This window comes from Bradyrhizobium sp. USDA 4538, from assembly GCF_024171045.1.
Taxonomy (GTDB): domain Bacteria; phylum Pseudomonadota; class Alphaproteobacteria; order Rhizobiales; family Xanthobacteraceae; genus Bradyrhizobium; species Bradyrhizobium australafricanum.
The window spans coordinates 8743536-8798935 of record NZ_JALJZE010000001.1 but is presented as its reverse complement, the minus strand read 5'-3'; the positions used below and the strand labels follow the sequence as shown (position 1 = coordinate 8798935).

Sequence of the window (55400 nt, the reverse complement as noted above, 5' to 3'; positions counted from 1 at the left end):
CAGCTCTGGCCGGCCGGCTTGCAGGAGCAGGACGGATTGAACTCGGTGCGGTACTTGAAGGCGTTCGGCAGCGACGAGTAGGACACGCCGCTGATCGAGACCGCCTGGTTGATGTCCTCGCCGGGATTTCGGTAGGTGAACAGGCTGGCATCCGCGGCAGGGCACTGCGCCTTGCAGATCTGCTCGTCGGCGGCGAAGCGCGCCTGCACGGTCGCGAACGAGATCGGGAAATAGGCGCCGTCGCAGGTGCGGACGCAGACGGTGCGGAAGGTGCCGGACTGGGCGCCATACTGCGCATCGGGCGGGGGCAGCGGATTGTTGGGATTGCCGCCGCCACCGCCGCCGAACAGGTTCTCGAGGAAGTTGCCGGGGCCACGCGCGGCCGCGGCATATTGCGGGCCGCAATTATTCTGCGCCAGAGCGGTCAGGACCGAACGGCGCTGGTTCTCGCGGTCGGCGCCGCCGAGCCCGCCCGAGCGCAGCCGCTCGAGATTGGCGGTGATCTGGTCGAGATTGGCGCGCATCTGCTGGATCTGGGTGTTGACCGGACCGCACTGCGCCGAATTGTTGTTGAAGAGCGAGAAGAATCCGGAGCTGTCGCAGCCCATGCGCCGGGCCTGCGCCGTCACGCGATCGAGCTCGCCCTGCTGGCGGGTTGCCGCGTCCTGATAGCGGCGGATCTGCTCGTCCTTGGCCGGGTCGCCGGAGCCGCCGCCGCGGTCGATCGCCGCCAGCTGGCCTTCGAGCCGGCCGCACATCGGATTGGCCTGCGGATTGGGCTGTGGCGCGCCTTGCGGAGCCGGACCGGGCGGGCCGGGCGGCACTTGCGCCAGGGCATGCATGGCGGGCAGGGACATGCCGGCCAGCACGGCGCAACTCAGAAACCAGCGGGAGAAGCGAGAACGGGAGCTATTGGGCATATCCGGCCATTAAAACGACGCCGCGCGGCGATCAACGCCAAAGCGCGCGGGCAAGGCCGCTGCAATAGCCGTTTCTCGGGGCAGCGTCACGTCGTTTCCGGGGCGCCGGTGTGGCAATAACCCCGTCTGGCCAGCGGCTTGGCTCAGCGCTGGCAGGTGATGGCGACGAATTCACCACAGCTGTTGCCGTTGCATTTTTCATTCGCGGCGTGCGGAACCGCACCGGTGATCTCGTCGGGATCGACGCGGCGGTAATTGGTGGCCTGCGCAAAATCGCGTGACCGGCAATAGGCGCGGGCGGCGGAGGCACCGCAGCGATCGCCGCGGGCGAGGCACTGGTCGATGCCGTAGCCGTCGGCCTGGTTGGCGACGATGAAGACGCGGCTGTCGGCCAGCGCGGCCGAGGAAACAAGGAAGGACGGAGCAATAAAGAGCGTGCAGGCAATCAATGCTGAAACAGGCCGCATGGTGCACCAGTGAAAATGGCGGGGAATCCGCAAGCGACCGGATACGCCCAAATCCTTAATAATGATTAACCATGAGGGCGTTGACGTGATTTCGGTGCGGAGCGGGTGGCTAACCGCCCGAAAACAGCCCCTTGACGCAATAATGGGGCCGTGAGACATGGTGGAACCATGAACGGCCACCTCGCCATCTGCAGCATTTGCCGCGAGATTATGAGCTAGCGATTCGCTGGCTGAGGCCGTCTTTTCTCAACACATGAGAGCATTGGACCGCCCGGCCGCAAGGGAACGGTTTCCATGGATTTGCGCCTCTACGATACGCTGACCCGGGAGAAGCGGCCGTTTGTGCCGCTCGATGCCGACAACGTCCGCATGTATGCCTGCGGACCGACGGTGTACGACTTCGCCCATATCGGCAACGGCCGCGCCGCCATCGTTTTCGACGTGCTGTTTCGCGTGCTGCGCCATCGCTATGGCGCCGATCACGTGACCTATGTCCGCAACGTCACCGACGTCGACGACAAGATCAACGTCCGCGCCGCGCGGGATTATCCCGGCGTGCCGCTGAACGAGGCGATCCGCAAGGTCACCGAGCAGACCTATCAGCAATATCAGGACGACGTCACGGCGCTCGGCTGCTTGCCGCCGACCGTGCAGCCGCGCGCGACCGAGCACATCCCGGAGATGCGCGCGATCATCGAGAAGCTGGTTGCCGGCGGCTTTGCCTATGTCGCCGAGGATCACGTGCTGTTCTCGCCGCAGGCGATGAACGCGGCCAACTCGATGTTGCCGCGTTACGGCGCGCTGTCGAAGCGTTCGCTCGACGAGATGATCGCCGGCGCCCGGGTCGATGTCGCGCCCTACAAGCGCGACAACACCGATTTCGTGCTGTGGAAGCCGTCGAAGCCGGGCGAGCCGTCATGGCCGTCGCCGGCAGGCATCAAGGTCGAGGGCCGGCCCGGCTGGCACATCGAGTGCTCGGCAATGGCCTGGAAGCATCTCGGCGAGAAGTTCGACATCCATGGCGGCGGCATCGACCTGGTGTTCCCGCATCATGAGAACGAGCTCGCCCAGACCTGCTGCGCGTTCCACTCCGACCGCATGGCCAATGTCTGGATGCACAACGGCTTCCTGCAGATCGAAAGCGAGAAGATGTCGAAGTCGCTCGGCAACTTCTTCACGATCCGCGATCTGTTGGCCGATCGGCCGGGCGAGGTGCTGCGGCTTGCCATGCTGAAGACGCATTATCGCTCGCCGCTCGACTGGACCGCCAAGGCCACCGAGGAGGCCGCGAAGACACTCGACGACTGGTACGCGGTCGCGGCCGACGCCGATCCCGGCGCGCCGTCGCCGGCGATGGTCGAGGCGCTCTACGACGACCTCAATACGGCGCAGGCGATGGCCGTGCTGCACGGCCTGCGCGGTGCTGCGTCGAGCAGCGAACAGAGCCGCAGGGAGTTTGCCGGCTCGCTCCGGCTGCTCGGCTTCCTGTCGGAGAGCGCGGCCGCGTGGGAGGCCCGCAAGCAGCAGGCGAGCGGTGTCGATGCCGCCGCGGTGGAAGCACTGATCACCGAGCGCACCGCGGCGCGGGCCCGCAAGGACTTCAAGGAGTCGGATCGGATCCGCGATCAGCTCGCCGCGATGGGCGTGGCGATCAAGGACGGAAAGGATGCCGAAGGAAAGCCGATCACCACCTGGGAGGTCGCGCGATGAGCCGCTCCGCGCCCGCCTTGCGCCCGTATCTGCCCGACGACGCGCCGCTGCTGGCGGCGATCTTCGCGGCCTCGATCATGGACCTGACCGGCGACGACTACAGCGAGGCGCAGCAGGAAGCCTGGGCGATGGCCGCCGACGACGAGGCGGCCTTCGGCAAGAAGCTCGCCGGCCAGCTCACGCTGATCGCGACCTTGCAGGGCGCCCCGGTCGGTTTCGCCTCGCTGAAGGGCGCCGATCTCATCGACATGCTCTATGTGCATCCGAGCGCGGTCGGGCAGGGTGTCGGCAGCGCGCTGTGCGATGCGCTGGAGAAGATCGCGAGCGCCCGCGGCACCAAGACCCTGAAGGTCGATGCCAGCGACACCGCGCTGGAATTCTTCCGCAAGCGCGGCTACGTCGCCCAGCAGCGCAACTCGGTCACTATCAACGACGAGTGGCTCGCCAACACCACGATGCAGAAGCAGCTCGATGGTGTCGCGACCCCGGGAGGCCACGCGTGAGCCGCGAGCGCCTCTATCTGTTCGACACCACGCTGCGCGACGGCGCGCAGACCAATGGCGTCGACTTCACCCTGCAGGACAAGCAGGTGATATCAGGCATGCTCGACGCGCTCGGCATCGACTATGTCGAGGGCGGCTATCCCGGCGCCAATCCGACCGACACCGAGTTCTTCAGCAAGAAGCCTGCGTTCGACCACGCACGCTTCACCGCCTTCGGCATGACGCGGCGGCCGGGCCGCTCGGCGTCGAACGATCCCGGGCTTGCCGGCATCCTCGAGGCCAAGGCGGACGCGATCTGCTTCGTCGCGAAATCCTCCGCCTACCAGGTCCGCGTCGCGCTCGAGACCACGAATGAGGAGAACCTCGCCTCGATCCGCGATAGCGTCGCGGCCGCGAAGGCGCTCGGCCGCGAGGTGATGGTCGACTGCGAGCATTTCTTCGACGGCTACAAGGAGAACCGCGACTACGCGCTCGCCTGCGCCAAGGCGGCCTATCAGGCCGGCGCCCGCTGGGTGGTGCTGTGCGACACCAATGGCGGCACCATGCCGCATGAGATCGAGACCATCGTCGGCGAAGTCATCAAGCAGGTGCCCGGCGCCCATCTCGGCATCCACGCCCATAACGACACCGAGCAGGCGGTGGCGAATTCGCTCGCCGCGGTGCGGGCCGGCGCGCGGCAGATCCAGGGCACGCTCAACGGCCTCGGCGAGCGCTGCGGCAACGCCAACCTCTGCTCACTGATCCCGACCTTGAAGCTGAAGCAGGAGTTTGCCGACAAGTTCGAGATCGGCGTCACCACGGAGAAGCTGGCGACGCTGATGAAGGTGTCGCGCACGCTCGACGACATGCTGAACCGCGCGCCCAACCGCCATGCGGCCTATGTCGGCGAAAGCGCATTCGTCACCAAGACCGGCATCCATGCCTCGGCTGTCATGAAGGATCCGCAGACCTATGAGCACGTGCTGCCGGATTCCGTCGGCAACCACCGCAAGGTGCTGGTGTCCGATCAGGCCGGCCGCTCCAACGTGATGGCCGAGCTCGACCGTGCCGGCATCGCCTATGACAAGAGCGATCCGCGGCTGACGCGGCTGGTCGAGGAATTGAAGGAGCGCGAGGCCGCGGGCTTCGCCTATGAATCAGCCAACGCGTCGTTCGATCTCTTGGCGCGCCGCACGCTCGGCAAGGTGCCGGAATATTTCAAGGTCGAGCAGTTCGACGTTAATGTCGAGCAGCGCTACAACGCTAACGGCCAGCGCGTCACCGTGGCGCTCGCGGTGGTGAAGGTCGATGTCGACGGCGAGCGGCTGATCTCGGCCGCCGAAGGCAACGGCCCGGTCAACGCGCTCGACGTCGCGCTGCGCAAGGACCTCGGCAAGTACCAGAAATATATTGATGGCCTGAAGCTGATCGACTACCGCGTGCGTATCCTCAATGGCGGCACCGAGGCGGTCACGCGCGTCTTGATCGAAAGCGAGGACGAGACCGGCGAGAGCTGGACCACGGTCGGCGTCTCGCCCAACATCATCGACGCCTCGTTCCAGGCGCTGATGGATTCGGTATTCTACAAGCTGGTGAGGTCAGGCGTGCAGGCGTGAGTGATTGAGCCGTCATTCCGGGGCGATGCGAAGCAGCGAACCCGGAATCCCGATATTCCGGGTCTGGTCCTTCGGACCATCCCGGAATGACAACGGGGAGGGAGTATCCATGATCGACCACGTCTCCGTCGGTGTCCGCGATCTGGAACGGGCCGCACGGTTTTATGAGCCGACGCTGGCCGCGCTTGGCCTGAGCCGCCTCGTCACGCGGCCGGCGACGATCGGCTTCGGCAAGGCCTATCCCGAATTCTGGATCAATCTGCGCGCCATGATGGCGCAGGTGCCGCATGCGAGCGGCACCCATATCTGCCTGCGCGCGAAGACCACCGCGGAGGTCGATGCCTTCCACGTCGCCGCGCTGGCGTCCGGCGGCCTCTCCGATGGCCCTCCGGGCCTGCGCCCGCACGACCGCGTGCGCTACTATGCGGCCTTCGTCCTCGATCCCGACGGCAACCGCATCGAGGCCGTGACGTTTCCGAGCGAGTAGGGTGACTTCAAACGGACGCTTGGTTAGACCCGTCATCCTGAGGCGCTCGCGAAGCGAGCCTCGAAGGATCGACGGCCACCAGCGGGGCCGTCGTGCTTCGAGACGGCCGCTCTGCGGCCTCCTCAGCATGACGGTCATGGAGCCGAAAGTGCGGCGAACAGTTACAGCCGCCGCGCCACTTCGGGCGCGAGTTCCTTCGCGGCCTCGGGCATGCGTGCCACCGCCGAACGCAGCCGTGGCAGGATCTCATCGACGCGATCGGCCATCAGGACGTTGATCGGCAGCGTCGGGCGGATGAACTCGGTCATGCGCATGTGGTTGAGCAGCGAGAGCAGGGGCTCCCAGAAATTGTCGATGTTGGCGAGCAGGATCGGCTTGTGGTGACGGCCGAGCTGCTGCCAGGTCAATTGCTCGACCAGCTCCTCCAGCGTGCCGATGCCGCCGGGCAGCGCGACGAACGCATCCGAGCGCTCGAACATCAGGCGCTTGCGCTCATGCATGTCGGGCGTGACGATCATCTCCTGAACCGAAGTCAACGCGTTCTCGCGCGCGCGCAGGAATTCGGGAATGATGCCGGTGACGGAGCCGCCGTGATCGAGCGTCGATCTCGCGACCGCGCCCATCAAGCCGATCGAGCCGCCGCCATAGACCAGGCGCACGTTGTTTTCGGCAAAGCTCTTGCCGAGTGCGACGGCAGCTTCAACGAAACGGGGATTGTTACCGGGGCCGGAGCCGCAATAAACACAGACAGTCTTGATTTGGTTCATACGTTCCTTGTGGCACTGCAGCGTAAACAGGGTCAAGACTCCCATATGGGGATGGAGAGCCAAAAAATCCCGTAAATTCCCGCGAATCGCGAACAATTTTCGTCATAAGCCTGTACGCCGCGTTCAAACGATCTATATGACGGGCACAATGGCAAACCGTGGAAAAGATGTGGCAGCGGACCGCCGCGCCGTGACCGCGCGGGCGGGCGCCTGATGGTGCCGCCGCAACAGAGTGTGACCGGCGCCGCACAGCCCACGGCCACGTCGCCGGCCGCCGAGAAGGGGACGCTGCTCGGCACCCTCGTTCATCTCTGGCCCTATATCTGGCCCGGCGATCGCGCCGATTTGAAGACGCGCGTGATCTGGTCGGTGGTGCTGCTGCTGTTCGCCAAGCTTGCCACGCTGTCGGTGCCGTTCACCTTCAAATGGGCGATCGATGCGCTGAACGGCACCGGCTCTGCGCCGGTTGCGGCCTCGAACTGGGTGGTCTGGCTGATCGCCTCGCCGGTGCTGATGACGATCAGCTACGGCGCGGTGCGCATCATCATGGCGGTGCTGACGCAGTGGCGCGACGGCATCTTCGCCCGCGTCGCCATGCATGCGGTGCGGCGGCTCGCCTACATCACTTTCGTGCACATGCACGAGCTGTCGCTGCGCTTCCATCTCGAGCGCAAGACCGGCGGCCTGACCCGCGTGCTGGAGCGCGGCCGCTCCGGCATCGAGACCATCGTGCGGATGGTGATCCTGCAGCTGATCCCGACCATCGTCGAGGTCGCGCTGCTGGCGGCGGTGCTGCTCTGGCAGTTCGACTGGCGCTACGTGCTCGCGGTGCTGCTCACGGTCGTCGTGTTCATGTACTTCACCTATATCGCGACCGAGTGGCGGATTGAGATCCGCCGCAGGATGAACGATTCCGACACCGAGGCGAACACCAAGGCGATCGACTCGCTGCTCAACTACGAGACAGTGAAATATTTCGGCGCCGAGGAGCGCGAGGCGCGGCGCTACGACCGTTCGATGGAGCGCTACGAGCAGGCCAGCGTGAAGACCTACACCTCGCTTGCGGTGCTCAACACCGGGCAGGCGATCATCTTCACCGCGGGCCTGACCGCGACCATGCTGATGTGCGCGTTCGGCATCCGCAACGGCACCCACACCGTCGGCGATTTCGTGCTGATCAATTCGATGATGATCCAGCTCTACCAGCCGCTGAATTTCATGGGCATGGTCTATCGCGAGATCAAGCAGGCGATCATCGACATCGAGAAGATGTTCGACGTGCTGGCGCGCGATCCCGAGGTGAAGGACATTCCGGGTGCCAAGCCGCTTGCGGTGTCGTCCGGCAGCGTGCGGTTCGAGGATGTCCGCTTCTCCTACGAGGCGGACCGGCCGATCCTCAAGGGCCTGAGCTTCGAGGTGCCGGCCGGCAAGACGGTTGCGATCGTCGGCCCCTCCGGCGCCGGCAAGTCGACGATCTCGCGGCTGCTGTTCCGTCTCTACGACGTCTCGAGCGGCCGCATCCTGATCGACGGCCAGGACATCAAGACCGTGACGCAAGCCTCGCTGCGCTCGGCGATCGGCATGGTGCCGCAGGACACCGTGCTGTTCAACGACACCATCCGCTACAACATCCGCTACGGCCGCTGGGACGCCGGCGACGACGAGGTGGAGGAGGCGGCGCGCCTTGCGCAGATCGACGGCTTCATCCGGATGTCGCCGCAGGGCTATGAGACGCAGGTCGGCGAGCGCGGCCTGAAACTCTCCGGCGGCGAGAAGCAGCGCGTCGCGATCGCGCGCACGGTGCTGAAGGCGCCGCCGATCCTGGTGCTGGACGAGGCGACCTCCGCGCTCGACAGCCACACCGAGCATGAGATCCAGGGCGCGCTGGAGCGGGTCTCGCGCAATCGCACCTCGCTGGTGATCGCGCACCGGCTGTCGACCATCGTCGGCGCCGACGAGATCATCGTGCTGGACCAGGGCCGGATCGCCGAGCGCGGCACCCACGCGCGGCTTTTGGCCGCCGACGGCCTCTATGCCAGCATGTGGAACCGGCAACGCGAGGCCGAGGAGGCCCGCGAACGGCTCGCCCAGGTCGATGACGACGGCACCGCGCCGAATCGGCTGCCGCCGGCGGTCACCGAAACGTCGGAGGATTCCAGCCCTGATGCGGGTGAGAAACCCTTGCCGACCGCCGCGGAATAGTCGATTTAGGGCCTCTCCCGCCAAATGGGGCGGGGAAACGCAAGCGAGCTCTGATGTCGATCGCCAACTCCATCCGCGCGCAGATCCCGCCGATCCACCCCGAGGGCTATCCCTTTATCGGCGGCTTCGCTCTGGCGAGCCTGATCCTGTTCTGGATCTGGACCCCGCTGGGTTGGATCGGGACGCTGCTGACCGTCTGGTGCGCGCTGTTCTTCCGCGATCCGGTTCGCGTGACGCCGCTGCGCGACGGCATCGTGGTATCGCCGGCCGACGGCCGCGTCTCGATGGTGGTGCAGGCGCTGCCGCCGGCCGAGCTCGGGCTCGGCGACAAGCCGCTGCCGCGGGTCTCGGTGTTCATGAGCGTGTTCAACTGCCATGTGAACCGCAGCCCGGTGGTCGGCCGCATCGACCGCATCGCCTACCGGCCCGGCGCCTTCATCAATGCCGAGCTCGATAAGGCGAGCGAGGACAATGAGCGCAATTCGCTCGTCATCTCGACCTCCAACGGGCGCATCGGCGTGGTCCAGATCGCGGGCCTCGTGGCGCGGCGCATCGTCTGCTTCGTCAAGGAAGGCCAGTCGATCGGCGCCGGCGAGCGCTTCGGCCTGATCCGCTTCGGCTCGCGGCTCGACGTCTATCTGCCCGAGGGCACCAAGGCGCTGGTCTCGGAGGGGCAGACCGCGGTTGCCGGCGAGACGATTCTGGCGGATTTCCGCAACGCCGATCCGGGCCGGACCTACCGCGCCGATTAACTCTGTTTCGCCAGCCCCATCAGCCGGTTCCCGCCGCAATGGCGGAGCCGGGCGGCGCTTGCTATATTCATCAGGCCATGACGCCATTCGATCCGAATTCCACCGAGTATCGCCGCCGCCGGTTCCGCCCGATCCCAGTGCGGATGCTGGTGCCGAACATGATCACGCTGCTGGCGATCTGCGCCGGCCTCACCGCGATCCGGCTGTCGACGGAAGGGCGGATGGAGCTGGCGGTCGCCGCCATCGTGTTCGCCGCGATCCTCGACGGCATCGACGGCCGCGTCGCGCGCATGATCAAGGGCCAGTCGAAATTCGGCGCCGAACTCGACAGCCTCGCCGACTTCGTCAATTTCGGCGTCGCGCCGGGCCTGATCCTGTATTTCTGGCAGCTGCATGAATTGAACAATGGCGGCTGGATCGCCGCGATGGTGTTCGCGATCTCCGGCGGCCTGCGGCTTGCGCGCTTCAATGCCTCGATCGACGATCCGAACAAGCCGGCGTTTGCCGCCAACTATTTCACTGGCGTGCCGGCGCCGGCCGGTGCGATCACCGTGCTGCTGCCGATCTATCTCGCCTTCCTCGGCGTGCCGATGCCGCCGGCGACGCTGACGGCGTTCTACACGCTGTTGATCGCCTTCCTGATGGTGTCGCGGCTGCCGGTGTTCTCCGGCAAGACCGTGAAGATGCGCGTGCCGCCGGAAATGGTGCTGCCGGTGTTCGTGTCGGTGGTGTTCATCGTCGCGCTGCTGATCGGCTATCCCTGGCACATCCTGTCGGCGGGCTCGGTGCTCTATCTGATCAGCCTGCCCTGGGGCTGGAAGTCCTACCGCCACCAGGAGCGCCAGCTTGCAGCGCAGACGCAGGCTGCAAGCGCGCCGGTGGCGGCGCAGGCCGCTGCTCCCTATACGGCGCCGGTCGCGGAGAGTGACCACGACGATCGTCCGACGCATCTGCACTGAGTGCGCCCTCGGTAGTCGACCGTCATCCTGAGGTGCGAGCCTTGCGGCGCAATTGCGCCGCCGGGCGAGCCTCGAAGGATGTACGGCCCGGCTCCGAGATTGGGGCCGTCGACCCTTCGAGGGACGCTGAAGAAGCGGCCACCTCAGGGTGACGGTGATAGAGTGGTTTCATTCCAGCAAATATCAGCCATGAGCGTGCCTCGGTTGGGTTCGCCTGCGATCTCGGCTATAGGCTGAGACGGCCCGCTCGAGCATGATCCGGAAAAGTGGAGACCGGTTTTCCGAAAAGATCATGCTCAAACAAAGAAATGAGATCATGATGCGTTTCCCTGGAAACGCATCATGATCTGACGCCAAAAATCAGGAGAGAAACGCCGTGACGACATCCGCTTCCGCCCCGCTTCCTGCATCCGTCCTTGAAGCGTTGGCGCGCTATGACACGCCGACGATCTGCAACGCGATGGAGATCGTCGCGCCGGAGCGCCGTCTGATCGGCTACACCGTGAAGCCGCTGGTCTGCCCGTTCCCGACGCTGCCGCCGATGGTCGGCTACGCCCGCACCACGACGATCCGCTCGGTGCTGAAATCCGGCCTCTCGGCCGAGGAGCAGTCGAAGCGCCGCATCGAATATTACGAATATGTCGGCACCGGCTTCGGCCCGCGCATCTCTGTCATCCAGGACATCGACGGCCCGGACGTCGGCTATGGTGCGTTCTGGGGCGAGGTGCAGAGCAACGTGCACAAGGCGCTCGGCTGCCTCGGCGTCATCACCGACGGCTCGATCCGCGACATCCCGCAATGGGCGCCGGGCTTCCAGGCGCTGGCCGGCTCGATCGGCCCGTCGCACGCCTGGGTGCATGCCGAGAGCTTCGGCGGCGAGGTCCGCGTCGCCGGCATGACGGTGCGTTCCGACGATCTGATCCACGCCGACAGCCACGGCGCGATCGTGATCCCCTATGAAGTCGCGGCGAAGCTGCCCGAGGCCGCCGAACTCTGCGGCCGCCGCGAGACCCCGATCCTGGACATCGCGCGCAGCAAGGATTTCTCGCTCGAGAAGCTCAAGGACGCGCTGAAGCGTTCGGCGGAAATCCACTGAGGCAGCACGCTTTGTCGATTTGCAGAACGGCGGGCCGGAAGGGCCCGCCGTTTTGCTTTCGATGTCAGGCCGGAGCCACCTTCGCGATCTCGTTCGCCCCGCGAACCGTCATGTCGATGGCGACATAGAAGATCACGGCGAGGCCGACATAGGCGATCCAACGGTGGTTCTGCAGCAGCCGCGCGATGAAGGAGGCCGCCGCGCCCATCATCGCGATCGAGAGCGCGAGGCCGAACACCAGCACGATCGGCTGCTCCCGCGCCGCACCCGCGACCGCCAGCACGTTGTCGAGCGACATCGAGACGTCGGCAACGATGATCTGCGTGGTGGCCTGCCACAGCGTCTTGCGCTGCCCCTTTGCGCCATCGGCATGTTCGGCCACGGTCTCGTGCGCGTCGGCGCGCAGCTCGCGCCACATCTTCCAGCACACCCACAATAGGAGGATGCCGCCGGCCAGCAGCAGGCCGACGATCTGCATCAGCTGCGTGGTGACCAGGGCGAACATGATGCGCAGCAGTGTCGCGGCACCGATGCCGATCAGGATCGCCTTGCCGCGCTGTTTCTCCGGCAGGCCGGCCGCGGCAAGGCCGATCACGACGGCGTTGTCGCCGGCCAGCACGAGGTCGATGACGACGACTTGCAGCAATGCGCTGAGGGCGTCGAGTGAGAACAACTCGGGCGAAAATAGTTCGGACATGGGTCATGTTCCCCTTGAGGTCGGGGAGCGGACCCTTTCGACGAAACCGGCTCTTGCCGTCATGCAGATGGCAAATCCACCGCGACGCCTACCGCGTCACGGGTCGAAGCAGGGCCACTCCAACTGAGTTCCAGTCCGACATCGCAGCTTGTGGCTGCCAGAGGGGCCCGGCCTGGGATTACGGTCGTGACACCGGACGCATTGCTGCTTCTTCCTCGAAGAACAGCGCCGCCTGATCCGGTTCGCCGAGGATCGCCGCTGCGCACCCCATGAAGGTGAACGCGCCGGCAAAATCCCACAGCGTGAGGTTCGCCACGGTTGAGCGCACGTGGATCACGCGCGCGGCAATCGCAGCAATGGCTGCCTGGACGAACAACAACAGGCTGAGCACGGGCAGCACGAGTGCAGGCTCAACCAGGCGGAGCGTCAGGACGATCGGCAGCGCGGTCAGCGCGCCGAACAACAGCAGCATGCCGAACGGCTCCAGCGAGGGAGTCTTTCGCAGCATCGTGTCTGGAATGATCGAGGACATTCCGGTCCTTTACCGATCCTGACTTGTCGTTCACGTCGAGGATATCAGAACGCGATCTCCTTGACGCGCGACGCGGCGCCGCGCGACCGCCGGCCGCGCGACAAGATGTACGTATGCGGTTCCGGAGAAGGCCCGAGCCCCCGGGGGTGATCTTGGACGCCATTTTGGCGCCGCCGGCGCGGTGGCATGCCATGGCAAAGTCCGCTCGGCGCCTTTATCTTTGCTGACAGCGCTGGGCGAACGATCGAAAGGCAATTTCGATGAATATGGCAGGCAAGACGGTGCTGATCACCGGTTCCACCGATGGCGTCGGCCGCTACGTCGCGATGAAGCTGGCGTCGGCCGGCGCCCGGGTCCTGATCCACGGCCGCGATACCAAGCGGGCGCAGACGCTCGCCGACGAGATCAAGCGCCTCAGCGGCCGCGAGCCGATGTTCTACCAGGCCGATCTGTCCTCGCTCACCGAGGTCCGCGAGTTCGCCCAGCTGGTGCTCGACGATCAGGAACGCCTTGATGTGTTCGTCAGCAACGCCGGCATCGGTTCGCAAAACGAGGGGCCGGCGCGGCAGACCAGCAAGGATGGCCACGAGCTGCGCTTCGCTGTCAACTATCTCGCCGGTTTCCTGCTCGCGCATCTGTTGCTGCCGCGGCTCAAGGCGAGCACGCCGGCGCGCATCGTCAATGTCGCGTCGCTCGGCCAGCACCCGATCGATTTCGGCGACGTGATGATCACGAAGAACTACAGCGGTGCGCGCGCCTATGCGCAGAGCAAGCTGTCGCAGATCATGTTCACCATCGACCTGGCCGCGGAGCTGGAAGGCTCCGGCGTGACCGTCAACTCGCTGCACCCCGCGACCTACATGAACACCACGATGGTGCGCGCCAGCGGCGCGACGCCGATCTCGACCGTCGAGCAGGGCGGTGATGCCATCCTGCGTCTGGTCCAGGACGACGATGTGGCAGGCCGGAGCGGGCTGTTCTTCGACGGCAAGCGCGAGGCGCGCGCCCATGCCCAGGCCTATGACGCCGAGGCGCGCAAGCGGCTCAAGGCGTTGAGCCTGACGCTCACCGGGCTGCGGGCTTCCTGATCCGGCGCGAGACCGGCGCACTTTGGACGCGACCTTGGGCGCGGATCGCCTCGAACAGGCGCTTGCATGCGGCCGGAACGCCGCGATCCGGCACCGTCGCAATGCCGAGCAAGAGACCCGGCTGCGCGCGCTTCGGTGAGAAATACCAGGGCGAGAGCGGGGCGGGCGCCAGCCCGTGCGCGAGCAGTGCCCTGACGATCTCGACATCGGCGGTCTTGTCCGGCAGCGTCAGCATGACGGCGAGGCCGGCAACCTGCACGTCGTTGCTCCAGCTCCGTAGCGCCGTCGTTAGCGCATCGCGGTTGTTGCAATAGGCCCGCTTGGTTCGCCTGAGATGGCGGATGTAGTGACCATCGCGCATGAACTCCGCGGTGGACAGCTGCACCGCTGGGCCGGGAGCGGGGACCAGGCACGTCGCGACATCGGCGAACTGCGCCGCCAATGGCTCTGGCGCAACCAGGAAGCCGAGGCGCAGCGTCGGCGAGATCGTCTTGCTGAAGGAGCCGAGATGGATCACCCGGCCGGCGCGATCGAGCGAGGCGAGCGCCGGCGCGGCACGGCCATCGAGCTGCAATTCGCCGAGATAGTCGTCCTCGATGATGAAGGCTCCGGTTTGGGCGGCCCAGTCGAGCAGCTGCGCGCGACGTTGCGGCGACAGCGGCGGGCCGAGCGGCGCCTGCTGGCCCGGGGTCACGACCGCGAGCGCCGCGTCGGGGGCGTGCTTGAGACCGTGCTCGACATCGATGCCGTTGGCATCGACGGGGATCGGGACGACCTCCAGCCGGCCGAGCTCGAGGCCCTTTCGCGTCAATGGAAATCCCGGGTCTTCCATCCACGCGCGGCGGCCTTCGAGGCCGAGCACGCGCATCGCGAGGCCGAGTCCTCCGCTGAATCCCGAGGTGATGACGATCTGCGCGGGCGAGCATTCGAGCCCGCGCGCGATCGCGAGATGCGCCGCGATCTCGCGTCTCAATTCGAGCTCGCCGCGTGGATCGACATAGCGCATCACCGCGCTCAATTCCGCCCGGACGGCGCGCGCGCGGATTCGCGCCAGCAGCTTGGCGGGGAGGCTATCCTGCGCGGGGACGCCCATCCGGAAGTGTCCCTGACCGCTCAGATCGCGAAACATCTCCACGACCGATCCGGGAGCGACCGGCGCATCGGGCTTGGCGGCCTTCCTGGGCCGCCTCGCGACGGTGGTGCCGCCCGCCTTCGACGACACGATGTGCTGGGCGTCCGACAGCTTGTCATAGGCCGCCCGCACGGTGCCGCGCGCAACGCCGAGCTGCGCGGCAAGGTCGAGCCACGATGGCAGCCGGGCGCCCGGCACCAGCACGCCGTTGTCGATCGCCGCCGCGATCGCCTTGCGGATCTGCTCGGAGAGCGGCGTCCTGGCCGACCGGTCGAGCGCGATGGGAAGCGGGTTGGACATGGCCCGTGGTACACCAATTCGGTTCATTCTTGGTGCTTCTTTTTGGCCATGCGTGCCCGCATCTATCCGGTAGCAATGGAGGCACGAGATGAAGACCTTGATGACGACGCTGCTGGCCTGCGCGGCGCTTGCGACCCCGGTGATGGCGCAATCGGTGACGCCGAAGTTCGAGCACATGATCACGAACATTCCCGGCAAGTCGCTGATCGCGGTCGAGGTCAACTTTCCGCCCGGCGAGCCGTCGGCGCCGCATCATCACGCCAAATCGGCGTTTCTCTATGTCTACGTGCTCCAGGGCGCGATCGAGAGCCAGCTGGAAGGCGAGGTCGCGCATGTCTATCGGGCCGGCGACAGCTTCTTCGAGCCGCCCGGCGCGCATCACGTGCTCGGGCGCAACGCCAGCGCGACCGAACCGGCGAAGCTGCTTGCGGTGTTCGTCGTCGACAGCAACGACAAGGCGCTGACTGTGTTCGACAAGGAAGGACACAAGCAATGAGCATGCGGATCGACTACAACAAGGTCGCGCCAGCGGGCATCAAGGCGCTCGGCGGCGTCTATGGCTACATCACGCAAAGCGGGCTTTCCGCGCAGCTCGTCGAACTGGTCTATCTGCGGATATCGCAAATCAACGGCTGCGCCTATTGCCTGGACTCGCATACCCGCAGCCTGCTGAAGATGGGCGTCAAGGTCGAGAAGCTTGCGGTGCTGCAGGTCTGGCGCGAGGCCGAGGCGCTGTTCGACGCCGAGGAGCGCGCCGCGCTGGCCTGGGCCGAAACCGTCACCCGCGTGGCGGAGACCGCGATTCCGGATGCCGATTACCAGGCGGCCCGCGAGGTGTTCAACGAGAAGCAACTGGTCGACCTGACCATCGCGATCGGCCTGATGAATACGTACAACCGCATCGCAATCGGCTTCCGCAACCCGCCGCAGGCCGTGGTCGAGCATTCGGCTGCGGCGGCTTGATCTTGGCAGGATGGGTCAACTCCTCGACAGGAGCAACTCATTCGTTGCGGGCCGCATGCTCAGCAGCAGGAGTGCGCCGGAGAGCAAGTACAGCGCCATGACGAAGTACATGCCATAGATGTTGTCGCCGGTGTTCCGCACGATGAACCCGGTGATCGACGGGCTTACCGCCGGACCGAGGTTTCCGAGGCTGGTGACGAGGGCAAGGCCGCCGGCCGCCGCGCCTGCTGAGAGATACTCACTGGTCAATGCATAGAAAAGCGGCGGCGCTGACACAAACCCGATGACGGCGAAGGAGAGAGCCAGGATCGAACCAACAAAAGTGCCGTGGAGCAACATGAGAAAGAACAAGCCGCCGGCGGCAATCGTGACGCAGGTCGCATAGTGCCAGCGACGCTCATGCCGCTTGTCCGAATGACGACCGATCAGGATCATGCAGACGATACCCGCAGCGTTGGCTACTGCGTGATAGACGCCGACCAGTAGCGGATCCTTTACTCCCCAGCTATGGATCAGGGTCGGCATCCAGAATACCATCGTGTAGTTGGCGCCCAGCAGACAAAAACAGGCCAGCGACAACAGGTAGACCTTCGGGTCTCGCAGCAGCTGCCGGAACGTCCCCGAGGTCGCCTTCACGATGTTCTCTTCGTCATGCTGTAAAGCATCGTCCAGCAGCGCCTTCTCCCCCTTCGAGAGCCACGCGGCCTGGAACGGCTTGTCCTTGAGCAGGTAATACACGAGAACGCCGAGGATTGGCGCGGGCAACCCCTGGATCAGAAACAGCCATTGCCAGCCGTAAAGACCGCTGACGCCGTCGAAATACTTCAGGATCGAACCACACAGCGGACCAGCGATGAACATCACAATGGGGGGCGCCGACGCGAGGATCGCGATGACCTGCCCGCGCCTTACCGACGGGTACCAGTACGTCAAGTACAGCAGCACGCCCGGGGCGAAGCCGGCCTCAAAGACACCAAGGAAGAACCTCGCCGCATAGAACTGGAGCGGCGTCGATACGAACATCATGGCGGTCGCCGCCAATCCCCAGAGCACCATGATCCGCAACAGGGTCTTGCGCGCGCCGATCCTTTCCAGAAGAAGATTGCTGGGCACTTCAAACAGGAAATATCCGACGAAGAAGATGCCCGCGCCGAGCCCGTAGACTGCATCATCAAACGGCAGTGTCTGCTTCATCTGAAGCTGTGCGAAGCCGATGTTGATGCGGTCGAGAAAGGCGACCATGCTGGCGATCAGTAGCAAAGGTATAAGGCGCCAGTCGACCTTCGCGAACACGGCCTTGTACGCCGGGTTCTCCAATATCGGCGACGATGACTTGTTTGCAGCAGGCAGATGCATTCTTGTTCCTTCCAAAATATGCTTTTGCCTATGATGTCCTTCAAACCAGTCGCTGCTCCATTGCGCGCGAGTAATGGTCTGACCTCGAAAGCTCAGGTGACCTTTGCCTCGATGACGCTGAGACGCCCGGCCGGATAGGTCGCGGTGTGAGTAAAGCCGGATTCGCGAAACAGCCAGGCGTACTGCTTTTCCGTTCTTTCGAGACCGCCTGGCCCGCGAAGCATGAGCAGATCGGTCAGCGTCTGTTCCCTGTGCGCATCGCTTACGCTCGGGAATTCCGGCATGATCCGTTCGATAAGCAGGAGCACGCCACCTCCGGGGAGCGCCCTTCGACAGTTTGCGAGGATGACCATGCTGCGCTCATCGCTCCAATCGTGAATAATGTTCTTCATGACGATGGCATCCGCGATCGATGGAATCGTCTGGAAGAAATCGCCGGCCATGAATTCGATGCGATCACTGAGCCCGCTGCGCCTCAGGTGGCCAGTCGCGGATTCGGCGCAGCGCGGAAGGTCGAAAATAGTCCCTCGGATATGCGGATGCTGCCCGGCTATGGCGCCAACGAGTTCGCCGGAGCCGCCGCCGACATCCATGAGATGAGCGAACGCACCGAAGTCGTAGGCCCCCAGGATATCCGGAATCGCCAGACGGGTCCCCTCCGTCATAGCCGCATTAAATATGCTGACCATCTCCGGATCGCGCGCCATCAGATCAAAGCTGTTTTCATGGTCAAGCAGTTGCGCGGCGGTCTTGCCGGTCATGATCGAGTCCTGTAGCCCGGTCCACGATTCGGTCAGAAATTGGCCTTCAAGGATCGTCCAGTTCTTGAGGGACTGGGTTGCGGCCCCGTCAAGGCAAGCCCCCAGTTCGGTCAATGCGTATCGCTCTTCAGCGACCGTGCAAATGCCTATGGTCGAAAGCGCGGTCAGCAGGCGGCGGAGCGCCTGCTTGTTCGCACCGGTCGCCTCGACGAGTTCGCCAAGGGGCCGCGATCCATCGCGCAGGAGCTCGGCGATCCCCAGCTTCGCGGCGACATAGATGACCGCGGTCACGCGCTGCGACTGAATAAGGTGCAGCAATCTTGCGGATGCTTGGACAGAGGCCATCGATCATTCCCCCTCATGTTGCTCGTTGGTGCCGGTCCAGCACTCCCGGGCAAACCTGCTCAGGCTCGAAAGCGGCGCGCTGCGCGGCATTGATTGGCCGATCCTGATCTCGGTGTCGGTGACGCCGGGACCGCATCGCCGGTCCGTCCCCGCAACTGGGGAAGGGTTGAAACCTGAAATACTTAGCGCAGTATGGATGACAGAACTGATCATGGAGGCCTGCCTGGCGCTGACCGCTTTTGGTGGATCGCTGCTCGGGACGGTTTTGCTATCCCGCGCCGCAAGATGATGCTGTACAATTGCCGCCAGGTCCCGAAACCTCGCCGATATTCTGCCGATATTTTCCGAAATGGCCCAACGAGGCGTTCTTGCTTAAGTCATCGCAGCCTTCGATTGTGATCGGCGACCGGACCTTGGACCTGGCCCGCGAATTGCTGCTCGACGGGCGCGGCGACATCGTGCCGTTGCGTCCTCAAGCCTGGGCGGTGCTGCGGCTCCTCGCGCAACGCGTCGGGCGCCCGGTGCATAAGGACGAGATATTGGATGAGGTCTGGTCGGACTGCGAGGTCACGGAAGACTCGCTTGTCCAGGCCATCGGCGACATCAGGCAGGCCTTGGGAGGGGCGGGCCGATTGGCCCTGAGAACCTTGCCTCGCCGCGGCTACATGCTGGTCGTGGATGGCGAGCAGGCCGACCGCCCGGCTTCTGCCAGTGTCACGACCTCGTCGATGCCGGACAACGCCGGAAGGCCAGCGGGTTCATCTTCGATCCCACACCTGTCCATTGTTGTTCTACCATTCACAAATATTGGCGGCGATCTGGAGCAGGAATATTTTGTCGATGGCGTGACTCACAGTCTGACTACCGACCTGTCGCGCATCGCCGGCGCGTTCGTCATCGGCCGGGGCACTGCGTTCACCTTCAAGGGAAAGGCGGTGGACGTGAGGGAGATCGGTCGCGAATTGAATGTCCGTTACGCGCTGGAAGGGTCGGTGCAACGCGGCGGCAATCGCTTTCGCCTGAACGTTCAGTTGACTGACACGGAAACCGGAGCCCATGTGTGGGCCGAGCGCTTCGACAAGCCCGCTGCCGACTTGCTGGACATGCAGGATGAGATCGTATCCCGGCTCGCCAATACATTGAACGCCGAGCTTATCAAGGCCGAAGCACGACGGGCAGAACGGTTGCCCCAGCCGGACGCGATGGATCTCTATTTTCAGGGCAGGGCTGTCCTGAACAAAGGAATAGCGCCTGCAGTTATGGCGCGAGCAAGGGATTTCTTCATGCGCGCCCTCGCGCTTGATCCCGACAATATTGAAGCAGCGGTTGCCGCGGCTCAGGTCGATTTTGCGATCGGTTCTTCCTCCATGGCCGATGACGGACCGGCATATTTCAGGGCCGCGGAGAAGGCGCTGAATGGCGTATTGTTGCGTGCGCCCAATCACCCCAGAGCCCACATGTTGCTCGGCGCGGTTCAAATTCGGACGCACCGCGCTGCAAAGGGTATCGCTGAATGTCGCCAGGCGCTGGCGCTCGATCGGAATTTGGCCGATGCGCATGGGTTCATTGGCCTCGGGAAGCATGCGCTGGGGCGTGGTGAGGAAGTCGAGGGGCATATTCAAGAGGCGTTACGACTGTCCCCTCGCGATACGCGTGCCTTTCTCTGGATCATGGTTGTCGGGATGGCCAAGTTGATGTCCTGCACCAACGCAGACCTCGAGGCGCTGGACTGGCTTCGCCGGAGCATTGAGGCTAATCCCAATTTTGCGCTCGCTCACTTTCACTTGGCTGGCGCGTTGGCCATGATGGGAGACCTCGAGGAAGCACGATCCAGTGCCAAAGCCGGACTGGCACTTGATCCCAACTTCAGCATTCGTCGATACGACGTCAATGTCGTCTTCCTGTCCGACAATCCGGTATGGCTCGCCAAGCGTAAGCGCTTTTATGAGGGAATGCGCATGGCCGGCGTGCCGGAGAGCTAGTGCCGCGTTCGATCATCTGCGTGAATGGGATAGAGCTGCGACGAGGAGCTGCATTTGAGCTCCAGCAGCGGCGCACCATGCACTCGCCTTGGCCAGCGGCGGGGCACCGCTCACGAACTGTGCTTCGCCTCGGTCGACTTCTGCGCGAACTGCGGAAAGGTCTCGGCCACGACAGGCCCATCCAGCCGCCATGAATAGCAGCCGCCGACGAAGAATGGCGGCTCGGTGACATCGCGCTGGTGATCGAGCGCGCCGCGGCCCTGCGGGTCCTTGCCGGAGGTTGCGGTCTGGAACAGCGTCGTCACCGCCGGACCCAGCAGCTCGGCGAGATGGGTGCAGGTTTCGAGCTTGCCAATCTTGCGACGGACCAGTTCGCGCCAGCCCTTGCCGATGCGTTCGCCGACCAGGCGCTGCAAGATGCCCTCGACGTCGAGGCAGGACGGGTAGGGCGTTGAGGCCATCGTGGTGCCGGTCTCGCGGATCGTAAAACTGTCGTCGACCGCGAGCCGCAGGCGGATGTCGTGCACGGGATCGTCGGGCTGCTGCAGCCCGCGATGCTTGTCCTGTCGGGCATAGGGTTTGGTGTCGACCAGCCGCGCCTCGACTTCCCACAATCCGTCGTCACGGAGATAGCCGAGACATTCGACGGAGCGGCGGTGCATCAGGCGGCGGGGCTTGCCGTCGGTATTGGTATCGGGTGCGGACATCGGAACTCGCTGGATTGAATCTCGAACCGATCCAATCGGCCGTGCGCTCCGATGTCAACGCTCGCGGTCGAATGGCGTCATGAGACATCGTCATTCCGGGATGGCGCGTTAGCGCCAGACCCGGAATCTCGAGATTCCGGGTTCGATGCTTCGCATCGCCCCGGAATGATGGGGGTGACGTTGAGAGCTGTCCCTCAGCTCACCCGCCGTTCGCGGTTCTCCCAATACGGCTTGCGCAGCTCGCGCTTTAAAATCTTGCCGGCGCCGGAGAGCGGCAGCGGCGTCGCGGTGATGTCGACGCTGCGCGGGCATTTGTAGCCGGCGATCAGCGCCTTGCAGTGCTCCATCAGCTCTTCTGGCGTGGCGCTGGCGCCGCTCTTCATCACCACGACGGCGTGAACCTGCTCGCCCCAGCGTTCGCTCGGGATGCCAATCACGGCGCATTGCGCCACCGCCGCGTGCTGGGCGAGCGCGTTCTCGACCTCGGCCGAATAGACGTTCTCGCCGCCGGAGATGATCATGTCCTTGACGCGGTCGACGACGTAGACAAAGCCGTCCTCGTCCATGTAGCCGCCGTCGCCGGTGTGCATCCAGCCGTCGATCACGGCGCGCGCGGTCTCCTCCGGCCGCTCCCAATAGCCCATCATCACCATGTCGCCGCGCACCGCGATCTCGCCGACGGTACCCGTCGGCACGACCTTGTCCTCCGCATCGACGATCTTGACCTCGGCGCCAAGCGTCGCCCGGCCGGCGCCGCGGTGCCGGCCCTTGGCGCGGCCGTCGCCGATATGCTCCTTCCAGTGCAGCAGGGTCGCGATCGGCGACAGCTCGGTCATGCCGTAGGCTTGCGTGAACTCGACATGCGGCAGCGCCTTCATGGCGCGCATCAGCACGGCGTCGCTGATCACAGAGGCACCGTAGGAGATCCGCTTCAAGGACGACAGGTCGTAATTGCCGAGCGTCGGGTGATCGACGAACATCTGGATCATGGTCGGCACCAGCAGCACGTCGGTGATGCGCTCCTTCTGCACGGCGGCCGCGACGCCGTCAGGCGTAAAGCCCTGGATTACGACGTTGGATCCTCCGGACAGCAGCACCGAATACATCGCCGCGCCATTGGCGAGGTGGAACATCGGCGCCGCATGCAGATAGATCGTGCTGCTCGGCCATAGGCCTTCGCCGAGCGCGTTGAGCGCGTTGGCCATCAGATTGCCGTGGCTCAGCATCACGCCCTTGGAGCGGCCGGTGGTGCCGCCGGTGTAGAAGATGCCGGCAAGGTCGTCGCGGCTGCGCATCGCATCCGGAACAGGCGCGCTGCGCGCGATGAGCGTCTCGTAATTCTCCATGCCGGCAGGCGTGTCGCCCTCGTCGGCATAGACCAGCCGCAGGCCGGGGACGGCGCCTGCCAGCGCCGTGCCGACCGGCGCAAACGCCCTGTCGACGAACAGGATCGTTGCGCGGCAGTCGCGCAGCGCGTCCTCGTTCTCGATCGGAGACCAGCGGATGTTGAGCGGCACGATCACGGCGCCGGCCCAGCCGACGGCGAGGTAGAGCTCGAGATAGCGGTCGGAGTTCAGCGACAGGATCGCGACGCGGTCGCCGTCCTGGGCGCCGAGGCCGCGGATCGCGGCGGCGAGGCGGGCGACGCGTTCGCCGACCTCGCGCCAGTTGCGCCGCCGCTCACCGCAGACGACCGCGAGCCCGTTTGGATTGACCTGCAGCGCGCGCCGCAGTCCGTGCGTGATGTTCACTCGTCTCCTCCCTTGATGCGTTTCCCTTGCGAGGCGGTTTGTCCGCCTTCTCGTGCGCCGTTGTCTTGCGCGTTGATGTCATTTGCGTTGTTGTTTTGGCGATGCCTTCGGTGAGGCGGATCGCGAATTCCTCAGCGACGGCACGTCCGCTCAGCTCGCCGCCCGGCTGGAACCAGTGGCCGATCCAGTTCAGCGAGCCGGCAATGGCGAAAGCCGCGAGCTTCGGGTCGCACGGTTTCACCGAACCGTCTTCGACGCCCTGTGCGATATAGTCGCGGAAGGCGCGGTCGATCCGCCGCTTGGCAGTCTGCACGATCTTGCGGTTGTCCTCGCTGAGATCGCGGATGTCGAAGCGGACCAGGCTCTTGCCGTAGTCCGCGGTCATCAGCTCGGCATAGCGGACGGTGAGCTTGCGCAGCTTGTCGAGCCCCGAGCCGCCGCCCGCCGACGTCTCGGCAATGCATTCGTCGACCAGCTCATTGCCGATCGACCAGCACTCGAACAGGATCTCGTCCTTGCCGCGGAAGTAGTTGTAGAGCGCCGGCTTGGTGATGTTGAGCCGCTTGGCGACGTCGTTCAGCGTGGCACGGTGATAGCCCTGTTCAAGGAACAGGGCTACGGCCGTGCGCAGCACTGCCTCGCGCTTCTCGTCGCGGGCGCGGCGCCGGCTTTCGAATGGCAGCCATGGCGACTCGTTGCTGGAAGAGGGGGAGTGGGCGTCCATCGCGTCGGCTGTTGTCGCATTGACTCCGGAAGATCGCCCGTATATTACCCATGGGTAACAAATAGTCCAGTGGGTAATTTCCGGGAGGACACGCGATGACGTCACGCACCTATATTGCCGGGGTCGGCATGATCCCGTTCGTCAAGCCCGGCGCCAATGCGCCGTATCACGTGATGGGCGCCGAAGCGGCGAAGCTGGCGCTCGCCGACGCCGGGCTCGACTACGGCCGCGTGCAGCAGGCCTATGTCGGCTACGTCTATGGCGACTCCACCTGCGGGCAGCGCGCGCTCTATCCGGTCGGCATGACCGGCATCCCGATCGTCAACGTCAACAACAACTGCTCGACCGGCTCGACCGCGCTGTTCCTGGCGCGGCAGGCGATCGAGTCGGGCGCGGCCGATTGCGTGATGGCGCTCGGCTTCGAGCAGATGAAGCCCGGCGCGCTCGGGGCCGTGTTCACCGACCGTCCCAGTGCGTTCGACGATTTCGACGCCGCGGCCGACAAGCTGGTCGACGCGCCCGGCGTGCCGCTGGCGCTGCGCTATTTCGGCGGCGCCGGCCTCAGCCACATGAAGAAATACGGCACGCCGCTCTCCGCCTTTGCAAAAGTGCGCGCCAAGGCGAGCCGTCATGCCAAGAACAATCCGCTGGCGCTGTTCCGCAAAGAGGTCACCGCCGACGACGTGATGAACGACCAGGTGATCTGGCCCGGCGTGATGACGCGGCTGATGGCGTGCCCGCCGACCTGCGGCGGCGCCGCCGCGATCCTGGTCTCGGAGAAATTCGCCGACCAGCACGGCCTCAACAAGCAGGTCCGCATCGCGGCGCAGGCGATGACGACCGACACGCCCTCGACCTTCGGTGCGTCAGACATGATGCAGGTGGTCGGCTACGACATGGCGCGGGATGCCGCGCGCAAGGTCTATGAGGCCGCCGGCATCGGGCCTGATGATCTCGACGTCGTCGAGCTGCACGACTGCTTCGCGCACAACGAGCTGATCACCTATGAGGGGCTTGGCCTGTGCGGCGAGGGCGAGGCCGCGAAATTCATCGACGACGGCGACAACTCCTATGGCGGCAGGATCGTCACCAACCCGTCCGGCGGGTTGCTGTCGAAGGGCCATCCGCTCGGCGCCACCGGGCTTGCGCAGTGCTATGAGCTGACGCGGCAACTGCGCGGCACCGCTGCGGCGACGCAAGTGGAAGGCGCGCGGATCGGTTTGCAGCACAATCTCGGCCTCGGCGGCGCCTGCGTCGTGACGCTCTACGAACGCGCCTGAGGTCGTCATGGTCGATCAATCCGCTGTCGGGCGTACATTTACGCCTGTGACCGCGCGCGTCGAGCCGGGGCGGCTGCGCTTCTTCCTCGATACGCTCGGCGAGACGAATGCCGTCTATCGCGACGAGGCGGCCGCACAGGCGGCCGGCTTCACGGCAGCGCCAGTGCCGCCGACCTATCTGTTCTGCCTCGAGATGATGGATGCACCTGACCCGTTCGAGTTCCTCACGGCGCTCGACATCGATCTGGCCCGCGTGCTGCACGGCGAGCAGCGCTTCGACTATCACGCTCCCGTGGTCGTCGGCGACACCTTGACCTTCCATCCGCGTGTCACTGGCGTGACCGACAAGAAGGGCGGGGCGATGACGCTGATCGTGGTCGACACCCCGGTCACCAACCAGAACGGTGTCCATGTCGCCGATGTCTCGCGCACCGTCGTGGTACGCAATGCGAGGCCGTCATGAGCAGCTCTCCCTCTGTCGGCGACCGCATCGTCCACAAGGAGTTTCCACCGATCACCCGCCATCGCCTCGCGCTGTATTGCGGTGCCTCCGGCGATCACAATCCGATCCATGTCGACATCGATTTCGCGAAGGCGGCCGGCTTCCCCGACGTGTTCGCGCACGGCATGCTGGTGATGGGCTATCTCGGCCAGGCGCTGACCGACGCGGTGGCGCCGTCGCGCATCCGCTCGTTCTCGACCCGCTTTGCGGCGATCACCCAGCTCGGCGCGAAGCTGACCTGCGAGGGCACGGTGACCGAGCTGGTCGAGCAGGGCGGTGAGAGGCGCGCAAAACTCGCGCTGACCACCAGGGATCAGAACGGCGAGATCAAGCTCGCCGGCGAGGCGGTTATCGCGCTGTAGCGCGAAAGTCTCGCCACGAAGGATTGTGCGCTCCCTCGCCCCGCTCTTGCGGGGAGAGGGTTGGGGTGAGGGGCTGCTTCCGCGCACTCTGGAGGTGGTGAGACCTGTACCCCCTCACCCGGAACGCATCTGACGATGCGTTCCGACCTCTCCCCGCAAGCGGGGCGAGGTGAGGCGGGCATACCGCAGAGATCACGTTGTTTGAGGGAGGTTTGAATGTCAAAGCTGCAAGGCAAAGTCGCGCTCGTCTCAGGCTCCGGCCGCGGCATCGGGCGCGCGATTGCGCTGAAGCTCGCGAACGAGGGCGCGCGCGTCGTGGTCAACGACCTCGATGCCGAGCCGGGCGATGCGGTCGTCGCGGAGATCAAGGCCATGGGCGGCGAGGCGATCGCGGTCAATGGCAGCGTGACCGAAGCCGGCTTTGCCGATCGCTTCGTCGGCGCCGCGATCGAGCAGTTCGGCGGTCTCGACATCATCGTCAACAATGCCGGCTACACCTGGGACTCGACGATCCAGAAGATGACCGACGAGCAGTTCCAGGCGATGCTGGACGTCCATCTGGTCGCCCCGTTCCGCATCATGCGCGCGGCGTCGGAGCCGATCCGAGTGATGGCGAAGAGGGAGGCCGAGGCGGGCCGCGAGGTATTCCGCAAGGTCGTCAACATCTCCTCGATCGCGGGCCTCTACGGCAATGCCGGGCAGGCGAGCTATTCGTCCGCCAAAGCCTCGCTGATCGGGCTAACGCGCACGATGTGCAAGGAGTGGGGCCGCTACAAGGTCAACGTCAATTGCGTGGCGTTCGGCCTGATCAACACCCGCCTGACCCAGCCGATCGAGACCCAGCAGAAAACCATCGACGTCGCCGGCCGCGACATTAAGGTCGGCGTCCAGCCGCAGATGCTGGAGGCGATGGGCCGCATGATCCCCCTCGGCCGCGGCGGCACGCCGGAGGAGGCGGCCGATGCGGTCTATCTGTTCTGCGCTCCGGAATCGAATTACATCAGTGGTCAGGTGATCGTCGCCGGCGGCGGTCTTCTGATTTAACACGAGGGCAGAATGCACTACCGATCGTCCTGGATGACCGAGGAGCTGGACACTTTCCGAGACCAGTTCCGCAAATTCCTCGCCAAGGATCTGGCGCCGCACGCCGAAAAATGGCGCGAGCAGAAGCTGGTCGATCGCTCGGCCTGGCGCGCGCTCGGCGAGATGGGCGCGTTGCTGCCGAGCGTGCCCGAGGCCTATGGCGGCTTAGGGGCCAGCTTCGCCTATGACGCCGCCGTGCTCGATGACCTCGAGAGCACGGTGCCGGAGCTGACCACCGGCGTCTCCGTGCACAGCGCGATCGTCGCGCATTACATCGTCAACTACGGCTCGGAGGAGCAGAAGAAACGCTGGCTGCCGAAGATGGCGTCGGGCGAGATGGTCGGTGCCATCGCGATGACCGAGCCGGGCACCGGCTCCGATCTGCAGGCCGTCAAGACCACGGCGAAGAAGCAGGGCAATTCCTACGTCATCAACGGCCAGAAGACTTTCATCACCAACGGCCAGGCCGCCGATCTCGTCATCGTGGTGGCGCGGACCGGGGCTCCGGGCGCCAAGGGCATCTCGCTGATCGTGGTTGAGACCGCGGGCGCCGAGGGGTACCGGCGCGGGCGCAACCTCGACAAGATCGGGCTGCACGCATCAGACACGTCGGAGCTGTTCTTCGATAACGTCACGGTGCCGCCGGAGAACCTGCTCGGCGCCGAGGAGGGCAACGGCTTCGTACAGCTGATGCAGCAATTGCCGCAGGAGCGGCTGTCGCTCGCGATCGGCGCGGTCGCCTCGATGGAGCGCGCGGTCAGGATCACCGCCGAATACACCAAGGAGCGCACCGCGTTCGGCAAGCCGCTGCTCGAATTCCAGAACACCGCCTTCAAGCTTGCCGAGCGCAAGACCGAGGCGATGATCGCCCGCGTGTTCGTCGACTGGTGCGTCGAGCGCCTGGTCGCCGGCGACCTCGACACCGTGACGGCGTCGATGGCGAAATGGTGGTGCTCGCAGAAGCAGGTCGAGACCGCCGACGAATGCCTGCAGCTGCATGGCGGCTACGGCTACATGCAGGAATATCCGATCTCGCGCATGTTCATCGATTCCCGCATCCAGAAGATCTATGGCGGCACCAACGAAATCATGAAGCTCCTGATCGCGCGTTCGCTGTAGGCGGGCGCGTCTTTGGCCGTCATTCCGGGGCACGCGAAGCGTGAACCCGGAATCTCGAAGTTGCGGCTTGAGATTCCGGTTCGATGCTCGCGCATCGCCCCAATGACGCGGAGGGGTGAGTGCGCGCTCATCTCCTTCGGCCGTGCGCCGCTACATCGCCCGCACGTTCTTGAGGAACTTGTCGACCTGAACTTCCAGCTCTGAGGCGTTGCTGGCGAGCTCTCCGGAGGCCGCCAGCACGTTCTCGGCGGCCTTGCTGGCATCGTCGATCGCCTTGGTCGTGCCGTTGATGTTTGCGGTGACCTCCTTGGTGGCCGCGGCCTGTTCCTCGACCGCGCTGGCGATCACGGTCGAGATCTCGCTGATCTGGACGATGACCTGCGAGATCGCCTTCAGCGCCGTGGCGGTGTTGCCGGTCGCGGCCTGCATCTCGTTGATCTGCGCCGAAATGTCTTCCGTGGCCTTGGCGGTCTGGTTGGCCAGCGCCTTCACCTCGGAGGCGACGACGGCGAAGCCGCGTCCGGCCTCACCGGCCCGCGCGGATTCGATGGTTGCGTTGAGCGCAAGCAGGTTGGTCTGGCCGGCGATCTGGCTGATCAGGGCGACGACGTCGCCGATCTTCTGCGCCATGGTCACGAGACCCGCGACCAGCTTGTCGGACTTCTCGGCTTCGTCGACCGCCATGCGGGCAATGCGGCTCGCCTCGGCCACCTGGCGGCTGATCTCGTTGACCGAGGACGACAGCTCCTCGGACGCGGACGCCGCGCTCGCCGAGCGCTGATTGACGAATTCGGCGGTCGTCGTCAGCGATCGCGCCGTGCCCTGCATTTGCGTCGACGCCGACGCCAGCATCCCGGCAAGGCCCTTCACGTCTTTCTCGAAATCGTCCGCCAGCTTCACATTGCCAGTCACGACCGACCAGCTCAGCATCGCGCCGGTGTAGTTGCCGCGCTTGTCGGTCAGCCCGGAGACCCGCAGGTCGAGCGTTTCCGGACCGAGCTTGATCTTGGCCGCATGCGGCAGGTTCTTGGGATCGCCGACGATGCGGCGCTGGTGCGCCGGGTTCTTGTGGAAGATGTCGAACGAGTTGCCGAGGATCTTGTCCGGCGCCATCGGAAGCAAGTGCTTCACGGTGTCGAGCGTCTTGAGGCTGGTCTGGTTGATGTAGGTGATGTTGAAGTCGGTGTCGCACATCATGATGTTGATCGGCATGTTGTCGAGCATTTGCAACAGCCGTTCGGTCTGCGTTTCAAGCCGCGCCTTCTCGGTCGCTAGCTCCCAGGTCAGCATCGGGCCGGTGTAGCGGCCGCGCGAATTGGTCATGGCTGTCACGGTGAGATCGAGCGTCTCGCCGCCGATGGTGATGCGCGCCTTGTGCGGCAGGTTCTTCGGGTCGGACAGCAGCCGGCGCTGATGCTGCGGGTTCTTGTGAAAGATATCGATCGATTGCCCGATCAGCGCGTCGACCTTCACCGGCAGCACATGCTCGATCTTCTTCAGGTTCTGCCGCGTCGACTCGTTGATGTAGGTGATTTTGAAATTGTCCAGCTCGCAGAGCATGACACTGATCGGCATGTCGTCGAACAGCCGATACGAACTGTCCGAGCCGATCACGCTTGCGACGCTCTTCATCCCCAACATGCATTGCCTCCAGCCTTGATAATGATCTTGGTGAATTGAAACGGTGCACCTGATCGGCGACGGAATGCCTTCCACCGCCGGCCCCACGCAGGTGCGCTACACGATTTACAATTTCTGACTGCGTGGAACGGTAGGCGATTCGAGTTCCACCAAGAAGGGCGCGCAATGCGCCGCGTGCACTCGCGCAGGTCGAACGCGCGATGCTCGCGATGAGCGCAGCCGAAAACGTTGCGCAACACCGCGATTTGCCGTGAAATCCACGCGATCCGGCGACGAAGATGCGAAGCGGCCGATCGCTGCACCGTAATCATACGGAAGCAGAAGCGTGCGCTCCTAATGATTGTTATCGTGCACATAACGCGGTGGCTCATGCAGATTGTGCCACGCCATCGCGCGCAGCGGAGAGTTCTTGACTGCAATCTTCTCGGCGGCCACGCGCTGTCGGTCTTGGCAACGTGGCGTGCGAGCATTCTTTCGCCTGCGCTCTGTTGCGTCGGTCGGCGCCTCCGTGATGACAGGCTGCCGCATCGTCGATGCGGGTGTTCGTGAAAGGAGCCCGCGCAGGTTGATCATGCCGCGCGAGACCCGATCGGGGTCACAGACCGGCGTCGTGACATCGGTCCCGCTTGAGCGCGGTGAGATCGCGCTGGAGCCGGCCGACGGTGACCTGCGCTGCTTGCCGGCCGGCGGCTTCAATCCTGCCGGCGATCGTCCGCTCTGCGGAAATCGATGACGAAACGGCGTTGCCCATTGCCTACCGCATGGCTTGGCGCCGCTGCGCGCGGGAGACGCAGCTTCGGCCTTGCACCCCATTTCCGTCTATCATACCCCGTGGGACCACGATCCGAGCGAAGCCCAAACGCGCGCCAGTACTTGCAGGGAGCCCTCATGACCAAAAGCAATGCCCGCACCGGAGGCCAGATCCTGATCGACCAGCTGGTCGCGCAAGGGGTGGAGCGCGTCACCTGCGTGCCGGGCGAGAGCTATCTGGCGGCGCTCGACGCCTTGCACGACAGCCCGATCGACGTCGTGATCTGCCGCGCCGAGGGCGGGGCCGCGATGATGGCGGAGGCCTATGGCAAGCTGACGGGACGTCCGGGCATCTGCTTTGTCACCCGCGGTCCGGGCTCGACCAATGCCGCCCATGGCGTGCACATCGCGATGCAGGACTCCACCCCGATGATCCTGTTCGTCGGCCAGGTCGACACCGGCATGCGCGAGCGCGAGGCATTCCAGGAACTCGACTACAAGGCGGTGTTCGGCACGATGGCGAAATGGGCGGTCGAGATCGATCGTCCGGATCGCATTCCGGAACTGGTCGCGCGCGCCTTCCGCGTCGCGCTGCAGGGCCGGCCCGGTCCGGTGGTGATCTCGCTGCCGGAGAACATGCTGACTGAAACCGCCGCGGTCGCCGACGCGCCGAAGGTCGAGCCTGCGGCGACCTGGCCTGCGCCGGCCGATCTCGAGCGCCTCGGCAGCATGCTCGCCGGCGCCAAGGCGCCGATCGTGGTGCTCGGTGGCTCGGCCTGGACCGCGGAGGCCGCCAAGGGCATCGCGCGCTTCGCCGAGCGCTTCGACCTGCCGGTTGCCACCTCGTTCCGCCGCGCCTCGCTGTTCGACGCCGACCACTCGCATTATGCCGGCGATCTTGGCATCGGCCCGAGTCCGAAGCTCAGGGATCGCATCACCGGCGCCGACGTCATCCTCCTGATCGGCGGCCGCATGTCGGAAATGCCGTCCTCGTCCTACACGCTGCTCGACATTCCGGTGCCGAGCCAGAAACTGATCCATGTCCATCCCGGCGCCGAGGAGCTCGGCCGTGTCTACCAGCCGGCGCTGGCGATCCAGGCGACGCCTGCGGCCTTTGCCGCCGCGGTCGAGACCATGATGCCGGCGGCAGTGCCGGCCTGGAAGGGCGAGGCGGCCAAGGCGCACGCGGATTACCTCGCCTGGACCGACAAGCCGCGCGAGCTGCCGGGCAGCTTCCAGTATGGCGAGGTCGTGACCTGGCTGCGCGATCGCCTGCCGAAGGATGCCATCGTCTGCAACGGCGCCGGCAATTATGCCGGCTGGATTCACCGCCACCATCGCTTCCACGCTTTCGCCGCGCAGCTCGCGCCGACCTCGGGCTCGATGGGCTACGGCGTGCCGGCGGCTGTGATGGCCAAGCGGCATCATCCGGACCGGGTCGTCGTGGCGTTCGCCGGCGACGGCTGCTTCCTGATGAACGGGCAGGAGTTCGCCACCGCCGTGCAGTATGACGCGCCGCTGATCGTCGTCGTCATCGACAACGCGCAATACGGCACCATCCGCATGCATCAGGAGCGCGACTATCCGGGCCGCGTCGTCGGCACCCAGCTCAAGAACCCGGACTTCGCGCTTTACGCCAAGGCGTTCGGCGGCCATGGCGAGCGGGTCGAGCGCACCGAAGACTTCGCGCCCGCGTTCGAGCGCGCGCTGGCCTCCGGCAAGCCCGCGATCCTGCACTGCCTGGTCGATCAGCGTGCGCTGTCGGTCGGCAAGGATTTTGCGCCGCAGGCCACGCGCTAGGACATGATCCGGAAAAGTGCGAAGCGGTTTTCCGAGGAGATCATGCCCAAACAAAAGTCCCGTCACGTCGCGATCATCGGGGCCGGCGCGGTCGGCGTCATCAGCGCCATCGAGGCGCTGCGTGCGGGCCACAGCGTAACCTTGATCGATCCGGGCGAGCCCGGCGGCACCCAGGCGGCGAGCTACGGCAATGCCGGTTGGCTGTCGTCGCATTCGGTGATCCCGCCGGCCGAGCCGGGCACCTGGAAGAAGGTGCCGGGCTATCTGATGGATCCGCTCGGGCCGCTGGCGATCCGCTGGTCGTATCTGCCGAAGGCCTTGCCGTGGCTGGTCAAGTATCTGCTGTCGAGCCGGACCGAGGCGCAGGTCGAGGCCACCGCGCGGGCGATGCGCGATCTCCTGAAGGATGCACCGCTGCTGCACCGGCAGCTCGCCGAGGAAGCCGGCGTGGGCGAATTGATCGAGCGGCGCGGGGTGATGCACGTGTTTCCCTCACGCGCGCCGTTCGACCGCGATCTCGGCTGGCGCATCCGCAAGCGCGTCGGCATCGAATGGCTGGAGCTCGATGAAGACGAGATGCGCCAGCGCGAGCCCGATCTGCATCCGCGCTACAAATTCGGCGTCGTGGTGGAGGAGGCGGGACGCTGCCGCGATCCCGGCGCCTATATCGCGGCGCTTGCCGCGCACGCCGTCGCGAACGGCGCCGAACGCGTCGCCGCCAAGGCAACGGGCCTCAGGCTTGCCGGTGACAGGCTGGTCGCTGTGATCACCGAGAGCGGCGAGATCGCCTGCGACGCCGCCGTCGTCGCCGCGGGCGCGCGCTCCAGGCAACTGACCGCCTCGATCGGCGATCCGCTGCCGCTGGAGACCGAGCGCGGCTATCACGTCATGATCGAGAATCCGGAATCCGGCCCGCGCAATTCGATGATGGCCTCGGATGCCAAGATGGTTGTCAACTGGACCGACAAGGGCCTGCGCGCCGCCGGCACGGTGGAGATCGCGGGGCTTGACGCAGCACCGAACTGGAAGCGCGCCGAGATCCTGCGCGAGCACCTCTTCAGCATGTTCCCGAAGCTGCCGACGGATATTCCGCCATCGCGGATCAAGACCTGGTTCGGCCATCGGCCGAGCATGCCGGACGGGCGCCCCTGCATCGGTTATGCCCGTGCCACGCGCGATGTGGTCTACGCCTTCGGCCACGGCCATGTCGGCCTGGTCGGATCGGCCCGGACCGGCCGGCTGGTCGCGCAACTCCTGAGCGGCAAGGCGCCGGAGATTCCGCTCGCCCCGTTTGCGCCCTCGCGCTTCCTGTAGGAAGCAACGGCGGCGAAGCCTCAGCTGTCGCCGGCCCAGGCCGTGATCGCGGCCGGTGCGATCACGCGTCGCGGTGCGTGCGGATTGATCGTTCCGGCGCTGACGTCCTGCGTCTGAACGAGCAGCGTGCGCGCAAACGCCTTGGCGTCCTGCTCGGTCGTGAAGGTACGGGTCTGGCGCGCGAAGCGGTGATGTCCGGCGTCAGGATTTCGCATGGCGAACGAGACGTACCAGATGGCCTTGTCGGTCTTCATCGCGCCTCTTTGGTGGTAATCCGCCCGCGCGATCGCGACGTGATGCTCGATGCTCGATGTGCAAAAAGTGCCAAGACAAAGAATCCTGAAATACAACACATTGCGGCGAATAGGCTCCTCGGCGAACCAGCAATGCTACAGCATCGGCACGTCTACCGATACTGGCGGCATATTACCTGTCAACCGATGGGTGAAATGACAATGCGCCGTTGCGACGTTGGTTCCATCCGGCAAATTGCCATGTCGGACGAGGCGCTGGTCGCGGTCCGCGAGGGCGAAGCGGCGGCCCTGAAGCCCGTGAACTGGTGGCGAGCCGTCACGACAAGTGTCGATACTTTCGAACGCTCGACGTAGGCCTCGCTAGATGACTTGGTCCTCCTTGCGGGCTGCGTTGATGGTTTCCTCCACCTCGGCGGCAAGGGCCGTGAGATGTTCGGCGAGCTTGCTGAACAACTCGCGCTTGCGCATGTCAGTCGCCAGGTCTCGGATCAACGCACATTCCGCCGCGTCGCGGCGAAGCTTTTCGAGATGCGTCAGCATGTCCTGCATTTTTCGTCCCCGAATGCCGTACTCCGCAACGCTAAGGCGGCACAGAACCGCGTAACAATAACCTGTGATAATTTTCGCGAACCTTGGCGAGGGTCGCGTATTTTTCTGACCCTCAAGGCAAGCTTGGCTTGCGACATTCAGTGTCGTCCCTGCGAAAGCAGGGACCCATAACCACAAGCGCTGATTGGTGTGCTTCGCTGGAATGACGAGCCCTGTTCACGACGTCCGCCGCGGCGTATGGGTCCCTGCTTTCGCAGGGACGCAGCGAGGATGAGGCGATAGCGCTGCCTCTCTCACGACCCGATCCGCACCACCATCTTGCCGAGCGCCGCGCGGGTCTGCATGGTGGTGAAGGCCGCGCGAAAATCGTCGAATGCGAACACCTTACCGACAACAGGCGTCAGTCGGCCATCGTTCAGCCATGCCGACAATTGCGTCATCACGCGCGCCTGCGCCTCGGGCTCGCGCCGCGCGATCTGGGCGGCATCGACGCCGATCAGGAGGCCTCCTTTCAGGAGCGGCAGATTGAACGGCAATGCGGGAATGCTGCCGGCCGCGAAGCCGACCACGACATGGCGGCCGTTCCAGGCGATCGAGCGGAACGCCTGCAGCGAGACCTCGCCGCCGACCGGATCGAAGATCACGTCGGGGCCATGGCCGCCGGTCGCGTCCTTCAGCGCGTCGCGCCAGTCGGGCTTCGTGTAGTCGACGACCGCGTCGGCACCGAAGCTTGCGGCGAAGTTGCGCTTCTCCTCCGTCGAGGCCGCGGCGACGACGCGCGCGCCGAGCAGCTTGCCGATTTGAATGGCGGCGATGCCGGTGCCGCCGGCGGCGCCGAGCACCAGCAACTGCTCGCCGGCCTTGAGCGAGCCGCGCTCGCCGAGCGCATAGAGCGCGGTGAGGTAATTGGTGCGAAAGGCCGCGGCGGCCTCCATCGACAGTCCGTCGGGCATGATCTCGACGGCGTCGGGCGGCACCACGATGTGCTCGGCCAGCGCGCCCGAGCGCGCCGCGCCCATCACCCGCATGCCCGGCGCGATGCCGGCGACGTCGCCTGCGACCGCATCGACCACGCCGGCGAATTCCGCGCCCGGCGTAAAGGGCAGGGCATCCTTGGTTTGGTAGCGGCCCTCGACCTTCAGCCCATCGACGAAGCCGATGCTCGCGGCGTGGACCCGGACTCGGATCTGTCCGGGGCCGGGTTCGGGGGTGGCGATCTCCCTCAACCCGATCTGATCGATTGGCGCGTATTGCTCGACGACGACGGCCTTCATCCTGTCCTGCTCATTGGTTGGTTTCCTCGAGACCCTTTTCCGCTCCGATTGAATCGGAACGGGGCCCCGGATTCTTGTGTTGACGCGTCTTCTTCACGCGAGCCGGTAGCCAGTTCGCGCGAATACACTTCCGGCAAACCTATCCCATGTCCGTTGTTCTACGGGGAGGGGATTTGCGCATGCGACGGCAGGCTCGCATGCGGAAAGCCAGCATCTTCAACGACATCGCGAAAAGACCGGCGTTTACCCGTTGTTATCCCTACCAAATTCGGTAACGCGTCCTTAATGGCGTTAACGTTAGGGTTTTCCACGCGGCCCGCCTTGGGCTGCGCGCCGTCCAGGACGGGCAGGTTGCGTACGCGTTGGAGTCTCCTATGGATATCATGACTGGCGCCGGGCTGTTGGCTGGCATCATCGTCATCGCGGTGATGATGTTCATGGGCGGCGACCTGCACATGTTCATCTCCGAACACGCCATGATCATCATCTTCGGCGGCTCGATCGCGGCGACGATGATCCGCTTCCCGCTGGGCGTGATGCTGCATGGGCTGCCGCTCGGCGCCAAATTCGCCTTCACGATGAGCCGGCTGTCGGCCCGCGACCTCGTCGACGAGCTCGCCCGCATCGCCGAGATCGCCCGCAAGCAGGGGCCGGTCGGCCTGGAAAAGGTCGAGACCGACGAGCCGTTCCTCGCCAAGGGCATCCGTTACGTCGCCGACGGTTACGACCTCGAATTCATCCGCGACAACATGGAGCGCGACCGCGACAACTTCCTGATGCACCTCGACGAGGGCAGCAAGATCTATCGCGCGATCGGCGACTGCGCTCCGGCGTTCGGCATGATCGGCACGCTGATCGGCATGGTGCAGATGTTCGCCAACATGACCGACCCCTCCAAGCTCGGCCCGTTCATGGCGACCGCGCTGCTCGCGACGCTGTACGGCGCGCTGGTCGCCAATTTGTTCTGCCTGCCGATTGCCGACAAGTTGCATGGCAAGCTGCTCGACGAGGAGACCAACCGCACGCTGATCATCGACGGCATCCTGATGATCCGCGACTCCAAGAGCCCGGCGCTGGTGCGCGAGATGCTGCTGGCCTATCTGCCGGAGAAGCATCGCCAGGAGGAAGGCGAGCCGGTTCCGGCCTGACCGGACCGCGCTTTCGGGAAACGCAGCGATGGCCAAGAAAAAGCGCGGCGACGCCCATACCGGAGGTCACGGCTGGTTCGTGACCTTCGCCGACCTGATGGGCCTGATGATGAGCTTCTTCGTGATGCTCGTCGCGTTCTCCACCATGGACAACAACAAGCTGAAGATCGTCGCCGGCTCGATGCGCGATGCCTTCGGCGTGCAGACCAATGTGCGCTATTCCGGCATCGTCGAATCCGACGGCCTGCCGACCCGGCCGAAGCTGAAGAACGTCGAGCACATCTCGCCGGAGGACTCCTCGGCCAATCCGACGCCGGACGAGAAGGAGCGCAGCCAGATCAACGGCGCGCGGCTGAAGATCGACCGCGAATTCGCGCTCGCCTCGGCCTCGCTTCGCCAGGCGCTGCAGGACATGCCGGAGCTGACCGAGATCTCCAAGAACATCATGTTCGAGGAGACCAAGGAGGGACTCAACCTCGAGATCGTCGACCAGGACGGCCGCTCGATGTTCGCGGACGGCTCCAGGGAGCCGTATGACCGCACCCGCCGGCTGATCCAGAAGCTGGCCGCGCCGCTGAAGGCGACGCCGCTGCGGGTTGCGATCGTGGGGCATACAGCCGCAGGCTTCGTGCCGGCGCGCAGCGATTATGACGGCTTCGACTTGTCCGCGGACCGCGCCAACGCGGTGCGGCAGATCCTGGAGCGGGAAGGGCTGCCGCCGTCGCATATTTTCGCGGTTTCCGGCAAGGCCGACGGCCAGCCGCTGTTTCCCGACGATCCGACGCTGCCGGCCAACCGTCGCGTGACCATCACGTTGATGCGGGAAAATCCGCCGCTGCCGCCGGATCTGAAGCCGTAGCTCTGGGTTACCATACTACCGTCAACTACCATTGTTGCGCGGTTGACACGCGATGCGGAAGCGTCGATAGCCGCGCGGATCAAATCAACCGATCGGGCGTTCCAACCTCGCCATGGCTGTCAGCGTCTCATCTACCGAAGCTCAGGAAGGACAACCGACCTCCAGCTTCTGGGCCCTGACACTCGGCAGCATCGGGGTGGTGTTCGGCGATATCGGAACTTCGCCGCTCTACGCATTCCGTGAGGCGGTCGGCGGCGCCGCGCACGGCCAGCCGGTCACCCGCATCATGGTGCTGGGCGTGCTCAGCCTGATCCTGTGGGCGCTGTTCACCGTCGTCACCGCGAAATACGTGCTGTTGCTGCTGCGTGCCGACAACAATGGCGAGGGCGGCACGCTCTCTCTGATGGCGCTCGGCCAGCGCGCGATCGGTCGGCGCAGCTGGCCGCTGCTCGCGCTCGGCGTGGTCGGCGCCTCGATGTTCATCGGCGATTCCATGATCACGCCGGCGATCTCGGTGCTGTCGGCGGTCGAAGGCCTCAAGCTCGCCACCCCGCATCTCGAGCACTATGTGGTGCCGCTGACGATCCTGATCCTGGTCGTGCTGTTCTCTGTGCAGAGTTCTGGCACCGCGCGCGTCGCTTCCGCCTTCGGTCCGGTGATGGTGGTGTGGTTCGCCTCGCTGGCGGTGATGGGGCTCGTTCACATCATGGACGACCCGTCGGTGCTGGCGGCGATCAATCCCTATTACGCGCTCCAGTTCATGCTGACCCACGGCACCATCGGTCTGGTGACGCTGGGCGCGGTGTTCCTCGCGGTGACCGGCGGCGAGGCGCTGTATGCCGATCTCGGGCATTTCGGCCGCAAGCCGATCCAGTCCGGCTGGTTGTTCTTCGTGCTGCCCTCGCTGCTGCTGAACTATTTCGGGCAGGGCGCGCTGGTGCTGTCCGATCCCAGCGCGATCGAGAACTCGTTCTACCGCATGGTGCCCGACGTGCTGCTGCTGCCCCTGGTCGGGCTCGCCACCGCCGCGACGGTGATCGCGAGCCAGGCGGTGATCACCGGCGCCTATTCGCTGATCAGCCAGGCGGTGCAACTTGGGCTCTTGCCGCGCTTCGAGGTCCGCTACACCTCGGAGACCCATGCCGGTCAGATCTATCTGCCGCGCGTCAACCGGCTGCTGCTGATCGGCGTGCTGCTACTGGTGCTGCTGTTCCGCACCTCGAGCGGGCTGGCGTCGGCCTACGGCATCGCCGTCTCTACCACCATGGTCGCCGACGGCATCATGGGCTTCATCGTGATCTGGAAGCTGTGGAACTGGCGCATGGCGTCGGCGGCGGCATTGATCCTGCCGTTCGTGATCGTCGACATGACCTTCTTCAGCGCCAATCTCCTGAAGCTGTTCGAGGGCGCGTGGGTGCCGCTGCTGTTCGGCGTGGTCATGGCGACGATGATCTGGACCTGGCGCCGCGGCGCCGCCATCCTGGTCGCCAAGACCCGGCGCATCGAGGTGCCGCTGCGCGACCTGATCCACAGTCTGGAGAAGCGGCCGCCGCATATCGTCAAGGGCACCGCGGTATTCCTGACCAGCGACCCGAGCTTCGTGCCGACCGCGCTGCTGCACAACCTCAAGCACAACAAGGTGCTGCACGAGCACAACGTGATCCTGACCATCGAGACCGCACCGACGCCGCGCGTCGATCTATCCGAGCGGGTCAACATGGAGAAGGTGAGCGACAAGTTCACCGCGGTGCGGCTGCGCTTCGGCTACATGGAATCGCCGAACGTGCCCAAGGCGCTGGCGGTCGCGCGCAAGCTCGGCTGGCAGTTCGACATCATGTCGACCTCGTTCTTCGTGTCACGCCGCTCGCTGAAGCCGTCGGCCCAGTCCGGCATGCCGCAATGGCAGGACCACCTGTTCATCGCGATGAGCCGGTCCGCCAATGATGCCACCGACTATTTCCAGATCCCGACCGGCCGGGTGGTTGAAGTGGGTACCCAGGTAACTATCTGACCGGGCGCAGGATTCTGACATTGATCGGCCGTGACCCATGCGTGATGTGCATGGCGGAGGCCTGAATCCGGGCTAACCTATGCATTCCTGCCGGGAGTATAGCGCTGCGACCCGGCATTGTGCGGTGCGGCAGAAGACAGAGGCACAGCTTCCCCATGTCATCCGAGAGTGCGATCACCGCGGCGGAAACGCCGGCGGCAAACGGCAATGGTGAGGCGCATTCAACCGCCACCTTCAAGGCCCTGATGCTCGGTAGCATCGGTGTCGTCTATGGCGACATCGGCACCAGCCCGCTTTACGCCTTGCGCGAGGCCGTCGTTGCCGCCGCCGGCGGCGAGGGCGCGGTGACGGCGCATGCGGTGCTCGGCGTGCTCTCGCTGATCCTCTGGGCTTTGATCGTCGTCGTCACGCTGAAATACGTCGTGATCCTGCTGCGCGCGGACAACAATGGCGAGGGCGGCACACTGGCGCTGATGGCGCTGGCGCAGCGCGCGGCGACCAAGGGCGGCGCCGCGATCGTGCTGCTCGGCATCATCAGCGGCGCGCTGTTCTATGGCGACGCCGTCATCACGCCGGCGCTCTCGGTGCTGTCGGCAATCGAGGGCATCAAGCTCGTCACCTCGACATTCGATCCCTATGTCGTGCCGCTCACGGTGGTGATCCTTGTCGTCCTGTTCGCGGTGCAGTCGCGCGGCACCGCGCGCGTCGCGGCCTTCTTCGGCCCGGTGATGTGCGTATGGTTCGCCCTGATCGCGGTCGCGGCGCTGCCGCAGATCGCGCGGCATCCCGAAGTGCTATACGCGCTCAATCCGATCCTCGCGGTGTCGTTCATGCTGCATCACGGCGTGATCGGCTTCATCACGCTCGGTGCGGTCTTCCTCGCGGTGACCGGCGCCGAGGCGCTCTATGCCGACCTCGGCCATTTCGGCAAACGCCCTATCCAGACCGCGTGGCTGTTCATCGTGCTGCCGTCGCTGGCGCTGAACTATCTGGGGCAGGGCGCGCTCCTGATCGGCAATCCCAAGGGCATCGAGAACCCGTTCTTCCTGATGTTCCCGGACTGGGCGCTGATCCCGATGGTAGCGCTGGCGACCATGGCGACCGTGATCGCGAGCCAGGCCGTCATCACCGGTGCGTATTCGCTGACGCGGCAGGCGATCCAGCTCGGCCTGTTGCCGCGGTTCGAGATCCGCCACACCTCGGAAGCGCATTCCGGGCAGATCTACATGCCGCGCATCAACCGCTTCCTGTTCATCGCGGTCATCGTGCTGGTGCTGATGTTCCGTTCGTCGAGCGCACTGGCCTCGGCTTACGGCATCTCGGTGACCGGCACCATGGTGGTGACGGCGATGATGGGCTTTGTCGTGATCTGGAAGGTCTGGCGCTGGTCGCCGATCGCGGCCGCCGCGCTGGTCGCGCCCTTCCTGTTCCTCGACATCACCTTCCTGGCCGCCAACCTGCTCAAGGTGTTCGAGGGCGGCTGGGTGCCACTCGCGCTTGGCGGCGCCATGATCGTGGTGATGTACACTTGGCGGCGCGGCAGCCGGCTGTTGTTCGAGAAGTCGCGCAAGCTGGAATTCCCGCTCGCCGATCTCGTCGCGATGCTGGAGAAGCGGCCGCCGCAACGGGTCTCCGGCACCGCGGTGTTCCTGACCAGCGATCCCGTCAGCGCGCCGACCGCGCTGATGCATAGCCTCAAGCACTACAAGGTGCTGCACGAGAAGAACGTCATCCTGACCATCGAGACCGCGCCGACGCCGCGCATCGATCCGTCCGAGCGGGTGCGGATGGAGCAGCTGAGTGAGACCTTCTCCAAGGTGACGCTGAAGTTCGGCTTCATGGAACAGCCGAACGTGCCGAAGACGCTGGCGATCGCCCGCAAGCTCGGCTGGCAGTTCGACATCATGTCGACCTCGTTCTTCCTGTCCCGCCGTGCGCTGAAGCCGGCGGCGCATTCGGGCATGCCGAGTTGGCAGGACCATCTGTTCATCGCGCTGAGCCGCTCGTCGAACGATGCCACCGACTATTTCCAGATCCCGACCGGGCGGGTGGTCGAGGTCGGCACGCAGGTCACGATCTAGGACTACGATCCGGCGATTCCGCGTGGCATCTAACCCGTTTCGGACGCTTGATTTTCTCCGCGCAAGAGGCGACTTTGCGGCCCGGAACGGTGAGCCGCGCGATGCTCGCCAAAGATCAAGTCGGGAGGATATTTCCGTGGCGGACCACAAGGTGGAAGATTTGTTTCCGGACGAGGTGTCGAAGGGCATAGCGGAAGGCCGCTATCTCCTGGTCGACGTCCGTGAGCCGAACGAGGTCGCCGTCGAGGCCTATCCCGATGGCGTTGTGGTGCCACTGTCGACGTTCGACCCGGCGGCGATTCCGGATCCGCAGGGCAAGCAGGTGGTGTTCGCCTGCCGCTCCGGTAAGCGCTCGGTGACGGCCTCGCTGGCCGCCCAAGCCGCGGGCCTGCCCTATGACAAGCATCTGGCGGGCGGCATCATCGGCTGGAAGGCGGCGGGACTGCCGACCAAGACCGGCGGCTGATCCCTGACATGACCTCCATGAACAAGGTCTTCGCGGACCTTCCTGTCACTATCTTCGAGGCGATGTCGCAGGCCGCGCGCGACAACAACGCCATCAATCTCGGCCAGGGCTTTCCCGACGATCCCGGTCCGGAGGACATCCGCCGCGCCGCCGCGGACGCCTCGATCAACGGCTATAATCAATATCCGTCGATGATGGGCATCCCGGAACTCCGTCAGGCGATCGCATCGCATTACGGCCACTGGCACGGACTCAAGCTCGATCCGATGACCGAGGTGATGGTCACCTCGGGCGGCACCGAGGCGCTGACCGCCTCGATCCTCTCCGTGGTCGAGCCCGGTGACGAGGTGGTGTGCTTCCAGCCGGTCTATGATTCCTATCTGCCGATCATCCGCCAGGCTGGCGGCATTCCGCGGCTGCTGCGGCTCGAACCGCCGGAGTGGCGGCTGAGCGAGGAGATGCTGCGCAGCGTCTTCAACCACAAGACCAAGGCGGTGCTGTTCAACAATCCGCTCAATCCGGCGGCGGTGGTCTATCCGCGCGAGGACCTCGAACTGCTGGCGCGGTTCTGCCAGGAATTCGACGCGGTCGCGATCTGCGACGAGGTCTGGGAACACGTGGTGTTCGACGGCCGCGAGCACATCCCGCTGATCACGATCCCGGGCATGCGCGACCGCACCATCAAGGTCGGCAGCGCCGGCAAGATCTTCTCGCTGACCGGATGGAAGATCGGCTTCGTCTGCGCCGCGCCGCCGCTGCTGCGCGTCGCTGCGAAGGTGCACCAGTTCCTCACCTTCACGACGGCGCCCAATTTGCAAGCGGCGGTGGCATTTGGCCTCGGCAAGCCCGACGACTATTTCCTCGACATGCGCAAGGACATGGCGCGGAGCCGTGACCGCCTGACCAAGGGGTTGGAGAGCATCGGCTTTCCGGTGCTGAAGTCGCAGGGGACCTACTTCCTCACCGTGGACCTGTCGCCGCTCGGGCTCAACGAGACCGATGCGGAGTTTTGCTGGCGGATCGTGCAGGACTACAAGGTTGCGGCGATCCCGGTGTCGGCGTTCTACGAGCAGGATGCGGTGACGTCGGTCGTGCGTTTTTGTTTCGCCAAGAAGGACTCGACACTCGACGCCGCGCTGGAGCGGTTGTCGGATGCCGTTCACCACCGCAAGAGGTAGGCCAGAATGCGAGAGCAGAATCGTCGTCTCGTCAGCTTCGTCGGCGCGGTCGCGACGGTCCTGCTGCTCTCGGCGTCCGCTGACGCCGAGGAGCGCACGGTCAACTTCTACAACTGGTCGAACTACATGGCGCCAGGAGTCCTCGAGGACTTCACCAAGGAAACCGGCATCAAGGTGGTCTACGATACGTTCGACGCCAACGAGACGCTGGAGACGCGGCTGCTCGCCGGCAAGTCGGGCTATGACGTCGTGGTGCCGACCGGCTACTTCCTGCAGCGCCAGATCACCGCGAAGGTGTTCCTCAAGCTCGACAAGTCGAAGCTGCCGAACCTCGCCAATGCATGGCCCGTGGTGACGAGCCAACTTGCGACTTACGATCCCGGCAATAGCTACGGCGCCAACTACATGTGGGGCACCACCGGCATCGGCTACAACGTCAAGATCGCGCAGAAGATACTCGGTCCGGACGCGAAGATCGACAGCTGGGACATGGTGTTCAAGCCGGAGAACCTCGCGAAATTCAAGGATTGCGGCATCCACATGCTGGATTCCGCCGACGACATCCTGCCGGCGGCGCTGAGCTATCTCGGCCTCGATCCGAACTCGACCAAGCAGGCCGACCTCGAGAAGGCCGCCGATCTCGTCATCAAGATCCGGCCCTATGTGCGCAAATTCCACTCGTCCGAATATCTCAGCGCGCTGGCCTCGGGTGAGATCTGCTTCGTGGTCGGATGGTCGGGCGACATCATGCAGGCGCGCAGCCGGGCGGCGGAAGCCAACACCGGCGTCGAGATCGGTTACACGATCCCGAAGGAGGGTGCGCAGATGTTCTTCGACAATCTCGCGATCCCCGCGGATGCGAAGAACGTCGCTGAGGCCTATGAGCTGATCAACTACCTGTACCGTCCCGAGATCGCGGCGAAGAACTCGAACTTCCTGTCCTACGCCAACGGCAATCTGGCGAGCCAGAAGCTGATCGATCCGAAGATCTTCAACGACAAGAACATCTATCCCGATGAGGCGATGCAGAAGAAGCTGTTCGTGATCACGGCGCGCGATCCCGCGACGCAGCGGATCATCAATCGCCTGTGGACGAGAGTGAAGACCGGGAAATGACATACTCGTCGCAGTAGCGTGCCGTTATTGCGAGGTGCGTCAGCGACGAAGCAATCCATGGCTCCGCAAGTGGCGAGATGGATTGCTTCGCTTCGCTCGCAATGACGAATGACAGTCTCCGTCTACCGCCAGCGCCGGTGCAGCCAGAGCCATTGATCGGGATACTCACGGACCCAGCCCTCGACGACGTCGGTGATCGCCTGCATGGTGCCCTGGATATCGATCTGGCCGGATGCGTCGAACACCGGCTTGACTTCCTCGGTGACCTCACCGCGGAAGCGGCCGTCGGGCAGGCGGATGATCCGCGTGCCGTGGATGGGGCAATCGATCTGCCGGCGCAGGCGCGCCAGCAGCGGATTTGCGGTGGTCTTGCGGCCGAAGAAGGTGACGGGAACGCCGTTGGTCAAATACTGATCGACCAGCATCGCGACGTGCTGGCCGTTCTTCAGCGCCTGCGCCAGCTTGAGCGGCGCGTCACGGCCGGCCGGCACCAGCGTGCCCAGATTGACCGCGCGGATGCGTTCGATGGCGCGGTCGGCGGCTTCGATGTTCGGCCGGCGAAACAGGATGGTGGCGTCGAGCCCATGCGCTGCGGCGGCAATTGGAGAGAGCTCCCAGTTGCCGAGATGTGCGGCGAAGAACAGTGCCGGCTTGCCGTCGTCACGCAACTGATCGAACAGCTGCTTGCTGCGCGCCGAGAATTCGACGCGACCCGGCTTGTCGGGATTCTGGGGATCGTGGTCCCAGATGCGGTCGATGTGCGCGAATTCAGCGCCGATGCGTCCGAGGTTGTGCCAGACGCCCGTCAGGATCTCCTCGATCTCCTCCGGTGACTTTTCCGGGAAGGCGGCCTTGAGGTTCTCGCGGCCGATGCGATCCTCGCGCAGCCGGCGGCCGATGAAATGCGCGGCGCGGCCGAAGAATCTTGCGGTCTTCTCGGGATCGAAGTAGCGCGTCGTACGCAGCAGGCCGATCGTCAGCCCGCCGATCGCCGCGTCGGTCACGGGTTTCGCGGCGTCACGCAGGTGCGCCCTGGTGCGAAGGAGCAGGCGTTTCATCTGATGAGGCGAGGCCGCTAGGCCGGCTCGCGCGTCAGGATCAGTGAGGCGTTCTGCCCGCCGAACCCGAACGAGTTCGACATCACGGCGGTCACCTTGGCATCGCGCGCCTTGTTGCCGACCACGTCGAACGGGATCGCGGGATCGGGCACCTCGTAGTTGATCGTCGGTGGAATCCGCTGATGCTCGAGCGTGAGCAGCGAGAAGATCGCCTCGACCGCACCGGCGGCCGAGATGGTGTGGCCGACCATCGACTTGTTCGACGACACCGGAATGTTTTTGGTGTGTTCGCCAAACACGGCCGACGTCGCAAGATACTCCATCTTGTCGTTTTCCGGCGTCGAGGTGCCGTGCGCGTTGATGTGATCGATTTGCTCGGGCTCCATTCCGGCATCGGCGAGCGTCTTGCGCACGCAGCCGATCGCCGGCTTGCCGTCCGGGCTCGAGCGGGTGCGGTGGAAGGAATCGGTGAGCTCGCCGCAGCCGGCAACGACGCCGAGGATGCGCGCGCCGCGCGCCATCGCGGCGTCGTAGCTCTCGAGCACCAGCGCACCGGCGCCCTCGGCCATCACGAAGCCGTCGCGGTTCTTCGAGAACGGTTTCGAAGCGGCCTGCGGCGGGTCGTTCTGGGTGGAGAGAGCCGACAGCAGCGAGAAGCGCACCATGGCTTCGGGATTGACCGAGCCGTCGGTCGCGATGCACAGTGTTGCATCGGTTTCGCCGCGGCGGATCGCCTCGACGCCGAGCTGGATCGCGGTCGCGCCGGAGGCGCAAGCCGTCGACAGCGAAATCGGCGACCCTTTGGTGCCGAAGGTCTCGGCGAGGTTGAGCGCGACGGAGCCGAAGGTGAAGCGCCGGTGAAAGTGCGCGAACTTCCCGCCGCTACAGGTCGCAAGGTATTCAATGATTCCAAAGTCCTTGGTCGGAACCTCGCGCGCGACTTCGAGCCGCTGCGGCCACTCGGTCTCGATCGGGGCGACTGCCAGAAACAGCGGGCCGGGAAAGTCGCCCTTGCTGCCGATGCCGGCTTGCTCGAGCGCTTCTTCGGTCGCGATCTCCGCCAGACGCTGCGACAGGCTGGTGGAGGAGAACGGGTCGACGGTGACGAAATCGACGGCGCCGGCCATCGTCGTCTTCATACTGTCGAGCGGGAAGCGTGTCACGGTCTTGATGCCGGACTCACCCGCGGTGAGGCGCTTCCAATTGTCGGTCTTGCCGCCGCCGAGCGACGTCACGATTCCCATGCCGGTCACGACAACGATCGGTCGGCCGAATTTATCGCGTGGTGCTGTCATGGTGTCCCCGTCGGTGCTTGCGCCGGACTTAAAGTGCGATGAGCTTCATCGCACCCTAGTTGTTTGTTCGAGCATGATGTTCGGAAACAATTGTCCGGATCATGCTCTAACTGACGGCCTCGACCAGTGCCATGCCTTCGCCCTGCCAGTGGCCGACCCCCAACACCACAATCTGGGTTGGCGCTTCGGTCTTTTCAACCTCCAGCCCGGTCGGGTCGTTGGCCGGATAGAGCGCGCCGCGCGAGATCGACAACGCGGCCAGCGCGAGCCCAAGCGGGAATTGCGCCTCCATAGTGTGGCCGAAGGTCGTTCCGGTGGCGCGGACGGCAAAGTCGGCATGCTGGCTGAGGAATGCGCGCTCTTCGGCGGTCGCAGGCTCGGCGCCGGTCGCGCCCGTGATCAGGATACCGTTGTCGCCGCTGACACCGAGCTGCGGCCACAACGCCTGCAGCGATTTCGTCACGGCGCCCGGCTCCTTGCGTCGGGCAAGGTCGGCGACAACCTTGGTCAGCTTGGCGTACGGCTTTGCGCCGCGGGCCTCGGCATGTTCGCGCGATTCCATCACGAGGAAGGCGCCGGCGGAGCCGATGGCAAAGCCCGGGTTGTTCCTGCGGGCCCAGACCGAGCTATGCTGGTCCTTGAGGGCGAGATCGCCGAATGCATAGAGCATCAAGAGGTCGCCGCGATCGCCGTTATGAGCGGCGCCGACCAAGGCGATGTCACTCTGGCCGGCTCCAATGCGCGCGACCGCGATCCGTGCCGCGTCGATGCTTGAGGCTTCCTCGCCCATGAAGGTGCGCGAGGTCCCGCACACGCCGTGAACGATCGCGATGTTGCCGGCGAGCAGGTTGGAGAGCTGCGCCAGGAACAGCGTCGGGCGCAGCTCGTTCATCAGCTTCTCGTTGAGGAGGGCTGGCGGCAGCTTGCCCTGTGCGTCGGCGTTCATGATCGCGAGGTCGACAGTGAGGTCACGCTCGCCGCCACCGGCTGCGATGATCATGTCCATCCGCGACAGGATTTCCTGATTGCCTTTGACGCCGGCGGAATCGAGCGCCAGCCCGGCGGCATAGGTGCCGATCCGCTGCCAGGTTTCCATCTGACGCTGATCGCCCTTCTTCGGGATCTGGGCGTCGAAGCTGACGGGAGCGATCGGATGGATCACGTATGGCGCGAGACGCTTCTCGTCGGCATTGACGCGCCGGGCGCCGAGCGCCTCCCAATGCGCATCCAGTCCCTCGCCAAGCGAGGAGAGCAGGCCTACGCCGGTGATCCAGACTTCCTTCTCAGCCATTACTCAGTGCCTGCTGCGGAAACCCGATCTTGGCGGCCATCGCATCCATGTGCACGCGCAAGTCCGGGCTGGGGAAGGGGATGTGACGGAAGGTCAGCTCGGCATTGCACTTGAGCTCCTTGCCGACGCGAACCTTCGCCGAGGTCACGGCGAAGCCTGAACCTTCGTGCTCGATCTTGGCCTCGATGGTCAGGACCGAGCCGGGGCTGACGAAGCCGCGCATCTTGGCTTCCTTGACCATGGCAAGGAAGGGCATGCGCTCGAACTTGGTCAGACCAAGGATCAGCCAGCCCGAGCTCTGGGCCATTGCTTCGGTCAGCAGCACGCCGGGCATGATCGGATAGCCCGGGAAGTGCCCCGCGAACACCGAATGGCTGTCGGGCGGGACATCCGCCTCGACGACAATGGTCCTTGCGTCGAGGTTGAGGTCGACGATCCGATCAATCAGCTGAAAGATCTCGAGCTGCATGATGGGCGATTACGAGCCCGAGCCCGTGCCCGCGTTCTTGGCTGCAACCAGCTCGTCGATGCGGTCGGCGAGATTCTTCAACACGAAATACTGCTCGGTCGTGGCCTTGCCGTCGTTGACCTCCTGGGTCCACTTTTCGAGCGGCATCTTGATCCCGAAGGCCTTGTCGATGGCAAACGCGATGTCGAGGAAGTCGAGGCTGTCGATCCCCAGATCGTCGATCGCGTGGCTCTCCGGCTTGATCGTGTCGCGCGGGATGTCGCAGGTCTCCGCGATAATGTTGGCGATCTGCTCGAATGTGGAGGACATCATTAAGCCTTTGATATATTGAAGGTAATTCCGGGTCGGCTCAGAGGAGGCGGGCGCGTTGCCCCGGAATGCCCGATTGCTGGTGCCGGAGTCGTGTGCCCGTATATCGGAGCAGGGCCGTTAGTTCAATGGAGCTTGGCCGGCCTCGCAAGGACGGTTTTTGGGCAGGGTTCCGGCCAGCCTAGCTGCGCGGCATCACCGTAATCTTCGCGCAATCCCGGCGGCCCATCAGCACGCAATCCTGGGTCTTGCGCAAATCGGCGATGCTCATGGCAAGCCAGATGCCGATCGCGGTGAGCGCCACCGTGAAGGCGAAGGCGGCGATGTTGGCGAGCATGCGCTGGCGGAAATCGTCCGGCTCCTCGCGCGGCTTCTCATAGCGAGAGAGATCGCTGGCAACGGAAGCCGGGCGCGTCGTTCGGTGCGGCTCCTCGCGCTTGCCGGGCGGCTGCGCCGAGGTACGCGGCCGGAATTTGAGCACCACGTGCTCGGCATCCGAGGAGATTGGCCGCTGCGTCTTCACTGTTGTCAGTCCGGTCGCGTCGCCGATTATGTTTAGCATGTTCGCTGCACTTCACACCTAAAATCTTGGTGCGCGCAGAGGTGGTATTCATGCGTCGATCACCTCCAGGAACTGGCTTGCCGTCGAGGCGGCTGCTGCGGCGCGCGGGATGCTCGGCGATGACCATGTCGACATATTCGTTCGACCTTCGCGCATGCACAGTTTGCGCTGCAACGCCGTCACGGAGGTTGAGGCTGCGCGCCCGGGCATTGACAGCCCGGGCATTGACAGCCCGGGAGCATCGACAGCCGAGGCCGGACCATCCGGCCATCGGCCCCCACCGCTTCGTGAAGCCATTCCGGCGCACCGGACTCTTTCACCCGCCTGCGGGCTCATGACATAGTGGAACCCGTTCCGGAGTGCCGGTCAAAAGGGAGCATAAATCATGGCCCACACGCGCGAGCCTTACGTCAAACCGGTCCCGATCCTGTCGCTGCGGCCGACCCAGATGACGGTCGGCATGCAGGAGGTGACGGAGAAGCGGAAGCGCTGGCGCGAGCACAAGTCGGACAAGAAGCGCGCCGAACTGCTGGGCAAGCACATGATCCCGGTCGTCCATGGTCCCGACGATCGCTACTACGTGGTCGATCACCATCACATGGCGCGGGCGCTGCACGACGAGGGCGTCAAGGACATCCTGGTCACGGTGATCGGCGATCTCACGATGGTCGAGCGTGACGTGTTCTGGGGCGTGATGGACAACAAGCGCTGGGTCTATCCCTACGATTCCAAGGGCGAGCGCCGCCACTTCAAAGACATTCCGAAATCGATCAAGGACCTCAGGGACGATCCGTTCCGCAGCCTCGCCGGCGAGATGCGCCGGGCGGGCGGCTTTGCCAAGGACACGACGCCATTCAGCGAATTCCTGTGGGCCGATTTCCTGCGCCGCCACATCCCGCGCAAGACGGTGGAGAATAATTTCGCCAAGGCGCTGGAGAAGGGACTGGCGCTCGGCCGCAGCAAGGACGCGGTCTATTTGCCCGGCTGGTGCGGGCCGGCATCTGACGACTGATCTGCCGCGACCGCCGGCCCGTGCTGATCCTCCCTGCCGCCGAGCGCGTGGTGCAGCCACCGCTCGGTCCGCTTGCCGAAGGTCAACAGCAGGAAGGCCAGCGCGACGGCGGTGACGACGATCGGCCAATGTCCGGCGCCGCAGACGATGCCGACGCAAGCGGCGAAGAAAGCGCATGCGGCGCTGGTCAGGCCGCGGACCTGGAAGCGGTCGCCCTGCCGCACGATCACGCCGGCGCCGAGGAATCCGATGCCGGTCAGCACGCCCTGGATCACGCGGCTCACCGCGTCGGTGAACTTGCCGGGCTCGACGGCCTGCAATGCCAGCAGCACGACCATGGCTGTCGAGAGGCTGACGAGACCCAGCGTCTTCAGGCCGATCGGCTTGCCGCGCAGGTCACGGTCGAGCCCGATCGCGCAACCGGCAAGGGTGGCCGCGCCGAGACGCAGGACGATCTCGCTCCAGTCCGCCAAGGCGTCCTCTATTTCGGCTGCCGGCCGAGCATGTAGAACTCGCTGTTCGGCCGCATGCCGGTGACGTTGGCGAGCCGGTTCGACAGCGCGAAGAATGCCGCAACCGCGGCGATGTCCCAGACGTCGTCGTCGCTGAAGCCGTGGGCGGCAAGCGCGGCGAAGTCCGCCTCCGAGACTTCCTCGGCGGCGCGGCTCACCTTCATGGCGAAGTCGAGCATCGCGCGCTGCCGCGGCGTGATGTCGGCCTTGCGGTAGTTGACCGCGATCTGGTCGGCGATTTCCGGATTCTTGGCGCGGATGCGCAGGATCGCGCCGTGGGCGATCACACAATACTGGCACTGGTTGGCGGCGCTGGTCGCCACCACGATCATCTCGCGCTCGGCCTTCGAGAGGCCGGAGTCCTTCTCCATCAGCGCGTCGTGATAGGCGAAGAAGGCGCGAAACTCGTCGGGGCGATAGGCCAAGGTGAGGAAGACGTTCGGCACGAAGCCGGATTTCTCCTGCACCGCCAGGATGCGGGCGCGGATGTCCTCGGGGAGCTTGTCGAGAGCGGGCGTCGGGAAGCGTTTTACGGTCGGCTGCGTCATGAGATGGTTCCGGCGTGCCGCCTGGATGCGGCGTCACGCGAGACCATAGTGGATGACGCCTTGGGCGCAAGGCGCATCGGCGCCTTGGCGGAATTCGGCTAACGCAGCGGCCTCTTCAGCAGCGAGAAGCGGTCCGGATCGAGGCCGAGCGAGGGCTGCAGCATCGGCGCCTCGGCCGGCGCCATGCTGCGCGCCGGCGCCGCAGAGTTGAAGTTGGCGTCGCTGCTCGGGCTATCGCGATGCGAGGTGGCGCCGCGCCAGCGCTCCAGCACGGCGCTGACGAAATGCATGTCATGGCCGGCGGTGACCGACGGTACCGTGGCGATGGTGGCCTCGCCGCGCGGCAGCTGGTGCGGCGGCACCTCCTTGAAGCGCAGCCGGGTCGGCAGCGCCACGCCTTCGCCGAACGCCAGCACCTCGCGGGTGCCGAGCGAGGGCACGAAGGACAGCAGGTTGGCGGCGGCGTCCGAGACGGCGGAGCGCAGCAGCGCCTGGTCGCGGTCGTTGGCGAGGCGCATCGTGAACAGCGTGTTGCACTGAGAGATGATGGTCGCGTCGAGCTCGGCCGGACGCTGGGTGATCAGGCCGAGATAGACGCCGTATTTGCGGCCTTCCTTGGCGATGCGCGACACCGCCTTGCGGGTCGGCCCGAAGCCGATATTGCGGTCGGCCGAGGCGTAGCGGTGCGCTTCCTCGCAGACGAACAGCATCGGCGAGACGCCGTCGCTCCACAGCCCGAAATCGAACGCCATGCGGCACAGCACCGACACCACGGAGTCGACGACTTCGGCGGGGAAGCCGGCGAGCTGCATGATCGTCATCGGCTTGCCGTTGGCGGGCAGGCGGAACAGATGGCTGATCACCTCGGCCATGGTATCGCCGCCGACATTGGCATTGTCGAACATGAAGGCGTAGCGCGGATCGTTGCGCACCGCGTCGATGCGCGAGATCAGCTTGTGATAGATGATGCGCGAGGAGCGGTTCTCCAGCTTGCCCATGCGCTCGTCGATCAGCGAGATCAGGTCGACCAGACGATAGGGCACCGGCGTATCGACGGTGTAGCCGACCTGCTTGGGGTCAATGCGCTTCAGCCCGAGACCGACCCGGTCGGAGTTCTGGTACTGGGTGTAGATGCCCTTCGCCATCGGGATCACTTCGGCGAGAATGTCGAGCTCCTCGGGCACGCCGGGCCGGCCGCCGAACAGCACGTCGACGATCTCTTCGAAGTTGAACAGCCAGAACGGCAGCTTCAGGTTCCGCGGGTTGAGCACCTGCGCGCGCTCGCCGAAGCAGCGGCCGTATTCGTTGTGCACGTCGAGCAGGAAGATGCGCAGGTTCGGCCGCGACTTCAGGATCTCGTTGAGCAGCAGCGACACGCCGGTCGACTTGCCGACGCCGGTCGAGCCGAGCACCGCGAAGTGCTTGGACAGCATCTCCTCGACGTCGACATAGGCGATGACAGAACGATCCTGCTGCAGCGTGCCGACATTGATCTGGTCCGAGCCGCTCGGCGCATAGACCGTGCGCAGCTCCTGGTTCGTGATCAGATCGGTGCTGTCGCCGATGGTCGGATAGTGGGTGACACCGCGCTGGAATTTCGGGCGGTCGCCGCCCAGGATCTCGCCCAGCAGGTCGACCGAGGCGGTCGCCATGTATTCGTCGGACGCCGGCAGGTTCTCGCACGTCACTTCGGTGATCATGGCGACGATGACCGAGCTCGCGCAGCGGATACTGACGAACCGGCCGACGGTCGCTCGCATCTCTGAAAGTTGCATCTGGCCGCCCGCCAGCAGCCCAACCCGGGCCTGCGAGCCGCGCACAGAGATCACACGTCCGAAGGGTGTCACAGTTCCAGCCTGGCTCGTTCTCAAAATCTAAATGTCCGGACCAATATGCCCGCCCGGGATTGGAAAAACCGTTAAATCGCCGGGGTTCCGCATCGGCTAAATCTACACCTTCCCGGTGACGATTTGTTTCTGTCGTACCGGGAGATTATGCGCTGTCGCGCGCATCGGCGGTGGAATCGTCGCTTTCCGGCACAGCCGCGTTTGTTTCCCGGTTTTTCCGTTAAGGCGGGATTCACCATCTCTGAGGAGTGCATCGGCAGCTCCGTAGGTTTACGGGGCAATGGGCGCGATTTGTCATACGCTGTCGCCCGGTATCGCGTAACCGATTGCTAACTGCGAGTTGTAACGACCTTTCCATTTGTGCTGCGTAACGATGCCGCGCCCTGGGAGAGATCAGCGTGCGCATCGAACACCGCAATTCATCGTCAGGAAATGCCGATGCTGGCTCGACCAAGGGGCTGGCGTTCTGTGCCGGCCTGTTGGTCGGCAGCCTGCTCGGAAGCGCGACCGCGCAATGGAGTGAGCGCGAAGGCCTGCTGATGGCGGCATTCGCGATCATGGCCGTGATCGTCTTCCTGTTGCTCAAGCGGCACGAAATCTCCGACGAGCGGCTCGCCACCGAACGTCGCAATCTCATAACCGCCGTGAACAACATTCCGCAGGGCCTCGTGCTCTACGATGCATCGGCGCGCATCATCATCTGCAACCGCCCCTACATCGAGATGTTCGGGCTTTCGCCCGACGTCGCCAAGCCCGGCTGCACGATGCACCGGCTGATTGCGCATAGACAGGAGACGGGCTCGTTCGACGGCGATGTCGACGACTTCTGCGACGCCATCATCGGCAACGTGAAGCTTGGCCGCGCCACGCGTCAGCTGACGCAGGCGCCGGGCGGGCGCGCGATCGAGATCGTCAACAAGCCGCTGCCGGAAGGCGGCTGGGTGGCGACCATCCAGGATGTCACCGAGCGTGCGCGCACCGAGAACAAGATCGCCCACATGGCGCACTATGATGCGCTGACCGACCTGCCGAACCGCGTGCTGTTCCGCGAACGCCTGGAGCGGGCGCTGAAGGCGATCCGGCCGGATCAGCAGCTCGCGGTCATGTATATCGACATCGACGAGTTCAAGGCCGTCAACGACGCGCTCGGCCATCAGATCGGCGACGAATTGCTCAGGGCGATCGCCGACCGCCTGCGCGGCTGCGTTGGGGACACCGACGTCGCGGCGCGGCTCGGCGGCGACGAGTTTGCCGTGATCCAGACCGCCGTCCGCGATCAGACCGAGACCATGCAGCTCCTCGCTGCGATCTATCAGGCGATCCGCCGGCCGATCGACTGCAGCGGGCATCTGATCACCACCGATGCCAGCATCGGCATCGCCGTTGCGCCCGCCGACGGCCTCGACATCGATCAATTGCTGCGCAATGCCGACCTCGCGCTCTACGGAGCCAAGAGCGACGGCCGCCGCACCTACCGGTTCTTCGAGACCGGCATGGATGCACGCGCCAAGGCGCGGCGCAGCCTCGAGCTCGAGCTGCGCCAGGCGATCGCCGACGGCAGCTTCGAGCTGCACTATCAGCCGCTGCTCCATCTCGAGGAGGGCCAGGTCAGTTGCTGCGAGGCGCTGGTGCGCTGGCGTCATCCCGAACGCGGCACCATCTCGCCGGCGGATTTCATCCCGATCGCCGAGGACACCGGCCTGATCAACGATCTCGGTCACTGGGTGCTCAACACCGCGTGCCGCGAGGCGATGAACTGGCCGGAGCATGTTCATGTCGCGGTCAACGTGTCTCCGATCCAGTTCAAGAGCCAGACGCTGGCACTCAACGTCGCCGCCGCGCTCGCCGCGACAGGTCTGGCACCTTCGCGGCTCGAGCTCGAGATCACCGAGGCGGTGCTGATCCGCGACGACG

Annotated in this window: 55 protein-coding genes (2 of these 55 cut by a window edge); 30 read left to right on the top strand and 25 right to left on the bottom strand. The window is 64.9% G+C overall.

What is annotated here, in order from left to right; translation table 11 throughout:
• Together J2R78_RS40640 and J2R78_RS40635 are read right to left on the bottom strand one after the other, a co-directional pair.
• On the bottom strand, positions 1–920 hold the 5' portion of the coding sequence (locus J2R78_RS40640) for a DUF2865 domain-containing protein (RefSeq protein WP_375167093.1). It extends 247 nt beyond the left edge of the window; 920 of the gene's 1167 nt are visible here — the first part of the coding sequence; it begins with the start codon at positions 918–920; the stop codon falls past the left edge of the window.
• 143 nt (positions 921–1063) lie between these two features.
• The gene (locus J2R78_RS40635) at positions 1064–1387 is read right to left on the bottom strand and encodes a hypothetical protein (protein ID WP_253610037.1); all 324 of its coding nucleotides are present in this window, start codon (positions 1385–1387) and stop codon (positions 1064–1066) included.
• A gap of 294 nt (positions 1388–1681) precedes the next feature.
• Here J2R78_RS40635 and cysS point away from each other — a divergent pair, with 294 nt between their 5' ends.
• The 4 genes from cysS to J2R78_RS40615 all read left to right on the top strand — a co-directional run bounded on the left by cysS (position 1682) and on the right by J2R78_RS40615 (position 5682).
• Positions 1682–3097: a cysteine--tRNA ligase gene (cysS, locus tag J2R78_RS40630; RefSeq protein WP_253609176.1), complete on the top strand. Its 1416-nt coding sequence runs from the start codon at positions 1682–1684 to the stop codon at positions 3095–3097.
• The gene (locus tag J2R78_RS40625; RefSeq protein ID WP_141340545.1) at positions 3094–3600 is read left to right on the top strand and encodes a GNAT family N-acetyltransferase; all 507 of its coding nucleotides are present in this window, start codon (positions 3094–3096) and stop codon (positions 3598–3600) included. Before cysS ends, J2R78_RS40625 begins: the two co-directional genes overlap by 4 nt.
• Positions 3597–5195 (top strand): citramalate synthase, encoded by a 1599-nt coding sequence (gene cimA, locus J2R78_RS40620; protein ID WP_253609175.1) that lies wholly within the window; start codon positions 3597–3599, stop codon positions 5193–5195. The genes J2R78_RS40625 and cimA overlap by 4 nt, the downstream gene beginning before the upstream one ends.
• A 109-nt stretch (positions 5196–5304) precedes the next feature.
• The gene (locus J2R78_RS40615) at positions 5305–5682 is read left to right on the top strand and encodes a VOC family protein (protein ID WP_253609174.1); all 378 of its coding nucleotides are present in this window, start codon (positions 5305–5307) and stop codon (positions 5680–5682) included.
• A gap of 161 nt (positions 5683–5843) precedes the next feature.
• Here the strand turns inward: J2R78_RS40615 and J2R78_RS40610 are convergent, their stop codons facing one another.
• A complete protein-coding gene (locus tag J2R78_RS40610) occupies positions 5844–6449 on the bottom strand; it encodes a TIGR00730 family Rossman fold protein (RefSeq protein WP_253609173.1) in 606 nt (201 codons plus the stop codon).
• Positions 6450–6662: 213 nt separating this feature from the next.
• Here J2R78_RS40610 and J2R78_RS40605 point away from each other — a divergent pair, with 213 nt between their 5' ends.
• The 4 genes from J2R78_RS40605 (at position 6663) to J2R78_RS40590 (ending at position 11458) form a co-directional block, all read left to right on the top strand.
• On the top strand, positions 6663–8651 hold the full coding sequence (locus J2R78_RS40605; protein ID WP_253609172.1) for an ABC transporter ATP-binding protein/permease: 1989 nt from the start codon (positions 6663–6665) through the stop codon (positions 8649–8651).
• Between the two features lie 53 nt (positions 8652–8704).
• Positions 8705–9403, top strand: a complete 699-nt coding sequence (locus tag J2R78_RS40600) for a phosphatidylserine decarboxylase (RefSeq protein WP_016846296.1) — start codon at positions 8705–8707, stop codon at positions 9401–9403.
• Between the two features lie 77 nt (positions 9404–9480).
• Positions 9481–10362: a CDP-diacylglycerol--serine O-phosphatidyltransferase gene (pssA, locus tag J2R78_RS40595; RefSeq protein WP_253609171.1), complete on the top strand. Its 882-nt coding sequence runs from the start codon at positions 9481–9483 to the stop codon at positions 10360–10362.
• 376 nt (positions 10363–10738) lie between these two features.
• On the top strand, positions 10739–11458 hold the full coding sequence (locus J2R78_RS40590) for an RraA family protein (RefSeq protein WP_028344569.1): 720 nt from the start codon (positions 10739–10741) through the stop codon (positions 11456–11458).
• Positions 11459–11522: 64 nt separating this feature from the next.
• Here J2R78_RS40590 and J2R78_RS40585 read toward each other — a convergent pair whose 3' ends face one another.
• Together J2R78_RS40585 and J2R78_RS40580 are read right to left on the bottom strand one after the other, a co-directional pair.
• Entirely contained in the window at positions 11523–12155 is a 633-nt protein-coding gene (locus J2R78_RS40585; RefSeq protein ID WP_253609170.1) for a TerC family protein, read from the bottom strand.
• A gap of 178 nt (positions 12156–12333) precedes the next feature.
• Positions 12334–12627, bottom strand: a complete 294-nt coding sequence (locus J2R78_RS40580) for a hypothetical protein (RefSeq protein WP_229159760.1) — start codon at positions 12625–12627, stop codon at positions 12334–12336.
• Positions 12628–12947: 320 nt separating this feature from the next.
• Between J2R78_RS40580 and J2R78_RS40575 the strand changes: the two genes are divergently transcribed.
• On the top strand, positions 12948–13775 hold the full coding sequence (locus J2R78_RS40575; RefSeq protein WP_253609169.1) for an SDR family NAD(P)-dependent oxidoreductase: 828 nt from the start codon (positions 12948–12950) through the stop codon (positions 13773–13775).
• Here the strand turns inward: J2R78_RS40575 and J2R78_RS40570 are convergent.
• A complete protein-coding gene (locus J2R78_RS40570) occupies positions 13753–15207 on the bottom strand; it encodes a PLP-dependent aminotransferase family protein (RefSeq protein ID WP_253609168.1) in 1455 nt (484 codons plus the stop codon). The genes J2R78_RS40575 and J2R78_RS40570 overlap by 23 nt on opposite strands.
• 88 nt (positions 15208–15295) lie before the next feature.
• Here J2R78_RS40570 and J2R78_RS40565 point away from each other — a divergent pair, with 88 nt between their 5' ends.
• Both J2R78_RS40565 and J2R78_RS40560 read left to right on the top strand, forming a co-directional pair.
• Positions 15296–15703, top strand: coding sequence for a cupin domain-containing protein (locus J2R78_RS40565; RefSeq protein ID WP_253609167.1), 408 nt, complete (start codon positions 15296–15298; stop codon positions 15701–15703).
• On the top strand, positions 15700–16170 hold the full coding sequence (locus J2R78_RS40560; protein WP_168855732.1) for a carboxymuconolactone decarboxylase family protein: 471 nt from the start codon (positions 15700–15702) through the stop codon (positions 16168–16170). The genes J2R78_RS40565 and J2R78_RS40560 overlap by 4 nt, the downstream gene beginning before the upstream one ends.
• Positions 16171–16185: 15 nt before the next feature.
• Here J2R78_RS40560 and J2R78_RS40555 read toward each other — a convergent pair whose 3' ends face one another.
• Positions 16186–17526: an MFS transporter gene (locus J2R78_RS40555; protein WP_092085594.1), complete on the bottom strand. Its 1341-nt coding sequence runs from the start codon at positions 17524–17526 to the stop codon at positions 16186–16188.
• A gap of 92 nt (positions 17527–17618) precedes the next feature.
• Positions 17619–18632: an acetylserotonin O-methyltransferase gene (locus J2R78_RS40550; protein WP_253609166.1), complete on the bottom strand. Its 1014-nt coding sequence runs from the start codon at positions 18630–18632 to the stop codon at positions 17619–17621.
• Positions 18633–18660: 28 nt separating this feature from the next.
• Between J2R78_RS40550 and J2R78_RS40545 the strand changes: the two genes are divergently transcribed.
• Both J2R78_RS40545 and J2R78_RS40540 read left to right on the top strand, forming a co-directional pair.
• Positions 18661–18921, top strand: coding sequence for a hypothetical protein (locus J2R78_RS40545; RefSeq protein ID WP_143029653.1), 261 nt, complete (start codon positions 18661–18663; stop codon positions 18919–18921).
• A gap of 79 nt (positions 18922–19000) precedes the next feature.
• On the top strand, positions 19001–20614 hold the full coding sequence (locus J2R78_RS40540; RefSeq protein WP_253609165.1) for a winged helix-turn-helix domain-containing tetratricopeptide repeat protein: 1614 nt from the start codon (positions 19001–19003) through the stop codon (positions 20612–20614).
• Positions 20615–20724: 110 nt separating this feature from the next.
• Here J2R78_RS40540 and J2R78_RS40535 read toward each other — a convergent pair whose 3' ends face one another.
• From J2R78_RS40535 to J2R78_RS40525, 3 genes are all read right to left on the bottom strand, one after another.
• Entirely contained in the window at positions 20725–21321 is a 597-nt protein-coding gene (locus J2R78_RS40535) for a DUF2889 domain-containing protein (protein ID WP_253609164.1), read from the bottom strand.
• Positions 21322–21515: 194 nt separating this feature from the next.
• The gene (locus J2R78_RS40530) at positions 21516–23072 is read right to left on the bottom strand and encodes a long-chain fatty acid--CoA ligase (RefSeq protein ID WP_253609163.1); all 1557 of its coding nucleotides are present in this window, start codon (positions 23070–23072) and stop codon (positions 21516–21518) included.
• A complete protein-coding gene (locus J2R78_RS40525; protein ID WP_141340558.1) occupies positions 23002–23796 on the bottom strand; it encodes a TetR/AcrR family transcriptional regulator in 795 nt (264 codons plus the stop codon). The genes J2R78_RS40530 and J2R78_RS40525 overlap by 71 nt, the downstream gene beginning before the upstream one ends.
• Before the next feature lie 95 nt (positions 23797–23891).
• Here J2R78_RS40525 and J2R78_RS40520 point away from each other — a divergent pair, with 95 nt between their 5' ends.
• The 5 genes from J2R78_RS40520 (at position 23892) to J2R78_RS40500 (ending at position 28142) form a co-directional block, all read left to right on the top strand.
• Positions 23892–25076, top strand: a complete 1185-nt coding sequence (locus J2R78_RS40520; protein ID WP_076826483.1) for a lipid-transfer protein — start codon at positions 23892–23894, stop codon at positions 25074–25076.
• Between the two features lie 7 nt (positions 25077–25083).
• Positions 25084–25539 (top strand): MaoC family dehydratase N-terminal domain-containing protein, encoded by a 456-nt coding sequence (locus J2R78_RS40515; protein ID WP_253609162.1) that lies wholly within the window; start codon positions 25084–25086, stop codon positions 25537–25539.
• The gene (locus J2R78_RS40510) at positions 25536–25940 is read left to right on the top strand and encodes a MaoC family dehydratase (protein WP_225641440.1); all 405 of its coding nucleotides are present in this window, start codon (positions 25536–25538) and stop codon (positions 25938–25940) included. The genes J2R78_RS40515 and J2R78_RS40510 overlap by 4 nt, the downstream gene beginning before the upstream one ends.
• 216 nt (positions 25941–26156) lie before the next feature.
• On the top strand, positions 26157–26984 hold the full coding sequence (locus J2R78_RS40505; RefSeq protein ID WP_253609161.1) for an SDR family NAD(P)-dependent oxidoreductase: 828 nt from the start codon (positions 26157–26159) through the stop codon (positions 26982–26984).
• A 12-nt stretch (positions 26985–26996) separates the two neighbouring features.
• The gene (locus tag J2R78_RS40500; protein WP_057019698.1) at positions 26997–28142 is read left to right on the top strand and encodes an acyl-CoA dehydrogenase family protein; all 1146 of its coding nucleotides are present in this window, start codon (positions 26997–26999) and stop codon (positions 28140–28142) included.
• Positions 28143–28292: 150 nt separating this feature from the next.
• Here J2R78_RS40500 and J2R78_RS40495 read toward each other — a convergent pair whose 3' ends face one another.
• Together J2R78_RS40495 and J2R78_RS40490 are read right to left on the bottom strand one after the other, a co-directional pair.
• A complete protein-coding gene (locus J2R78_RS40495; RefSeq protein WP_253609160.1) occupies positions 28293–29783 on the bottom strand; it encodes a methyl-accepting chemotaxis protein in 1491 nt (496 codons plus the stop codon).
• Positions 29784–30378: 595 nt separating this feature from the next.
• Positions 30379–30534 (bottom strand): hypothetical protein, encoded by a 156-nt coding sequence (locus tag J2R78_RS40490; protein ID WP_253609159.1) that lies wholly within the window; start codon positions 30532–30534, stop codon positions 30379–30381.
• Between the two features lie 137 nt (positions 30535–30671).
• Here J2R78_RS40490 and J2R78_RS40485 point away from each other — a divergent pair, with 137 nt between their 5' ends.
• Together J2R78_RS40485 and J2R78_RS40480 are read left to right on the top strand one after the other, a co-directional pair.
• Positions 30672–32333: a thiamine pyrophosphate-binding protein gene (locus J2R78_RS40485; protein WP_253587145.1), complete on the top strand. Its 1662-nt coding sequence runs from the start codon at positions 30672–30674 to the stop codon at positions 32331–32333.
• Between the two features lie 42 nt (positions 32334–32375).
• Entirely contained in the window at positions 32376–33647 is a 1272-nt protein-coding gene (locus tag J2R78_RS40480) for an FAD-binding oxidoreductase (protein ID WP_253609158.1), read from the top strand.
• Between the two features lie 20 nt (positions 33648–33667).
• Here the strand turns inward: J2R78_RS40480 and J2R78_RS40475 are convergent, their stop codons facing one another.
• On the bottom strand, positions 33668–33901 hold the full coding sequence (locus J2R78_RS40475) for a hypothetical protein (protein WP_057019701.1): 234 nt from the start codon (positions 33899–33901) through the stop codon (positions 33668–33670).
• 42 nt (positions 33902–33943) lie between these two features.
• Between J2R78_RS40475 and J2R78_RS40470 the strand changes: the two genes are divergently transcribed.
• Entirely contained in the window at positions 33944–34255 is a 312-nt protein-coding gene (locus J2R78_RS40470) for a hypothetical protein (RefSeq protein WP_229189756.1), read from the top strand.
• A gap of 6 nt (positions 34256–34261) precedes the next feature.
• Here J2R78_RS40470 and J2R78_RS40465 read toward each other — a convergent pair whose 3' ends face one another.
• Entirely contained in the window at positions 34262–34450 is a 189-nt protein-coding gene (locus J2R78_RS40465) for a hypothetical protein (protein WP_016848414.1), read from the bottom strand.
• A 293-nt stretch (positions 34451–34743) separates the two neighbouring features.
• Entirely contained in the window at positions 34744–35724 is a 981-nt protein-coding gene (locus J2R78_RS40460; RefSeq protein ID WP_253609157.1) for an NADPH:quinone oxidoreductase family protein, read from the bottom strand.
• A gap of 374 nt (positions 35725–36098) precedes the next feature.
• On the opposite strand from J2R78_RS40460, the gene J2R78_RS40455 reads away from it, so the two are divergent.
• From J2R78_RS40455 to J2R78_RS40425, 7 genes are all read left to right on the top strand, one after another.
• Positions 36099–36872 carry a motility protein A gene (locus J2R78_RS40455; protein WP_016848416.1) on the top strand — a complete coding sequence of 258 codons (774 nt, stop codon included), beginning with the start codon at positions 36099–36101 and terminating at the stop codon, positions 36870–36872.
• Positions 36873–36900: 28 nt separating this feature from the next.
• Positions 36901–37731, top strand: a complete 831-nt coding sequence (locus J2R78_RS40450; protein ID WP_016848417.1) for a flagellar motor protein MotB — start codon at positions 36901–36903, stop codon at positions 37729–37731.
• A 112-nt stretch (positions 37732–37843) separates the two neighbouring features.
• The gene (locus J2R78_RS40445; protein ID WP_057019703.1) at positions 37844–39742 is read left to right on the top strand and encodes a potassium transporter Kup; all 1899 of its coding nucleotides are present in this window, start codon (positions 37844–37846) and stop codon (positions 39740–39742) included.
• Positions 39743–39897: 155 nt separating this feature from the next.
• On the top strand, positions 39898–41823 hold the full coding sequence (locus J2R78_RS40440) for a potassium transporter Kup (RefSeq protein WP_092085565.1): 1926 nt from the start codon (positions 39898–39900) through the stop codon (positions 41821–41823).
• 136 nt (positions 41824–41959) lie between these two features.
• Positions 41960–42289: a rhodanese-like domain-containing protein gene (locus J2R78_RS40435; RefSeq protein WP_016848419.1), complete on the top strand. Its 330-nt coding sequence runs from the start codon at positions 41960–41962 to the stop codon at positions 42287–42289.
• An 8-nt stretch (positions 42290–42297) separates the two neighbouring features.
• Positions 42298–43467, top strand: coding sequence for an aminotransferase (locus J2R78_RS40430; protein WP_253609156.1), 1170 nt, complete (start codon positions 42298–42300; stop codon positions 43465–43467).
• 6 nt (positions 43468–43473) lie between these two features.
• Complete coding sequence (locus tag J2R78_RS40425; protein ID WP_253609155.1) at positions 43474–44583, top strand: polyamine ABC transporter substrate-binding protein; 1110 nt, start codon at positions 43474–43476, stop codon at positions 44581–44583.
• A 122-nt stretch (positions 44584–44705) separates the two neighbouring features.
• On the opposite strand, the gene J2R78_RS40420 is transcribed toward J2R78_RS40425, so the two are convergent.
• The 6 genes from J2R78_RS40420 to J2R78_RS40395 all read right to left on the bottom strand — a co-directional run bounded on the left by J2R78_RS40420 (position 44706) and on the right by J2R78_RS40395 (position 49528).
• On the bottom strand, positions 44706–45641 hold the full coding sequence (locus tag J2R78_RS40420) for a lipid A biosynthesis lauroyl acyltransferase (protein ID WP_057019707.1): 936 nt from the start codon (positions 45639–45641) through the stop codon (positions 44706–44708).
• A 17-nt stretch (positions 45642–45658) separates the two neighbouring features.
• The gene (locus J2R78_RS40415) at positions 45659–46936 is read right to left on the bottom strand and encodes a beta-ketoacyl-ACP synthase (protein ID WP_253609154.1); all 1278 of its coding nucleotides are present in this window, start codon (positions 46934–46936) and stop codon (positions 45659–45661) included.
• Between the two features lie 106 nt (positions 46937–47042).
• Positions 47043–48227 carry a beta-ketoacyl-ACP synthase gene (locus J2R78_RS40410; RefSeq protein WP_141340565.1) on the bottom strand — a complete coding sequence of 395 codons (1185 nt, stop codon included), beginning with the start codon at positions 48225–48227 and terminating at the stop codon, positions 47043–47045.
• Positions 48220–48696 carry a 3-hydroxyacyl-ACP dehydratase FabZ family protein gene (locus J2R78_RS40405; protein ID WP_141340566.1) on the bottom strand — a complete coding sequence of 159 codons (477 nt, stop codon included), beginning with the start codon at positions 48694–48696 and terminating at the stop codon, positions 48220–48222. The genes J2R78_RS40410 and J2R78_RS40405 overlap by 8 nt, the downstream gene beginning before the upstream one ends.
• Positions 48697–48705: 9 nt before the next feature.
• Positions 48706–49005, bottom strand: a complete 300-nt coding sequence (locus J2R78_RS40400; protein WP_028334296.1) for an acyl carrier protein — start codon at positions 49003–49005, stop codon at positions 48706–48708.
• A 181-nt stretch (positions 49006–49186) separates the two neighbouring features.
• Positions 49187–49528 (bottom strand): hypothetical protein, encoded by a 342-nt coding sequence (locus J2R78_RS40395; RefSeq protein ID WP_253610036.1) that lies wholly within the window; start codon positions 49526–49528, stop codon positions 49187–49189.
• A gap of 424 nt (positions 49529–49952) precedes the next feature.
• On the opposite strand from J2R78_RS40395, the gene J2R78_RS40390 reads away from it, so the two are divergent.
• Positions 49953–50579 (top strand): ParB-like protein, encoded by a 627-nt coding sequence (locus tag J2R78_RS40390; protein WP_057019711.1) that lies wholly within the window; start codon positions 49953–49955, stop codon positions 50577–50579.
• Here J2R78_RS40390 and J2R78_RS40385 read toward each other — a convergent pair.
• The 3 genes from J2R78_RS40385 to J2R78_RS40375 all read right to left on the bottom strand — a co-directional run bounded on the left by J2R78_RS40385 (position 50540) and on the right by J2R78_RS40375 (position 53486).
• Positions 50540–51052 (bottom strand): MgtC/SapB family protein, encoded by a 513-nt coding sequence (locus J2R78_RS40385; protein WP_092085555.1) that lies wholly within the window; start codon positions 51050–51052, stop codon positions 50540–50542. The two genes, J2R78_RS40390 and J2R78_RS40385, sit on opposite strands and share 40 nt — an antisense overlap.
• 8 nt (positions 51053–51060) lie before the next feature.
• A complete protein-coding gene (locus tag J2R78_RS40380; protein ID WP_092085553.1) occupies positions 51061–51639 on the bottom strand; it encodes a peroxidase-related enzyme in 579 nt (192 codons plus the stop codon).
• A 98-nt stretch (positions 51640–51737) separates the two neighbouring features.
• Positions 51738–53486 (bottom strand): ATP-binding protein, encoded by a 1749-nt coding sequence (locus J2R78_RS40375; RefSeq protein WP_253609153.1) that lies wholly within the window; start codon positions 53484–53486, stop codon positions 51738–51740.
• 398 nt (positions 53487–53884) lie between these two features.
• Between J2R78_RS40375 and J2R78_RS40370 the strand changes: the two genes are divergently transcribed.
• On the top strand, positions 53885–55400 hold the 5' portion of the coding sequence (locus J2R78_RS40370; RefSeq protein WP_309145032.1) for an EAL domain-containing protein. 377 nt of this gene lie beyond the right edge of the window; only the first 1516 of its 1893 coding nucleotides appear in the window; it begins with the start codon at positions 53885–53887; the stop codon falls past the right edge of the window.

Excerpts from the sequence above, each read along its gene's own strand:
- J2R78_RS40625 (WP_141340545.1), top strand. The coding sequence starts at position 3,094 with ATGAGCCGCTCCGCGCCCGCCTTGCGCCCGTATCTGCCCGACGACGCG.
- J2R78_RS40585 (WP_253609170.1), bottom strand. The coding sequence starts at position 12,155 with ATGTCCGAACTATTTTCGCCCGAGTTGTTCTCACTCGACGCCCTCAGC.
- J2R78_RS40415 (WP_253609154.1), bottom strand. The coding sequence starts at position 46,936 with ATGACAGCACCACGCGATAAATTCGGCCGACCGATCGTTGTCGTGACC.
- J2R78_RS40515 (WP_253609162.1), top strand. The coding sequence starts at position 25,084 with ATGGTCGATCAATCCGCTGTCGGGCGTACATTTACGCCTGTGACCGCG.
- J2R78_RS40575 (WP_253609169.1), top strand. The coding sequence starts at position 12,948 with ATGAATATGGCAGGCAAGACGGTGCTGATCACCGGTTCCACCGATGGC.
- J2R78_RS40505 (WP_253609161.1), top strand. The coding sequence starts at position 26,157 with ATGTCAAAGCTGCAAGGCAAAGTCGCGCTCGTCTCAGGCTCCGGCCGC.
- J2R78_RS40565 (WP_253609167.1), top strand. The coding sequence starts at position 15,296 with ATGAAGACCTTGATGACGACGCTGCTGGCCTGCGCGGCGCTTGCGACC.
- J2R78_RS40495 (WP_253609160.1), bottom strand. The coding sequence starts at position 29,783 with ATGTTGGGGATGAAGAGCGTCGCAAGCGTGATCGGCTCGGACAGTTCG.
- J2R78_RS40635 (WP_253610037.1), bottom strand. The coding sequence starts at position 1,387 with ATGCGGCCTGTTTCAGCATTGATTGCCTGCACGCTCTTTATTGCTCCG.
- J2R78_RS40615 (WP_253609174.1), top strand. The coding sequence starts at position 5,305 with ATGATCGACCACGTCTCCGTCGGTGTCCGCGATCTGGAACGGGCCGCA.
- J2R78_RS40470 (WP_229189756.1), top strand. The coding sequence starts at position 33,944 with ATGCTCGATGCTCGATGTGCAAAAAGTGCCAAGACAAAGAATCCTGAA.
- J2R78_RS40520 (WP_076826483.1), top strand. The coding sequence starts at position 23,892 with ATGACGTCACGCACCTATATTGCCGGGGTCGGCATGATCCCGTTCGTC.
- J2R78_RS40560 (WP_168855732.1), top strand. The coding sequence starts at position 15,700 with ATGAGCATGCGGATCGACTACAACAAGGTCGCGCCAGCGGGCATCAAG.
- J2R78_RS40610 (WP_253609173.1), bottom strand. The coding sequence starts at position 6,449 with ATGAACCAAATCAAGACTGTCTGTGTTTATTGCGGCTCCGGCCCCGGT.
- J2R78_RS40390 (WP_057019711.1), top strand. The coding sequence starts at position 49,953 with ATGGCCCACACGCGCGAGCCTTACGTCAAACCGGTCCCGATCCTGTCG.
- J2R78_RS40570 (WP_253609168.1), bottom strand. The coding sequence starts at position 15,207 with ATGTCCAACCCGCTTCCCATCGCGCTCGACCGGTCGGCCAGGACGCCG.
- J2R78_RS40510 (WP_225641440.1), top strand. The coding sequence starts at position 25,536 with ATGAGCAGCTCTCCCTCTGTCGGCGACCGCATCGTCCACAAGGAGTTT.
- J2R78_RS40410 (WP_141340565.1), bottom strand. The coding sequence starts at position 48,227 with ATGGCTGAGAAGGAAGTCTGGATCACCGGCGTAGGCCTGCTCTCCTCG.
- J2R78_RS40455 (WP_016848416.1), top strand. The coding sequence starts at position 36,099 with ATGGATATCATGACTGGCGCCGGGCTGTTGGCTGGCATCATCGTCATC.
- J2R78_RS40450 (WP_016848417.1), top strand. The coding sequence starts at position 36,901 with ATGGCCAAGAAAAAGCGCGGCGACGCCCATACCGGAGGTCACGGCTGG.
- J2R78_RS40405 (WP_141340566.1), bottom strand. The coding sequence starts at position 48,696 with ATGCAGCTCGAGATCTTTCAGCTGATTGATCGGATCGTCGACCTCAAC.
- J2R78_RS40600 (WP_016846296.1), top strand. The coding sequence starts at position 8,705 with ATGTCGATCGCCAACTCCATCCGCGCGCAGATCCCGCCGATCCACCCC.
- J2R78_RS40475 (WP_057019701.1), bottom strand. The coding sequence starts at position 33,901 with ATGAAGACCGACAAGGCCATCTGGTACGTCTCGTTCGCCATGCGAAAT.
- J2R78_RS40555 (WP_092085594.1), bottom strand. The coding sequence starts at position 17,526 with ATGCATCTGCCTGCTGCAAACAAGTCATCGTCGCCGATATTGGAGAAC.
- J2R78_RS40550 (WP_253609166.1), bottom strand. The coding sequence starts at position 18,632 with ATGGCCTCTGTCCAAGCATCCGCAAGATTGCTGCACCTTATTCAGTCG.
- J2R78_RS40535 (WP_253609164.1), bottom strand. The coding sequence starts at position 21,321 with ATGTCCGCACCCGATACCAATACCGACGGCAAGCCCCGCCGCCTGATG.
- J2R78_RS40380 (WP_092085553.1), bottom strand. The coding sequence starts at position 51,639 with ATGACGCAGCCGACCGTAAAACGCTTCCCGACGCCCGCTCTCGACAAG.
- cysS (WP_253609176.1), top strand. The coding sequence starts at position 1,682 with ATGGATTTGCGCCTCTACGATACGCTGACCCGGGAGAAGCGGCCGTTT.
- J2R78_RS40460 (WP_253609157.1), bottom strand. The coding sequence starts at position 35,724 with ATGAAGGCCGTCGTCGTCGAGCAATACGCGCCAATCGATCAGATCGGG.
- J2R78_RS40485 (WP_253587145.1), top strand. The coding sequence starts at position 30,672 with ATGACCAAAAGCAATGCCCGCACCGGAGGCCAGATCCTGATCGACCAG.
- J2R78_RS40445 (WP_057019703.1), top strand. The coding sequence starts at position 37,844 with ATGGCTGTCAGCGTCTCATCTACCGAAGCTCAGGAAGGACAACCGACC.
- J2R78_RS40605 (WP_253609172.1), top strand. The coding sequence starts at position 6,663 with ATGGTGCCGCCGCAACAGAGTGTGACCGGCGCCGCACAGCCCACGGCC.
- J2R78_RS40440 (WP_092085565.1), top strand. The coding sequence starts at position 39,898 with ATGTCATCCGAGAGTGCGATCACCGCGGCGGAAACGCCGGCGGCAAAC.
- J2R78_RS40420 (WP_057019707.1), bottom strand. The coding sequence starts at position 45,641 with ATGAAACGCCTGCTCCTTCGCACCAGGGCGCACCTGCGTGACGCCGCG.
- J2R78_RS40425 (WP_253609155.1), top strand. The coding sequence starts at position 43,474 with ATGCGAGAGCAGAATCGTCGTCTCGTCAGCTTCGTCGGCGCGGTCGCG.
- J2R78_RS40465 (WP_016848414.1), bottom strand. The coding sequence starts at position 34,450 with ATGCAGGACATGCTGACGCATCTCGAAAAGCTTCGCCGCGACGCGGCG.
- J2R78_RS40400 (WP_028334296.1), bottom strand. The coding sequence starts at position 49,005 with ATGTCCTCCACATTCGAGCAGATCGCCAACATTATCGCGGAGACCTGC.
- J2R78_RS40480 (WP_253609158.1), top strand. The coding sequence starts at position 32,376 with ATGCCCAAACAAAAGTCCCGTCACGTCGCGATCATCGGGGCCGGCGCG.
- J2R78_RS40430 (WP_253609156.1), top strand. The coding sequence starts at position 42,298 with ATGACCTCCATGAACAAGGTCTTCGCGGACCTTCCTGTCACTATCTTC.
- J2R78_RS40580 (WP_229159760.1), bottom strand. The coding sequence starts at position 12,627 with ATGCTGCTGTTGTTCGGCGCGCTGACCGCGCTGCCGATCGTCCTGACG.
- J2R78_RS40525 (WP_141340558.1), bottom strand. The coding sequence starts at position 23,796 with ATGGACGCCCACTCCCCCTCTTCCAGCAACGAGTCGCCATGGCTGCCA.
- J2R78_RS40500 (WP_057019698.1), top strand. The coding sequence starts at position 26,997 with ATGCACTACCGATCGTCCTGGATGACCGAGGAGCTGGACACTTTCCGA.
- pssA (WP_253609171.1), top strand. The coding sequence starts at position 9,481 with ATGACGCCATTCGATCCGAATTCCACCGAGTATCGCCGCCGCCGGTTC.
- J2R78_RS40490 (WP_253609159.1), bottom strand. The coding sequence starts at position 30,534 with ATGGGCAACGCCGTTTCGTCATCGATTTCCGCAGAGCGGACGATCGCC.